At 40.9% G+C, this 43,212-nt stretch carries 36 protein-coding genes and 2 tRNA genes (1 of these 38 cut by a window edge); 16 read left to right on the forward strand and 22 right to left on the reverse strand.

The genetic code is table 11. The annotated features are described in order from the left end of the window. The 11 genes from L2672_RS15180 to phhA all read right to left on the reverse strand — a co-directional run. Positions 1–305: the 5' portion of a (2Fe-2S)-binding protein gene (locus L2672_RS15180; RefSeq protein WP_248996691.1), read on the reverse strand. 187 nt of this gene lie to the left of the window's left edge; 305 of the gene's 492 nt are visible here — the first part of the coding sequence; it begins with the start codon at positions 303–305; the stop codon falls past the left edge of the window. A gap of 3 nt (positions 306–308) precedes the next feature. After that, positions 309–956, reverse strand: a complete 648-nt coding sequence (locus L2672_RS15185) for a nucleotidyltransferase family protein (RefSeq protein ID WP_248996692.1) — start codon at positions 954–956, stop codon at positions 309–311. Next, entirely contained in the window at positions 956–1,966 is a 1,011-nt protein-coding gene (locus L2672_RS15190; protein ID WP_248996693.1) for an XdhC family protein, read from the reverse strand. Before L2672_RS15190 ends, L2672_RS15185 begins: the two co-directional genes overlap by 1 nt. 102 nt (positions 1,967–2,068) lie before the next feature. Next, on the reverse strand, positions 2,069–2,713 hold the full coding sequence (locus L2672_RS15195) for an MBL fold metallo-hydrolase (RefSeq protein ID WP_248996694.1): 645 nt from the start codon (positions 2,711–2,713) through the stop codon (positions 2,069–2,071). A 143-nt stretch (positions 2,714–2,856) separates the two neighbouring features. Continuing rightward, entirely contained in the window at positions 2,857–4,821 is a 1,965-nt protein-coding gene (locus L2672_RS15200) for a DNA topoisomerase III (protein ID WP_248996695.1), read from the reverse strand. A gap of 56 nt (positions 4,822–4,877) precedes the next feature. After that, positions 4,878–5,468 carry a nucleotidyltransferase family protein gene (locus tag L2672_RS15205; RefSeq protein ID WP_248996696.1) on the reverse strand — a complete coding sequence of 197 codons (591 nt, stop codon included), beginning with the start codon at positions 5,466–5,468 and terminating at the stop codon, positions 4,878–4,880. Further along, complete coding sequence (maiA, locus tag L2672_RS15210; protein ID WP_248996697.1) at positions 5,455–6,105, reverse strand: maleylacetoacetate isomerase; 651 nt, start codon at positions 6,103–6,105, stop codon at positions 5,455–5,457. Before maiA ends, L2672_RS15205 begins: the two co-directional genes overlap by 14 nt. A 110-nt stretch (positions 6,106–6,215) precedes the next feature. Then, a complete protein-coding gene (locus L2672_RS15215) occupies positions 6,216–7,202 on the reverse strand; it encodes a fumarylacetoacetate hydrolase family protein (RefSeq protein ID WP_248996698.1) in 987 nt (328 codons plus the stop codon). 248 nt (positions 7,203–7,450) lie between these two features. Next, complete coding sequence (gene tyrR / locus L2672_RS15220; RefSeq protein ID WP_248996699.1) at positions 7,451–9,007, reverse strand: transcriptional regulator TyrR; 1,557 nt, start codon at positions 9,005–9,007, stop codon at positions 7,451–7,453. A gap of 160 nt (positions 9,008–9,167) precedes the next feature. After that, positions 9,168–9,506 carry a 4a-hydroxytetrahydrobiopterin dehydratase gene (locus L2672_RS15225; RefSeq protein WP_248996700.1) on the reverse strand — a complete coding sequence of 113 codons (339 nt, stop codon included), beginning with the start codon at positions 9,504–9,506 and terminating at the stop codon, positions 9,168–9,170. Between the two features lie 89 nt (positions 9,507–9,595). Further along, the gene (gene phhA / locus L2672_RS15230) at positions 9,596–10,387 is read right to left on the reverse strand and encodes a phenylalanine 4-monooxygenase (RefSeq protein WP_248996701.1); all 792 of its coding nucleotides are present in this window, start codon (positions 10,385–10,387) and stop codon (positions 9,596–9,598) included. A 300-nt stretch (positions 10,388–10,687) separates the two neighbouring features. Here phhA and galE point away from each other — a divergent pair, with 300 nt between their 5' ends. The 3 genes from galE to L2672_RS15245 all read left to right on the forward strand — a co-directional run bounded on the left by galE (position 10,688) and on the right by L2672_RS15245 (position 12,682). Continuing rightward, entirely contained in the window at positions 10,688–11,707 is a 1,020-nt protein-coding gene (gene galE / locus L2672_RS15235) for a UDP-glucose 4-epimerase GalE (protein ID WP_248996702.1), read from the forward strand. 29 nt (positions 11,708–11,736) lie between these two features. Continuing rightward, positions 11,737–12,219, forward strand: a complete 483-nt coding sequence (gene napF, locus L2672_RS15240) for a ferredoxin-type protein NapF (RefSeq protein WP_248996703.1) — start codon at positions 11,737–11,739, stop codon at positions 12,217–12,219. 112 nt (positions 12,220–12,331) lie between these two features. Further along, entirely contained in the window at positions 12,332–12,682 is a 351-nt protein-coding gene (locus tag L2672_RS15245; protein WP_248996704.1) for a bactofilin family protein, read from the forward strand. Positions 12,683–12,718: 36 nt separating this feature from the next. On the opposite strand, the gene L2672_RS15250 is transcribed toward L2672_RS15245, so the two are convergent. The 8 genes from L2672_RS15250 to fucP all read right to left on the reverse strand — a co-directional run bounded on the left by L2672_RS15250 (position 12,719) and on the right by fucP (position 21,116). Further along, positions 12,719–13,132 carry a GFA family protein gene (locus tag L2672_RS15250; RefSeq protein ID WP_248996705.1) on the reverse strand — a complete coding sequence of 138 codons (414 nt, stop codon included), beginning with the start codon at positions 13,130–13,132 and terminating at the stop codon, positions 12,719–12,721. A 1-nt stretch (position 13,133) separates the two neighbouring features. Next, complete coding sequence (locus L2672_RS15255; RefSeq protein WP_275975063.1) at positions 13,134–13,826, reverse strand: DUF2982 domain-containing protein; 693 nt, start codon at positions 13,824–13,826, stop codon at positions 13,134–13,136. Continuing rightward, on the reverse strand, positions 13,819–14,622 hold the full coding sequence (locus tag L2672_RS15260) for a YdcF family protein (protein ID WP_248996706.1): 804 nt from the start codon (positions 14,620–14,622) through the stop codon (positions 13,819–13,821). The genes L2672_RS15255 and L2672_RS15260 overlap by 8 nt, the downstream gene beginning before the upstream one ends. 209 nt (positions 14,623–14,831) lie before the next feature. Then, on the reverse strand, positions 14,832–15,728 hold the full coding sequence (mak, locus tag L2672_RS15265) for a fructokinase (RefSeq protein ID WP_248996707.1): 897 nt from the start codon (positions 15,726–15,728) through the stop codon (positions 14,832–14,834). 68 nt (positions 15,729–15,796) lie between these two features. Next, entirely contained in the window at positions 15,797–16,594 is a 798-nt protein-coding gene (gene cysQ / locus L2672_RS15270; protein WP_248996708.1) for a 3'(2'),5'-bisphosphate nucleotidase CysQ, read from the reverse strand. A 302-nt stretch (positions 16,595–16,896) separates the two neighbouring features. Beyond that, entirely contained in the window at positions 16,897–17,040 is a 144-nt protein-coding gene (locus L2672_RS15275; RefSeq protein WP_248996709.1) for a hypothetical protein, read from the reverse strand. A gap of 80 nt (positions 17,041–17,120) precedes the next feature. Next, positions 17,121–19,673, reverse strand: coding sequence for a glycoside hydrolase family 3 protein (locus L2672_RS15280; RefSeq protein WP_248996727.1), 2,553 nt, complete (start codon positions 19,671–19,673; stop codon positions 17,121–17,123). 120 nt (positions 19,674–19,793) lie between these two features. Continuing rightward, entirely contained in the window at positions 19,794–21,116 is a 1,323-nt protein-coding gene (gene fucP / locus L2672_RS15285; protein WP_248996710.1) for an L-fucose:H+ symporter permease, read from the reverse strand. 295 nt (positions 21,117–21,411) lie between these two features. On the opposite strand from fucP, the gene L2672_RS15290 reads away from it, so the two are divergent. The 13 genes from L2672_RS15290 (at position 21,412) to L2672_RS15350 (ending at position 41,497) form a co-directional block, all read left to right on the forward strand. Continuing rightward, positions 21,412–22,743, forward strand: a complete 1,332-nt coding sequence (locus L2672_RS15290; protein WP_248996711.1) for a GH1 family beta-glucosidase — start codon at positions 21,412–21,414, stop codon at positions 22,741–22,743. Positions 22,744–22,773: 30 nt separating this feature from the next. After that, positions 22,774–24,102 carry a glycoside-pentoside-hexuronide (GPH):cation symporter gene (locus L2672_RS15295; protein WP_248996712.1) on the forward strand — a complete coding sequence of 443 codons (1,329 nt, stop codon included), beginning with the start codon at positions 22,774–22,776 and terminating at the stop codon, positions 24,100–24,102. 151 nt (positions 24,103–24,253) lie between these two features. Continuing rightward, a complete protein-coding gene (locus L2672_RS15300) occupies positions 24,254–25,246 on the forward strand; it encodes a LacI family DNA-binding transcriptional regulator (protein WP_248996713.1) in 993 nt (330 codons plus the stop codon). A 388-nt stretch (positions 25,247–25,634) separates the two neighbouring features. After that, positions 25,635–28,580 carry a TonB-dependent receptor gene (locus tag L2672_RS15305; protein WP_248996714.1) on the forward strand — a complete coding sequence of 982 codons (2,946 nt, stop codon included), beginning with the start codon at positions 25,635–25,637 and terminating at the stop codon, positions 28,578–28,580. Positions 28,581–28,941: 361 nt separating this feature from the next. Then, positions 28,942–30,549 carry a tryptophan halogenase family protein gene (locus L2672_RS15310; protein ID WP_248996715.1) on the forward strand — a complete coding sequence of 536 codons (1,608 nt, stop codon included), beginning with the start codon at positions 28,942–28,944 and terminating at the stop codon, positions 30,547–30,549. A 46-nt stretch (positions 30,550–30,595) separates the two neighbouring features. Further along, entirely contained in the window at positions 30,596–31,342 is a 747-nt protein-coding gene (locus L2672_RS15315; RefSeq protein WP_248996716.1) for a SapC family protein, read from the forward strand. Between the two features lie 32 nt (positions 31,343–31,374). After that, the gene (locus tag L2672_RS15320; RefSeq protein ID WP_420833204.1) at positions 31,375–32,418 is read left to right on the forward strand and encodes a cupin-like domain-containing protein; all 1,044 of its coding nucleotides are present in this window, start codon (positions 31,375–31,377) and stop codon (positions 32,416–32,418) included. A 58-nt stretch (positions 32,419–32,476) separates the two neighbouring features. Then, positions 32,477–33,979, forward strand: coding sequence for a tryptophan halogenase family protein (locus L2672_RS15325; protein ID WP_248996718.1), 1,503 nt, complete (start codon positions 32,477–32,479; stop codon positions 33,977–33,979). Between the two features lie 4 nt (positions 33,980–33,983). Further along, positions 33,984–34,709 (forward strand): DUF6445 family protein, encoded by a 726-nt coding sequence (locus tag L2672_RS15330; protein ID WP_248996719.1) that lies wholly within the window; start codon positions 33,984–33,986, stop codon positions 34,707–34,709. 33 nt (positions 34,710–34,742) lie between these two features. Continuing rightward, positions 34,743–37,355, forward strand: coding sequence for a beta-glucosidase (locus L2672_RS15335; protein WP_248996720.1), 2,613 nt, complete (start codon positions 34,743–34,745; stop codon positions 37,353–37,355). Positions 37,356–37,571: 216 nt separating this feature from the next. Next, positions 37,572–39,329: a DNA repair helicase RadD gene (gene radD / locus L2672_RS15340; protein ID WP_248996721.1), complete on the forward strand. Its 1,758-nt coding sequence runs from the start codon at positions 37,572–37,574 to the stop codon at positions 39,327–39,329. A gap of 108 nt (positions 39,330–39,437) precedes the next feature. After that, positions 39,438–39,698, forward strand: a complete 261-nt coding sequence (locus tag L2672_RS15345; protein ID WP_248996722.1) for a GrxA family glutaredoxin — start codon at positions 39,438–39,440, stop codon at positions 39,696–39,698. A gap of 335 nt (positions 39,699–40,033) precedes the next feature. Further along, positions 40,034–41,497 carry a hypothetical protein gene (locus L2672_RS15350; RefSeq protein WP_248996723.1) on the forward strand — a complete coding sequence of 488 codons (1,464 nt, stop codon included), beginning with the start codon at positions 40,034–40,036 and terminating at the stop codon, positions 41,495–41,497. Between the two features lie 72 nt (positions 41,498–41,569). On the opposite strand, the gene L2672_RS15355 is transcribed toward L2672_RS15350, so the two are convergent. From L2672_RS15355 to L2672_RS15365, 3 genes are all read right to left on the reverse strand, one after another. After that, complete coding sequence (locus L2672_RS15355) at positions 41,570–42,724, reverse strand: DcaP family trimeric outer membrane transporter (protein WP_248996724.1); 1,155 nt, start codon at positions 42,722–42,724, stop codon at positions 41,570–41,572. Between the two features lie 177 nt (positions 42,725–42,901). Continuing rightward, positions 42,902–42,977 (reverse strand) — tRNA-Lys (locus L2672_RS15360). Between the two features lie 126 nt (positions 42,978–43,103). Next, positions 43,104–43,179 (reverse strand) — tRNA-Lys (locus tag L2672_RS15365). Positions 43,180–43,212: the final 33 nt, after the last annotated feature.

Consider the following 43,212-nt stretch of genomic DNA (forward strand, 5'->3'; position numbering starts at 1 on the left):
GCCTGACAGTAACCACATTGTGGCACATTATGTTTCGCCCAATTGTCTTTTAATGCTTGTGCTTCAACACCTTCAATTGTGGTAACTTGTTTATTTGTCACTTGTTTTAAGCTGGTTAAACAACCACGCATGGGTTTACCATCTACATGAATTGTACAGGCACCACACAAGCCTGAGCCACATCCGTATTTGGTTCCGGTTAACCCAATAATATCGCGAATCACCCACAAAACAGGCATGTTTGGGTCGGCTTCAATGCTAAATTGCTTACCGTTGAGGGTTAATAATTGAGTTGGAACAGTCATTACTTACTCCTTGTTCGCTTGCCAAAGCTGTAAATCTGCCTTGGTGTCTATATCAATACCTGCATAGGGTAATACAACCTTATTGAGGGTATTGAGCTGCTGTTTTTGAATTAATATTTTCTTTGCACCACTATCGCCCTTAAGCGCAAGTAATGCTGAATAATCTTGTTGGGTAAAAATTGCCGGTACCCCAAGTTGTTGCTCATATTCAGCGCAACATGTTTGGCCATTTTGCTGAAACGCTTCTAGCAAAGCCAAAAAATCCGCATAAGTGAGTGCAACCTGATCGGCTAATACCAACATTAAAGCTGAGCATTGATTTTGAATGGCAAAATTAACCGCACAATGAACAGAATGCGATAAACCTTGATGCCATTGTTCATTAACAACCACTTCTACAGGGTTGCGATTATCGGTACGCTCAAGTTCAGTTATATGTTCAATTATTTTATGTTTGTTAGCCCCTACAATAACGCCACTATGTGGGATGTTGAAATCAGCTTGCTGTTGTACTGTTTTTATAATCGTTAGAGTATGGCTCAATAAACTGTGTTGTGAGGTTAAACTTGCAAGTTGTTTAATACCATTGAATCGGCTACTCCCTCCCGCGGCTAAAACAACAATGGCCAACCTAGGCATTAGCGGGCTCATTACAGCATTACCTCATCTAAACGAGTCAGTTTGCTTTTATGCAGCACGCCATGACATTGCGACAACATACTCAAAGCAACAGAACTAGGAAGTTCTCCACCTAACGCTAAACCCGCTGGAGCAGAGAAAAAGCAATTAAAGTCTGCCAAGCTCAGTTTGGCTTGTTGCAGCACCTTATCGCGGCGATGAACAGGCCCTAACAGCGCAATATAATCTGGGGTATTTTTTACTAATACGTTAAGCGCTTTAGCATCTAAACTGAGGTTATGGTTCATCACAAATGCACAATCTAAGCTGGCTAATATATTTTCTCCCATCTGATCACAGGGAATTTTCATAATATTGGCATGGGGAAAATCATATTGGCGTGCATAGGCAGTTCGTTCGTCAAAAACAGTCACTTGCCAGCCTAAGCTATGAGCCATTTGCGCCACTGGTTGAGCGTCTAGCCCACCACCAAAAATACCTAAATGAACAGGCGGTTTTAATGGAATTTCTAACGAGGCATAACCTAAGTTGGTATTGTTAGTTACCCGAGTTTTTACAATAAGGTCTGTGTGTTCAACCTCTTGCCAAGATGTTTTAACATTTGAACAATCCACACCTTCAGGCAATATAGGTAATTGAAATACCCCGCAACAACCACTGTTAAGGCTGTGATAGATTTTTTGTAAGCCTAAATAGTGATTAGACGCATTAATGGGTAACATCATAATTTGCACAATACCACCACACCCTAATTCATAGCTGGTGTCGGACTCATCAGTGGCATCATAGGTCAGTTGTAAAACTTGTTGAGTTTGAATTGCTTTTTGAGCATGACGACGTAAATCGGCCTCCAAACATCCGCCACTTAACATGCCTAGTGACTTTCCTAAAGGATGAAAAAACATCATCGCACCGGGTTTTCGATAAGATGAACCCTGCACATGGGTTAAAATAGCCAAAACCCAGTCGTCTTGATAATCAGATTGCCAAGTGTCTAATAATTCAATGAAGTGCTGTTGCATATAAACCTAAAAACTCTGTTAAGTTAAGGGTTAACCTAACAGAGTCAAATTCAGATGCAAAGTTTGAAAGTGTGTAAAAATATGTTGAAGCGAAGCGTTAACTTAACCAAGTAATTGGTCGGCAACAAATGGATTGTGCTCGCGCTCTTCTGCAAAGGTAGACATTGGCCCATGCCCAGGAATAAAGCTGACATGATTACCTAATGGCCATAACTTTTGCGTAATCGAATTAACCAAGTCTTGATGATTAGATTGTGGAAAATCAGTCCGACCAATTGAGCTTCTAAACAACACATCACCCACCCAGGCTAAACCTGACTGTTTGGAATAAAACACCACGTGACCAGGGGTATGACCGGGGCAATGAATCACCTCTAAGGTCTGCTCGCCAACGGTAACCGTGTCGCCACTTGTTAGAAATTGATGTGGTTCAAATGCTTCAGTTGTAGGGAAACCAAAGTTTTGACTTTGTTTTTCAAGGGCGTCTAGCCAAAACTTATCGGCTACATGTGGCCCTATGATATTAATGTTCAATTGTTGCGCGAGCTTTTTAGCGCCACCAACATGATCAATATGGCCATGGGTTAACAAGATTTTGTTTAACGTCAGGCCTAACTTATTCACTTCATTTAGAATGCGTTCTACATCACCACCTGGGTCGACTACCGCTGCTTCTAATGTATTCTCGCACCAAATCACACTACAATTTTGCTGAAATGGGGTAACAGGTATGATTTGATATTTCATTGGCGCTCTCCGACATTAAATGGCTTAGTTCCATTATTATCTAATTTTACCCTGACAAAATTGATCTTGATACTATTAACATCAATTTTTAATATTTCTTTAAAATCACATGCAAACATCAATAAAATCAATGTAGATTCAGATTACGCCTTAGCTGGCTTAGCTTTTTTGTAGGTCGTTTTTTTGCGTTTAGCAAATGACTTACCCTTGGTACGAGGTTTAGCTTTAACACCCTGTAAGGCTGTGGGTAATGTGTTTTTTGCTTGAGTAATAAGGCCTGATAACTGCTCGCATAAAGGATCAATAAAACTATGATATTTCATTTTCTTTTGGCAAATGGACTCTAAACTGCTTTCCCATAATGCCGTCATATCAGGGGTGGTTGCCGATAAAGGTAAACTGTTAATTAAGCCTTTACCTACGTCTGTGGCAAGAATTGATTTACCTTGTCGAGCTAAATAGCCACGCTTAAACAATAGCTCAATAATTCCCGCGCGGGTGGCCTCAGTTCCTATGCCGTCGGTGTCTTTAAGAATTTTTTTAATTTCAGCAGAACTGACAAACTTGGCAATACCGGTCATTGCGCCTAATAAGGTCGCATCGGTAAAGTGCTTTGGTGCTTGGGTCATTTTTTCCAGCAATTCACCGCGCTCACAGTGCAATCTTTGTCCCTGTGTCAATGGCGGTAATTGTTGCTCCGCAGCGGTTTCTTCATCTGTGTCAGTAACAGATTTCGATGATGCTTTATTGAATTGATACAATGCCTTCCAGCCTAAACTTTTATTTTGCTTGGCTTTAGCAATGAATAAACCACCCTCAATAGTGACCTCTACGGTGGTTTCAGAATAAAGATAAACCTCATAAAACTGGGCTAAATATTGCCTTGCGATGTGCTGATATAGCTTCACCTCATCAGCAGATAAACTGGCTAAGTTTGCGGTTTTTTCAGTAGGAATAATGGCATGATGGGCGTCAACTTTACTGTCATCCCAAGCTTTCGACTGCTTTTTTGCATTGGGCTGTGGCGCATCATTTATCAAGCTGGCTGAACTGCTTAAAATAGCACTCAACACTTGCGGCGCAAATTGGTGTTGTTCTTTTGGTAAATGACGGCTGTCAGAGCGAGGATAGGTAATGAGTTTGTGTTTTTCATATAAACTTTGGCAAATATCTAGCACCGCTTTGGCGCTAAACCCAAAACGCTTGGCAGCATCAATCTGTAAACTAGACAAACTATAGGGCAAAGGTGGATTTTGACGTTTATCTTTAGCCACTAACGTTGACACAACTGCGGGCTTATCGTTAATTCGACTAACCACATTTTGCGCTAAGCCTTTAGCGAGAACTCGGCCTTCTTCATCTTGATAAGGCGCACAGGCTTCACTAGGTTTCCATTTAGCGGTAAAAGTCTGAGCTCCCGTAGACAAATGGGCTAACACTTCATAAAAAGGCTTTGGTTGAAACTGAGCAATCTCTTCATCGCGTCGAACCACTAGCCCTAACAACGGAGTTTGTACACGCCCAACAGATAATACCCCTTCATAACCGACTTTTTTGCCTTGAATAGTGTAAGCACGAGTCATATTCATGCCGTATAGCCAATCTGCACGACTTCTAGCTAGCGCTGAAGTCGACAGCGGAATAAATTCTCTATTTGAACGTAATTGCCCTAAAGCACGCCTCACTGCTTGAGGGTTTAAGTCACTAATTAAAAGCCGTTGAACTTGCGATAACTTGTCACCTTTAACCCCAAGATAACTGATCACCTCGTCGACCAATAACTGCCCTTCTCTATCCGGGTCGCCCGCGTTGATAATTTGGCTCGATTGTTTAACTAACTTTCTTAATACTGTTAGCTGACTGCGAGTTTTGGTTTTAGGCTTCAGCTGCCACGTTTGAGGAATAATGGGTAAGTGTTCAAGCTTCCAAGATTTATAAGCGGCATCGTAAGCATCTGGTTCGGCTTGCTCTAATAAATGACCAATGCACCAAGAAACACAATCACCATTTGCAGCCGTAATAAACCCGTCACCTTTTTTATGGGGTTTGGGTAATACATCGGCAATAGCTCGGCCTAAACTGGGTTTTTCTGCAATATAAAGCTTCATCGAACACTCAAATACTGTATAAATTAACAGTAAAATAGCGTAATAGCGTCACTTTATCAACACAGCGTTAATTTAGGGTATTGGTTTAACCAGTTTTTTTGCCGAACACGTTGGTTAAATATAGCCATATCACGTTTAGGATTATGACTAATGGTAAAGTCGAATAAACATTGAATATCAAAGGCATGAATGATGTTGAAACTCATAGGCTTAGTTGATAACGGCTTGTGCTCAATATGTACCGCAACTGCCGTTTGCTTTTCTGGCCAATAACTCATGGCATCTAACAAGTTTAGATAGGGGCTATCGCCATTACGAATATGCATTCTTGCTTGGTTTTTTACCGACCAATTTATTGCTAACAGGTCACAAAGCTGTTGCTCAATCAGCTTATCTTCAACGGGATCAAGCTTTAGCGGTTCAAAATAAATAACATCAACATCATTTAGTTTACTAGCAGGCTTTCCGTGTAACTTATCCCAAACTAAATTGCGCACAAACCCAGCTGCAATGGCCCATTGGTCAATGCCCAGCTCAAAAAACACTTGGGCACAAACTTGCAACGCTTGCATTCGCTCAACATCTTGGCTGAGCCATTGGCTGATTTGTACTTTAAGACTTAATTCTGCTTGGTTAACAGGCGTCATCTTGTTGCTCAGGAGCTGCCTGTATAAAGTCGTCAAGTTTGTTACAGTTTTGCCATACTCGCATTATATGGGGGTAAGCCTGTAAATCGACATTAAAGCGCTGGGCATTGTACACTTGAGGCACTAAGCAAATATCCGCTAATGTCACTTGGTCACCAAAACAATATTGACCAGCATGCAGGCTAAGTTGGCTTTCTAATGCGTTAAAGCCTAAGTGGATCCAATGGTGATACCAGTCCATTTTTTTACTTTCATCTACGCCCATTTCATTAACCAGATATTGCAGCACTCGCAAATTATCTAATGGGTGAATTTCACATGCAATAGATTGCGCCATTGCACGAACGATAGCTTTATCTTCAATATTGGCAGGTAGAATCGCTTGCTGCGGGTACTTTTCTTCTAAGTATTCAATGATGGCCAACGACTGAGTTAAACAAAACTCCCCTTGGTTATTATTATCCACCAGCGCAGGCACTAGATGTTGCGGATTGAGCTTTTCAAAATCCTTTGAGTGCTGCTCGCCACCATTTTTAACTAAGTGTACTGAAATATGCTCTGCCGTTAATTGCTTTAAATTTAATGCAATACGAACTCGATATGCGGCACTTGAGCGCCAATAACCGTAAAGTTTCATGTTTCAATTCCTATAAAAAAGGCAATAACATCAAACTGCTATTGCCTAAATATTTAACCTGAATTCTGGATAACAACTTGCTTTCTAGAGTTCAGGTTATTATTTAAAGCTTACCCTTTATACTCAACCACTTTTTGATCAATTGATCCGAAAATACTGACGTTGTTTTCATCAAACATTTCAATACGAACGGTATCGCCAAAACGCATAAATGGCGTTGTTGGTTTACCATCAGCAATAATTTCTAACATGCGTTTTTCAGCTAAGCAGCTTGAACCCGCACTGCGGTCATAGTTAGAAATGGTGCCTGAACCAATAATCGCACCCGCCGATAATGGACGTGTTTTCGCCACATGCGACACTAATTGGCTAAAGTTAAAGGTCATATCTACACCTGCATTAGGGCGACCAAACAACTCACCATTTAAATGGGTTACTAACGGTAAATGAACCTTACTGTCGTTCCATTTTTCTCCAAGCTCATCAGGGGTAATGGCGACAGGAGAAAATGCACTTGATGGTTTCGATTGGAAGAAGCCAAAACCTTTAGCTAACTCACCTGGAATAAGGTTTCGCAAAGAAACGTCATTCACTAACATCAGTAATTTGATATGAGCAGCAGCGTTTTCCGTTGTTAGTCCCATAGGTACATCATCAGTAACTACTGCAATTTCAGATTCGAAATCGATACCAAAGTCTTCGCTAGCCATCTCAATATCGGCTTTAGGCGCAATAAAGCAATCTGATCCGCCTTGGTAAACAAGTGGGTCTGTCCAAAATGACTCCGGCATTTCGGCACCACGAGCCTTACGCACTAACTCGACATGGTTAACGTATGCACTACCATCAGCCCATTGGTATGCTCTTGGTAATGGCGACAAACATTTGCTTTCATCAAATGCAACTGCGTTATCCATTTGCCCTGCATTCAATGCTTCATACAATTCTTGTAACTGTGGATTTAATAAGTCCCATGCATCCAGTAATTGTTGCATGGTATGAGCAATTGCTGGCACGGCTACAGCTTGGGTTAAATCTTTACTGACTAACATTAATTGGCCATCACGGCGACCGTTGTTATAACTGGCAAGTTTCATTATTGCTCCTAAATGCGGGTGACTGTCTGTTATTATTAGTTAGCGCATATGCGCTGACAGCAAATTTGTTGATAGAAATAACTGAAAATGTCGCCAATATACAGCCCGTGACCTTAATCACATTTTGCGATACGACATTTATTTTGTAAACATTTTTATACAGCTAAAACTAAGGCTTGAAAACATTGATTTTCAAGCCTTAGATTGTTCAAATTGCCAACAAGTACATGGCATTAAAACGTTACAGCTTAATCATTACCCGGTTTAACCCGCTTTTTAGCAATGCCATATTCACGTAACTTGTTGGCAATGGCGGTATGAGATACCCCCAATTTTTTAGCCAGTTGCCGAGTACTAGGATAAGCAGGATATAAGCGGCGTAACAAGTTTGCTTCGTAATCTTTCATGGCTTCATCTAACGTACCTTCAAACTCTTCATCAAAGTAGCCAAAGCCTTCAGCATAAGATGGCAGTTTTAACTGTTCGACGGTTAACTCTGCCGAGCCATCCCACATAGAAACCGCTCTGAAAATGGCATTTTTTAACTGTCTAACGTTACCAGGCCATGCATAGGTAAATAAGTAATCACGACAAGAGGCTGAGATACGTCTAAGCGGGCTAGAAAGTTGTTGGCTGAAATGCTCTAAAAACATCTCGGTGAGTGGAATAACGTCTACTTTGCGTTCTCGTAACGCAGGCATATGGTAACTGAGTACATGAATTCGGTAATACAAGTCTTCCCTAAACTCACCCGCCTGACAAAGTTCTGCTAAATTCTTTTGCGTGGAGCAAATAATCCGAATATCCGCTTTGACTTCTTCATCCCCACCCATGCGTCTAAAGGCGCCGTCTTGCAATAAACGCAACAGCTTAACCTGAGCCGCTTTAGACATTTCGGCAATTTCATCTAAAAAGATGGTACCGCCTTTAGCTTCTTCAACAAACCCTCTTTTGACCACTTGGCCATTGCTAACAAAACCAAATAGCTCTTCTTCAGCTACACTGTCTGGCAATGCGGCACAGTTAATCGCAATAAACGGATGCTCACGACGCATGCTGGCATCATGACTAGCACGAGCCATAAGCTCTTTTCCGGTTCCCGTTTCGCCAGTAATTAATAAAGGTGCGTCAAGTTGCGCCATACGCTTAGCTTGCTTGAGCACTTCTTTCATTTTATCACTTACGGCTAATACGTTATCAAAACCCGTTGTTTGATTTTGTAATGCGTTGAATTGCTTACCCACTCTAGCAGGTGATTTTAAAGACACTACCGCACCTGCCAGAATGGTTTTATCATTATCATCGGGTAGATAAATTGGCAGCATTTCTGCTAAATAGTCATTGGAGTTAATGGTGACCCTAGAAGCAATAGCAGGTACATCAGGTTCACTTAACCATCTGGCAAAGTTAAAACCGTGCACCCAATGATTAAGCGACTCATCAATGACTTCATGCTCATGCATATTTAAAGTCAACAAAGCTGATTCGTTAACCACTCTTATTCTACCTTTAGAATCAAGCGAGAAAACCGAGTCGGGTAAGGTTTTCAATAGTGTTTTAAGCGCGTAATGTTCTTGCTCAGATGGCATAAAGGATACGGTTCTAACGTCATGAACACTTTCTACTTTTCGAATTAATGGCATTAATTCGCGTAATAGCTCGAAGTTAATTTCAGCAAATTGTAAATACAAAAAGCCTCTGTTACTGGCATCGATGGCCATTAAGTTAATGCCATATTGTTCTAGTACAACAAGAATATCTTTCGCGAGGCCGACGCGATCATTACAACTCACTTCCAAACGCATAATGCTTTTATTCCCTATTTATTCATTTTATTTTGGAAACTGCGCATACGGTAGTGTGTTATCAGCTCGGTGGCAAGTGAAGTTTACAGATGAATTGTAACAAATGAAATATATCAGCACATTACGTTTACGTAACATGCTGATATAGAATATGTTGTTATTAATCTAACAACTGGTCGGTCTTGGCTGCCATAATGAAGTCATTTTTATGCAGCCCTTTTATAGAATGTGACCACCAAGTGACTGTGACTTTGCCCCATTCAGTTAATATTCCAGGGTGATGGAACTCTTCTTCAGCCAAGTCGGCTAATTTATTGGTGAATGCCATCGCTAATTTGAAGTTTTTAAATTTATACACTCTTTCTAACTGCATAATGCCATCACGCACCTCAACGCCCCAGTCAGGGATCATGCGGATTAGTTCAGCTAATTCAGCCTCGGTGACTTTGGGTGCATCAGCTTGACAAGCTTCACATTTCATTTCAGATAGTGTTGTCATTAAAACTCCTAAACTTTAATAATTATCCAGACTCCACCATTCACTGGCAGAAACTTTAATTCTATTGCTCTATTTTTTTGTTGTTAAGGTTATTTACTTTTTGCGGCGAACTTAGGCTGAAACATGCCTAAGCTTTTTGCCTTTTGAACTTGCGCCATAATATCCATTTTGGCTACTTCATTTAAAAAATCAATATGTTCAATAACATAGTAAATGGGTTGCATAATATCAATACGATATGGGGTACGAAGCACGTCCAGTAAATCGAACGGCTTCCGTTCTGGCTCTGAGCTTAAAGCATATAAGGTTTCACCCGGTGAACTTAATATACCGCCGCCATATATGTTCAAATCCCCCTTTTTACTCTGCATCAAACCAAACTCTACTGTAAACCAATACAGTCTAGCTAAAAACACTCTATCTTCTTTACTTGCCGCTAAACCTAACTGACCATAAAGGTGTGAAAAATTAGCAAAGGCAGGATTGGTTAATAATGGGCAATGGCCAAAAACCTCATGAAATATGTCTGGCTCTTGAAGATAGTCAAACTCGTCTTTAGTTCGAATAAAAGTCGCCACAGGAAACTGTTTTGTGGCTAATAATTCGAAAAACTTTCCAAAAGAAATTAACGCAGGAACAGCCGCTGTTTTCCAACCGGTCGTCTGGGTTAATACTCTATCCAAATCAGGGAGCTGAGGAATACGATCAACAGACATGTTTAACGCATCGATACCTTGCAAGTAAGCATCACAGGCTTTTCCCGGCAAATTGGAGATCTGACGTTGATAGAGTTGCTGCCACAACGCATGTTCATGCTCAGAGTAATTAATATACCCTTGGCTATCAGGTTGATGAGAAATATATTTTGTTGCTGCGTTCATAAGTTCCACTTTACGTCAACTTCATTACCTTCATATTGTGCTAACTATTACGTTTTGTTAACTCCCTAGCAGTTTATAGTTGTGCAGTACAAGTGATAATTTTGTAAACAATTAAATACGCAAAAACGGCTTACAGCAATATTATTCATAATATCAGCAACTTAATTTGGACATCTTTTGTGACAACAACATAAATATGAATGATTTGCATGATAATAAAACGATTTCTGATAGTATTTTAGACGTGGTGAATTACAATGGGTTAATTCTTATTTTTATTGTTTTGATTAGGACGAAGACATGGCAATTTTAGTCACAGGTGGCGCAGGATATATAGGGACTCACACGGTAGTAGAGTTATTAGCGATTAATGAACAAGTGATTATTATTGATAACTTATCTAATTCAAGTGTTGAAGCGCTCAAGCGAGTGGAAAACATTAGTCAAAAGCAAGTCACTTTTTATCAAGGTGATATTTTAAATAAGCCTTTATTACAGAAAATTTTCCAAGACCATGATATTGAATCGGTCATTCATTTTGCTGGACTCAAAGCGGTGGGAGAGTCAGTCGCTAAGCCGTTAAAATACTACGAAAACAACGTCACGGGTACGATAGTGTTATGTCAGGTTATGGCTGAAAATAACGTCAAAAACTTGGTATTCAGTTCATCAGCAACGGTTTATGGCGACCCAGCCAGCTTACCTATTAAAGAAGATTTCCCTACTGGTGCAACTAACCCTTACGGTCAATCTAAATTAATGGTTGAGCACATATTAGCTGACTTACATCATTCAGATAATAGCTGGAATATCGCTCGCTTACGTTACTTTAATCCTGTAGGCGCTCATGATTCTGGTTTGATAGGTGAAGATCCTAACGACATCCCTAACAACCTTATGCCATTTATTTCTCAGGTTGCGGTAGGTAAACGTGAAAAGCTGAATGTTTTTGGTGGTGATTACAACACCCATGATGGCACAGGTGTTCGTGACTATATTCATGTTGTTGATTTAGCTATTGGTCACTTAAAAGCATTAGATAAATTGAAAACCCAGCCTGGATTAGTGACTTATAACTTAGGTACAGGTGTAGGCTACAGTGTTTTGGACATGCTAAAAGCCTTCGAGTCAGCCTGTAAAAAACCATTACCTTATGATATTGTCGCCCGTCGACCAGGTGATATTGACGCTTGTTATGCTGATCCAATTTTGGCAGCAACTGAACTTGAATGGCAAGCCACTCATACCCTTGAAGATATGGTACAAAGTAGTTGGAAGTGGCAATCAAATAACCCAGATGGTTATCGAACAATTAAATAAAATGTATTAGTAGTAGCAGTGAGAATACAATGACCCAAGGTATCAACCAAAGCCGCCGTAATTTATTTAGCCGCAGAAAAACCAATGTACTAAGGCCTCCTTGGGTCAAACAAGATATTGAGTTCACAGACATTTGTACGCGGTGCGATAAGTGCATACAAGTGTGCGAAACTCATATCATCAAACGAGGTGATGGTGGCTTTCCTGAAGTTGATTTTTCAATCGATGAATGTACCTTTTGTCAAAAATGCAGCGATATCTGCCCTGAGCCCGTTTTTGACAAAGCTCAAGATACCCCTTGGCAAGTCAAAGCAAACATCAAAGACAACTGTTTAACTCATAACGGTATATGGTGCCAAAGCTGTAAAGATGCTTGTGACCCCAGAGCTATCACGTTTACCATGGCAGTTGGCCAAGTCCCAAAACCTCAAATAGACATCAATAGCTGCACAGGATGTGGAGCTTGTGTATCACCCTGCCCTAATGATGCCATCGGTATGGCGGCAAATTAATCGACTGATAACTCTGACTGTCGCTTTTAATTTACAACGTCAGAGAAATGCTTATATTGAACATCTAATACCTGATAACAACACAACAAAAAATAATAAGAGTTAACACATCATGTTTAATCCCAAAAAAGAAAATGCACAACTTAGCTTCATTGCGCAAGGTTGCGAGCTCACGGGTCAGTTTAATTTTAACGGCGACGTTATGATCAGCGGCAAGTTACTTGGTGATGTTTCCACTAAAGGTAACGTAATTGTTGAAGCTGGCGGCGAAATCAATGGTGATATTCATTGCAATGAAATCAACATAACAGGCTTAGTTAAAGGGACTGTTGAATGTCATAAATTACTCATTTCATCAACAGGGACTTTTGAAGGCGATGCCTACAGTGAAAAACTTGAAGTATTAGATGGCGGCCAATTTTTAGGCCAACGTCATAAAGAGAGCAAGCTGTCAGTCGAGTAACCTTTAAATCAACCACACAAATGGCATTAATAGAGTTTAACTGCGAGCACGATTATAACGCTGGCAGTTATCCGCCAAATGGAGCCAATCTGGTTGGTTGTCACAATAAATATGATACTTGGGTGAAACCCAATTAGGATTATCTAATGTGGCGATCGATAGGGTGATATATTGTGGGTGCTCTGTATGGCGATAACTTATACTGCAACCACATTGTTCACAAAAACCGCGCCTCACCTGAGTTGAAGAAGAGTATTCACGAGGTTTAGCGGTCATCCATTCAACTTGAGTGACCTTAAAATCCATCCAAGCCATAAAGGCCGCACCTGAAGACTGCTGACATTGGCGACAATGACAATAATCAGCATCAAATGGCTGTCCTTTAATGTGGTAACGTAGCGCACCACACAAACACCCTCCTTGTAAAGTCAGCTCGTTAGCATCATCCATGTTACTTTCCTTGGTGAGGTTCATGCTCTGACACAAGATATTCAGCTTGCCATTGACGTAGTAATGCCACAATTTCTTCAGCTGGTCTATCTATCGCGTCATGGGAAATATATAAATGGTAGCCTAAGTTTTCTGCCAAGGTTTCACTGCGCCTGCCAAACATCGCTAATACACCTCGGTAGCGTTCACCATGGCTAATAAAAGGTTCAAACTCGGCACCTAAGTATTTTTCTAAGCTTTTTAGGTCTTCATCATGGGTTGCAGCTGTCATGAGTAAAGGACGTTGCTCTGTTAACAATCCGGTTGCCAATCTTGGTGATATAGCATCTAAAACCGGATTCATTTGCTTTAATTTTAATCCTAAATAAGGTAATTCAATTAACGCCATATTTTGGGTCACTCGAGCGTTATCAATACGTACAATATTATCCCAAGACACCTTGTACTGACCTCTTCTGTGAAAGTAACATAATCCCTCAGAGGTTAATTTTAGGCTAATACTAGGTTCATTTAACTTTGCTATACCAAGTAACAAACTCACCAGTGCAAAGCCGAACATCACCAATGAAAATGCAAACAAATGGCTAAACTTAATAAACAGTAACAGGCTTAACAGTAAGCCCGCAGCCCCTAAAGTGGTTAAGGTCGCTGCGTTTCGCTTGGTTTGTGGTTCTATGGTGACGACGTTAGTCAATGTCTTGATCCTTAATCAGCGGAAGTTGGTTTACCATTTGATCTGCCGAAATCCCTTTAAAGGTAATCCATAATCGACCTACATATTCATGAATGCTTTTTTGCGACGTTAATAAATAGTCTGCATCTAAACGCCACCACAAACCTTTTTTAGCATTAAAGTCAGTGGGAGCAGCTTGAGGTGCCATCCCTAAAGATTCAAATATAAGCATCGCACGAGGCATATGAGTTGCTGAGGTCACTAATCTAAAGGGATGTTGCCCAATTTCGCGGTATAAATACATGGCTTCTTCAATGGTATCTTTGGCGTGAGGAAAAGTAATAATTTGCTGAGGGCTAACCCCAAGCTCAATAGCCGCCGCTTTCATTACGGTGGCATGATCAGTTTGCATATAACCACCACTCCACCCACTCACAACAAGTTGACAGTGTTGCCCTAACGATAATTGCCTTACCCCTTCTGTTAATCTTGCCAAAGCCGTACTGCTAAGTTGCTGTGTGGCCGTTAACCCTTGCTTGTCAGAGTGACCTGAACCTAAAACCATAACAGTACAAGGTTGTTGAATAGCGGAGTAATTAACCGGATACTGCGATTCTAAATTATTTGCTAAAAAATAGCTTACTGAAGACTGGCTTAATAAAATAAGTACCGCACAGGCGCTGGCGAAACAAATTTTAGCCAGTGCAGAAAATCGAGTCCTAAACCACGTCAACAATACTACGCTCAGTAATAACAACAAAATGGTCAGTGGTATCGGCATAAAGAGTTGAGAAACCAGTTTTTTAACCCAAAACATGTTTAGCATTCCTAATGAAACCTGAGCCGAATAAAAATAGTTCAACTAACGGCCTACAATGGCAGTATTGTACCTACAGGATGAGGATGTTACGAGGCTAATTTTGGCTGTTTGTATTTGATATGGCGCAGATAACAAAAAAGGTTATTGAATCATCAATAACCTCTTTTAGTCGCATTAAATACTGTTAGCTTAGAGCAAGTACTTGATTATTTTCCCCAAAGCCATGCGGCACCGCGTACACCTGAAGATGCACCAAATAAATTTTTAACGACTTTGGTTCCACACTCACGCCCAACCACATATTTAGGTAACACTTTAGGCAGTTCGGTATAAATTGCCTCAATGTTAGAAACCCCACCACCCAGTACAATAATGTCAGGGTCCATCATGTTGATCACATGTGCCAATGAACGGGCTAAACGGTCAATAAAACGCTCGAATGCTTGAGTGGCAGATTCATCACCTTCTGCCATCATTTGGGCAATTTGAATTCCACTGGTGGCTTCGCCACCCGCCGCGCGGAAGTCGCGCACAAAGCCGGTGCCTGAAATAAAGGTTTCGATACAATCTTTATTGCCACAAAAACAGTCTGTTGAGTTATGTTCTTCTTCAGTCATCCAAGGTAATGGGTTATGCCCCCATTCGCCGCCAATACCATTACCACCAGCATGAACTCGGCCATTAATAGCAATGCCTGCCCCACAACCTGTACCAATAATACCGCCAAATACCACACCTTTGCCGGCTGCAGCACCATCAACCGCTTCAGATACTGCAAAGCAGTTGGCATCATTGGCTACTCTAACTTCACGCTGTAATCTTTCGCCTAAATCTTTATCTAAAGGGTGACCGTTAATCCAAGTTGAATTGGAGTTTTTCACTAAACCAGTAAAAGGAGAAATCACCCCAGGAATACCAACCCCAACCGAACCGTTTTGTTGCAAAGTTGACTCAGCTTCATTGACTAAGCCAATAATCGCCTCTAACGTATCTGGATAATTACGAGGTGTAGGAATTCGTTTACGAAACAGCTCATCACCATTTTCAGCCAACGCCACTAATTCAATTTTGGTACCACCAAGATCGACGCCCATACGCATCATAACTTGTCTCTCCATTTTATTATTAATTGGATTCCATACTCGTCTGACAAACTTAGTTTTAGATATGGTTAATCGTCAAACCAAGCCGTTGAAGCAGCAATAAAATACGGATTTAAAATATTTTCTTTTTGGTTGTATCGCAACGGTGTTAACGATGGGTATTCAACAACAACGCCACCAGCAGCCTCTAAAACAGCTTGAGCCGCTGCAGTATCCCATTCACTGGTTAATCCAAGCCTTGGGTATACATCCGCCTGCCCTTCTGCAACCATACAAAACTTCAGAGAACTACCCACGCTAAGCATGGTATGTTCGCCAACTTGGGTTAAATAGCTGGCCACGTCGGGGCTAATATGAGAGCGACTGCCTACCACTACGGGGGGATTCGCTATCGCTCGATCACTAATATTCAGCTCGGTCACATTGCCATTGTTATCAAGCCACGCCCCTTGACCAACAATACCGCTGTAACACTTATTTAATACCGGTGCATGTACCACACCCGCTATGGCTTTACCTTGATGAATCAAGGCAATATTAACCGTAAACTCGCCATTGCGTTTTATAAACTCTTTAGTGCCGTCAAGTGGGTCAATTAACCAATAGGTTTGCCAATTTTTTCTAGTATTCCAATCGATATCAGCCGCTTCTTCGCTCATTATGGCGATACTTGGAAACCCCTTTTGAAGTCCCACTACAATGACATTATGGCTAGCTATATCTGCTGCAGTCACAGGGCTGTCATCTTGCTTAACGTCGATATGCAGATCCGACTGAGCATATACCGCTAAAATTGCCTCACCGGCTTGCTTCGCTAAAGCGGTTATTTGTTGTAAATCAGTTGCTGAAAAGACCAAACTAGACAAAGTAAATCCTTAACTAATAATCTAAAAGATATTGAAAAAAGAGAGTTAATACCCAAATTCAATCTAGTTAGCCATTATGCCATTGTTCATGCAACTGCTTAATAATTAATTGATTCAACATCTATCAAAACAGACTAAGAATAGTAAAAAACGTAATTGTGATATAAAAATCAACTAGGGTTATATCAGTCAGCTAGCTGTTGTTACTTGATACTAAGCTAAGGATGGCCTCTGGCAAAGTAAACAGTGCATTTATGCATTCGTATTCAACAGGCAACCATAGTGTATTCAATGCATTACTATTATTTGAGCAACTTAATATTATCCAGTTGAACCACAACATTTTGTTGATTTCCCCAGCTAGGGAAAAACACTAAAGGAGTATCAACCTGGGTTAAGTCTAATGTAGAACCCGTGTGCGCAACCAAATCAGATAAGGTAATCACGGTTCAGCACAATGTTAAGGTGTAGTAAGCTAAGCCTTGTCGAACTCAACAAGGCTTAGCTAAGGATTAAATAGATTAAATTAAGGGCATTGAACGGTATTAGTTTCAGCTGAACCTTTAATGACAACGTCACTAAAACTCACTGATACTTTAGCGTCTGTCGCTAACCAAAATGGTATAACAATTTTACCAAAGTCCATTTGTTCTGTGTCAAAACAGCTCAACGACACGCTAACATCCTGCCATTTGCCCACTGTTACTTGCTCAGTAATATCAACACTTGGTTTGCAATCACCTTCACAAGCCATTCCGACCAAAAGTGGTTTTGATAATTCGCTGTCAACTTTAATGCTGAATGACAATGCCGAGCTTGCTTGGCTATAGGCTCTTAAATCACGCGGGAAATTACTTATTAACCCAACGGTGCCGACTTGTGAGCCATTAAAATTAACCAAACGCGCATCTTCTTGCACCACTCTGTCCATTGTGCGAATGGTTAATGCCGCATTTTCAGCCACACTACTACTTAAGCCCTGCCTGTCAGACGAGGTTGCAATATACATAGACCAAGGAGACTTCACAGCACGTTCAAATAATGGCAGGTCCTGTAAAGATTCAGCATCAGCGTGGTTATCTTCTGACAAATTATGTAATGCTAATGCATCTGGTTTAGGTGATTGATACGTTAAGCCATAGCCAAATGGAATAAGCGGTTGGTAATCAGCAGTAGTCGCAACGGTGCTTTTATCTAAAGGCACATTCACAACGCTTTGTTGAGGTGTAGACGGCCACGAGAATGACAACTTACCCACAAAATCATGCTGAACTTTGCCCTGGGCGTCAGTAAATAATACGTCAGCAACACCTTGCCCTTCACTACCTGGCAACCAAGCAGCTACAAAGGCATCTGATTGATTTAATTCAGGGTTAACCCACATAGGACGACCACTAATAAATACTGATACCACAGGGATACCTTGTGATTTAAGCTTTTTCAGTAACGCTAAATCGCGTTTGTCACCCCGTTGGTATTCAAGATTATCGATGTCACCATTACCCTCTGCATAAGGTTCTTCACCAAATACAACAATAGCAACATCGGGTTTATTGGTTGCATCAAAGTCACCTGTTACGCTCAATGTCGCTTTGCCACCAGCTTGAGAAACTTGTTGCTCAATACCATCATAAATTGAAGTAGCGCCAGGGAAGTCACTATTTTGATTATCAGTACCTTGCCAAGTAATCGTCCAGCCACCAGACTGCTTACCAATATTGTCTGCTGCATCACCGGCAACTAAAATATTCATTGAAGGAGAAAGCGGTAAAATGTTTTGCTGGTTCTTCAGTAAAACTAAAGACTCTCTAACCGCTTGTCTTGCCACGTCACGGTGACTTTGTTGGCCAATAAGTTCAGTTTTACCCGATAATGGACGCTTTGCCGGGCTTGGCTTAGTAAACAAACCTGCACGGAATTTAACTCTGAGTATGCGGCTAACAGCATCGTCAATTCGTGATTGGGCAATTTCGCCACTTTTAACTTGAGCAATGGTGTTTTCATATAAAGGTTTCCAAGCTTGAGTGGGTACCATAAACACATCTAACCCGGCATTAACCGCTTGTGGGCAAGACTCATTAGTACACCCTGCCACTTGTCCGTGACCATTCCAATCACCCACTACAAAACCATCAAAAGCAAAACGCCCTTTTAATACATCAGTCAGTAGGTATTTATTGCCATGAATTTTCTCACCATGCCAACTATTAAAAGACGCCATAACCGATTGCGCACCTGCAGATAAACCACCGACATAGCCTTGAGCATGAATTTGATAAAGGTCCAGTTCAGAGGCCACATTATTACCCTGATCGATACCTTTTTCGGTACCACCATCACCTAAAAAGTGTTTAACCGTTGATAATACATGGTGGTCACTTAAAAATTCTCCATCTACTGCACCTTGTAAGCCTTCTACAATGGCAAATGAGTAATCTCTAACAATGGCAGGGTCTTCCGAATAGCCTTCATAGGTACGTCCCCAACGGTCATCACGTACCACAGCAACAGTTGGTGCAAATACCCAATCAATCCCGGTAACCATAACTTCTTTAGCGGTAATGGCGGCAACTTGCTCAATTAATTTAGGATTATTGGCTGCGCCTAAACCAATATTATGTGGGAAAAGCGTCGCACCAATGACGTTATTATGGCCGTGTACCGCATCTGTTCCCCACATAGTTGGAATAGCAATACCATCAACAGAATCATCTATAGAGGCTTGATACATATTTTCTGCAAGTTCAATCCAATCAGCCGGAGTGGCGTGTTTGTTATTATTTGGATAAGCTCCGCCGCCATTTAAATATGAACCAAAACCGTATTTACGCATATCTTCAACGGTAATGTCGCGGATTTCAGGCTGGATCATCTGCGCTACTTTTTGCTCAAGTGTCATTGATGCTAATAATTTAGCAATCTTATCTTCTAACGCTTGGTCTACGGGTAAAGCTGCCGTTTGTTGTGGCCAAAGGTTAATATCATGTGCCTGACTTTGTTTGGCAACCGATGACACCACTTGTTCGGTAACCGCTTCTGCAGCTGGGGGGTGCTGAACGTGCTCAGCTTGGCAGCCCATTAATGCAGCGGCAGAAACAACACAAACAGATAAATATTTAGTCTTAAACGGTAAACCACCACGACTAAACAGCGTCTCTACTATGCGAGTTTTTTTATTATTAAATTGCATGTTCATTCCTTAATTAGAGCCTTGTGGTCGTTTAGCGTCACAGCCAACTAAACCGTAAAAACAAATAAATCCATAACATAGTAGCGGTAAAATAAATGCTAATTGAATGCCTAAAGAATCCGCCAACATTCCTTGCAATAGCGGTACAACTGCTCCGCCAACAATAGCTAAACACAAGATGCCAGAGCCTTGACTGGTATGTTGATTCAAATCTTTAAGTGCCAAACTGAAAATGGTTGGGAACATAATTGAGTTACATAACCCCACCAGTAATAGTGCCCACATTGCGACAGTACCAGCCGAAAACATCGCTAAACCAATCAATACACAAGCACAAATAGCATTAAAAGCTAACACTTTACCGGCTTTAATTTTTTGCATGACCAACGCACCAATAAATCTACCTACCATGGCCCCGCCAAAATAGTAAGCGATGTAATTAGCGGCTTGAGATTCCGTTAATCCACCTATGTCATCTTGTGTTAAAAAGTTAATTAAAAAGCTGCCGATTCCGACTTCAGCACCTACATAAACAAAAATCCCCACAGCTCCCATGACTAAATGCGGATACTTCCATGCACTACCTGCACTTTTGCTAGATTGTGCAACCTGCTCTTCAACCGTTTTTTTACCGAGTTGTGGTAGCTTTAAAAACAAAAAGGTCATCGCTAATAAAAACAAAGCCCCAGCCAGAATTAAGTACGGCACTTGTACAGTAGATGCCTGCTCAGCAGCGCTGAGTGTGCCAATCACTTGGTCTAACTCTGTCACTGAGTCAGGATGTTCAATAGTGGACAGAATTAACCAACTACCAAAAAATGGTGCTACGGTTGTGCCTAATGAATTAAAGGCTTGGGTCATGGTTAACCGAGAAGAAGCCGTTTCAGCTGGTCCTAATGCACTCACGTAAGGATTAGCAGAAACCTGTAAGATAGTAATCCCCGCAGCAAGAACAAAAAAAGCGAATAAAAACATATTATAAGAAGCAAAACTAGCCGAAGGATAAAATAATAAACACCCCACGCAGGCAATCACTAAACCAGTAATAATCCCTTTTTGATAACCAATTTTGCCCACCAAGTTACCGGCAGGAATAGAGACAATAAAATAAGCCCCAAAAAAACAAAATTGAACCAACATGGCTTGGGTGTAATTTAACTCAAATAAATTTTTTAAATACGGAATAAGAATGTCATTTAAGCAAGTTAAAAAGCCCCACATAAAAAATAATGAGGTTAATGCAATTAACGCAAAGCGATAGTCGCCACTTTGCCCTGCTTGAACTGTTGAAGCATTACCTTCAATAAATTCGCTTGATGTTGGCCCAGCCATAGTCTCACCTATTTGTTGTTATTTTGTTTTGAATAGCGCTAATAACACGTCAGCGAAATAAAACTTTGTTGACGTTTAGTTAATTTATCACTAATCTCAATGTAAGCGCTTTCATTTTTAACATAACAGCAACCATTGTCAACGACTTTTGATTGAATTTATGTAAATGCATCGACTGAAGACTCAGATAAAAAAATAATCCTTATAACCGTAATACACCGCGCCATAAAGCATCAGTAATGTGAGTTATACGGTTTGATTGAATTACTACAAATTAGACAAAGTGAAGAAGAATATGAAGATATCGTTACCGGCACAATCGCCAATGTTGTCCAAAGATTTCATTTATGGTGTGGCCACCGCCTCATTTCAAATTGAAGGCAGTGCCGATACACGTTTACCCAGTATTTGGGATACATTTTGTGCAACCCCAGGGAAAATCAGAGATAACTCAGACGGCAAACAAGCTTGTGAACATGTCAAACTTTGGCAGCAAGATGTTGATTTAATTGAGTCACTTGGAGTCGATGCATACCGACTATCTATCTCTTGGCCAAGAGTCATGCACAAAGATGGTAGCCTTAATCAACAAGGCGTCAATTTTTACATTCAACTTCTAGATGCGCTAATAGCCAAGGGAATTAAGCCTTTTGTAACCTTATATCATTGGGACTTACCGCAACATATTGAAGACGACGGTGGCTGGCTGAATCGTGAAACAGCTTACCTTTTTGAAGATTATGCTAAAAAGATAGTTCAAGCCCTTGGCGACAGAGTCTATTCATACGCCACCTTTAATGAACCATTTTGCAGTGCCTTTTTAGGATACGAAGTGGGTATTCATGCCCCAGGCAAAGCCAAGGTAAGCTACGGACGCCAAGCTGCTCACCATATTTTGCTCGCTCACGGATTAGCAATGCAAGCTTTGCAACAATATAGTCCTAATAGTTTAAACGGCATTGTGCTGAACTTTACCCCTTGCTACGCCAACGCAAATAATGCAGAAGACAGAAATGCTGCTGAACTTGCAGACCAATATCATAACCAGTGGTATATCAAACCCTTATTTGACAAATGTTATCCAGATATTATCGATAAACTGGCAGACGATGAAAAGCCACAAGTAGAAGCTGGTGACTTTGATATTATCGCCCAACCAATAGATTTTTTAGGCATTAACTTCTACACCCGAGCGGTCTATACCACATCTGAAAATGAGTTTTTTCAACAAGTAGATATGGTCGATGCGCCCAAAACAGATATCGGTTGGGAAATTTATCCTCAAGCATTTACTGATTTACTGACCTCATTAAATGAAAAATACTCCTTGCCGCCGATATTTATTACTGAAAATGGCGCGGCAATGGCCGATAAGCTTGAAAACAACCAAGTGTCTGATATTGATAGAATTGAATATTACCACTCCCATTTAAATGCGGTGAATAATGCCATATCATCTGGCGTTACTGTCGCAGGTTATTTTGCTTGGAGTTTAATGGACAACTTTGAGTGGGCAGAAGGTTATTTAAAGCGATTTGGTATCGTTTATGTTGATTACCAAACCCAGCAACGCACGGTAAAAGCCAGTGGTTTAGCTTATCGTGACCTAATTAACGCACGATCTTGAGCCAGTTTAGAAAAATAATAAGAGGCTAAAATGATTAGCATAAAAGAAAAAATCGCTTACGGGCTTGGTGACACAGCAAGTAACATTGTTTTTCAAACAGTGATGTTATTTCTGACATTTTTTTATACCGATATTTTCGGTATTTCCCCCGCTTTTGTTGGGACGATGTTTTTAGCCGTGAGGTTAATTGACGCAATCACCGACCCATTAATGGGCGCTTTAGCTGACAGAACAAATACTAAGTGGGGTAAGTTTCGCCCCTATTTATTATGGTTTGCCCTACCCTTTGGTTTCATTAGTGTGCTGGCGTTTACCACTCCAGATTTAACTGAAGAAGGTAAAATGATTTATGCCTTCGTCACCTATACGGCACTTATGATGGTATATACCGCGATTAATATTCCATATTGTGCCTTAGGTGGGGTATTGACAGCCGACCCTAAAGAACGTGTTTCGGTGCAATCTTATCGTTTTGTGTTTGCTATGTTAGGCGGCTTAATGGTCTCAGGACTTACTTTGCCTTTGGTGGAGTTTTTAGGTAAAGGTGACCAAGCAAAAGGTTATCAATTAACTATCGCTGCCATGAGCATTTTGGGTGTTGCGATGTTTTTAGTCTGTTTTTGGGGGACTAAAGAGCGCTTACACCCGCCGAAAGATCAACAGTCTAGCTTCAAACAAGATGTAAAGTTTTTAGTGAAAAATGACCAATGGCGAATATTATCTATTGCCGCTATTTGTTTACTCTCTGGCATGGTATTAAAAACCAGTTTAGCAATCTATTATGTAAAATACTTTTTGAACATGCCTGATTCTATTACCCTTTTTATCACCTTAGGTATGATTGGTAATATTTTTGGTTGTGTACTAGCTGAACCATTAGCCAAAAAAGTGTGTAAAGTTAAAGCCTACATTACCTTGCAACTTATTGCTGCCGCACTTTGTATTGCCAGCTATTTTGTGAGTGCCGACCAAACCGTTTTAGCCTTTGCAATGTTTATCCTATGGGGATTTACTTTCAATATGGCTACACCGTTATTATGGGCAAAAATGGCTGATGCGGTAGATTACGGCCAATACAAAACTGGCATAAGAATTACCGGAATGATTTATTCATCAATTATTTTCTTTATTAAATTAGGCGTGGCCATAGGCGGTGCAGCGGCAGGTTGGTTACTATCAGGGTATGGATATGAAGCTGATATCGCTCAAACCCCTGACACATTAAACGGCATTTTATTATCCTTTACGGTTTATCCTGCAATTGGGTCAATATTAGTGGCTATTGTCATGCGTTGGTATATTTTAGATACCGCTAAAGTGGACCAAATTCATGCGCACTTAAATCAACAACCCGGATAATGATTAATTGTCTTCCGCCAATGCAGGTGTATAGTCACATTAGGTAAATAACTAACTATTATGGGTGTTCTGTACGGTATGCAAGGTATTAATCCTGATAGAAATCCATGCTAATCTTTAGCCTGACTGAATAATTAACGACAAGAGATTTATGGCAACAATTTATGATGTTTCTGTTTTAGCTGGCGTTTCACTTGCGACCGTGTCTCGCGTGATGAACAACAACACTAAAGTCAGTGATAAAACTCGACAGAAAGTATTAGATGCGATGGCTTCTTTAGGCTATCGCCCCAATACTATTGCCCAATCCCTTGCGTCAAATTGTTCAAACAGTGTTGGAGTATTGGTATCTCAGCTTGATGGTCCATTCTATGGCCCAATGATGACTGAAATTGAAACCACACTTAGAACCGCTAATAAGCACGTTATTATCGCCGCTGGCCATGCACAAGAATCACAAGAAAAAGACAGTGTTGAGTTTCTTATCAGCCGTGGATGTGATGCATTAATTTTAGATGTAGAAGCAGTCTCAGATGAGTATCTAATTGAATTATATAAAGGTAAAACACCTATTGTGTTAATCAACCGCTATATTGAGGTGATGAAAGACAACTGTGTATTCCTTGAAAACGAACGCGGCGGCTTTATGGCAACCGACTATATTTTGTCTTTGGGACATAAAGATATTGCCTACATATCTGGCCCAATGTACAAAGGCGATGCTCGTGATCGTTTACAAGGTCACCAACGCGCTCTTTCTCAACACGGGATCATGTTTGACCCAGCTCTATGGTACGAAGGTAACTTCCGTGAATTCGGTGGTGAAGAAGGTATGCGGCACTTGTTAAGCTTGAATAAAAAGTTTACCGCGGTTGTTTGTGCGAGCGATCAAATGGCTTCAGGCGCTATAGCAGCGTGCATGGAAAAAGGTCTTAAAGTGCCTGATGATATTTCGATTATTGGTTACGATAATATCCCTTTCCCGCAATATATTTACCCCAAATTAACTACTGTGAGCAACCCGATTAATGAGATGGGGAAAATGGCTGCATTATGGGTGCTTAAAAATATCTATCATGATACAAATGTCAAAGTCGATTGCTCTTTTACCCCTAAGTTGTACGTCAGAGATTCAGCAAAATAATCCACTCACTATAACTGCCTGATATTTTTAGGCGGCAGCATATTTCTAGTTTGCTCTATGTTGCACTTTACATGGAGCATTATTCACAACGCCGCACAAACAATGAAACCGCTTACAAGCTAACAAGCCTTGCTAAGCAGTTGTTTATTTTGTACTTATATATTAACACCCTCTACACAATGCGCGCCCACCACCTCAAGGTTAACAAAATGTTGCCTTTTCATGTCATTTTTATTGACTAAGTTCACATTTTGCACTAGTTTTATGTAAGCGCTTACATAATGATATAGATCAAGTAAACGTTGCAGGAGAATTATAAAGCGGTTTACAAGCATTTTGCTCGTCAACTAATTAAATAAGTAGAATCTAGTCAATGGGGATTTCCTAGATGAAAACAAAAACATTTACCAAAACTAAATTAGCGACCAGTTTGTCGCTTGTATTAGGTTTTGGGTCGATGATGCCGGCTCACGCTGCTGAAGAAGGTGATGAGAACATAGAAGTAATACAGGTCACCGGTATTCGTGGCAGTTTAATTAAATCTATGGACGTTAAACGTTCATCAAACGGTGTTGTAGATTCAATTTCTGCAGAAGATATCGGTAAGTTTCCCGATACTAACTTAGCAGAGTCATTACAACGTATTTCAGGTGTTTCCATTGACCGCGTTAATGGCGAAGGGAGTAAGATTACGGTTCGTGGTTTTGGCCCCGACTTTAACCTAGTAACCTTAAATGGCCGTCAAATGCCAGTAACTACAGGTTCACGCTCTTTTGACTTCGCTAACGTTGCAGCAGAAAGCATCACAGGTGTTGAAGTTCATAAAACAAGTAAAGCGTCTAACCCTACTGGTGGTATCGGTTCTACTGTTGATGTATTTACCCACCGTCCATTTAGCTCACCAGGCTTAAAAGCCACCGTTGGTGTTAAAGCAATGGACGATCAATCTACCCGTACAGGCGGAGTAACTCCTGAACTGTCTGGTCTTTACTCGAATACTTTTGCTGATGACAAATTTGGTATTTCTATTTCTGCCAGTTATCAAGAGCGTGAATCAGGCAACAGCCAAGCACAAGTCGGTACTGGTTGGCGTAGTTTCCCAGGAACTGTTGATAACGACTGGGGTGCAGGTACAGCCGAATGGGGTGGCGTCCCTCAAGAAAACCAAGTAAATCGCCCAGGTGAAGGCGATATTTACTCTGTGCCACAAACCACAGTTTATCGCTTTGAAGAACAACAACGTAAACGTACCAATGGCCAATTAGTACTTCAATACAGCCCTGTTGACTCAGTCACTGCGACATTAGACTACACCTACATGCGCAACGATATTGACACTCAATTTAACGATATTTCGGCTTGGTATACCTTTGCACCATCTGAAAACGTTTGGACAGACGGACCCATTTCTTCACCATTAATTTACTCAGAAAACTATGCTACCCCACAAGATTTATCTATGGCTGCAGGTGATTATGGTGTACGTAACGAAAGTGGCTCTTTAGGTTTCAACCTAGAGTGGCAAGCAACTGATAGCTTAACGTTAGCATTTGATGCTCACTCATCTACCGCCGAGAACAAACCTAATAGCATCTATGGTTCTAGTAATACTTTAAGTACTGCGGGCTATGTTCGTACCAGTGCCGCAACAGACTTCAGTGGCGACTTACCTATACTTGCTGTTGGCGGTGGTAATGCCATTCAACCATCAGACATGGTAGTAACAGGTTCAGTATTTGGTAACTCACGTAACAAATCAGAAATCGAGCAGTATCAATTCGACGGTGAATACGTATTTGATGAAGCTGGTAGCATTGATTTTGGTTTAGCTTTAACCAATGTAAACAACCACTCTCAATCAGTGAATGTTCAGCGTAATGACTGGGGTGGCGTAGGCAGCCCAGGTGACTTTGAAGACTCGTGGTTCCCTGCTCAAGAAATTCATGACAAGTTTAAAGCTTCAGGCGGTGATTTCTCTGCTGCTGAGGGCAAAAACTTTGATATTTTAAACAAAATGTTCTTCTGGGACTTTGCTTCAGTGCGTGATTACGCCGCAGCTAACTACAGTTCATCTGTTATGGGTGATTGTGGTAATGGCTTCTGCCCATCAACTGACTATGCAGCAGACGTTGACCGTTTCACTGAAGAAGAGTCTAAAGCCGCTTATATCCAATATAACTATGACGGTGAAATTGGTGACATGCTTTATGACTTCCACATCGGTTTACGTTATGAGCAAACAGATGTGACTTCAACTTCAGCGGTAGCGGGATATAACGGCGCTAATTGGATTGCTGATACCGAAATCGCCCTAGTCGATTCTGGTGAGCGTGTATTTGAAACTCAAACCGGTGAATACGATTACTTTTTACCTAACATCAACTTCAATATTGAGGTTGCTGAAGATGTTAAATTACGTGCAGCATACAGTGAAACCATTGGTCGTCCGGATTACACCTCAATTCAAGGTGGTACAACCCTAGCAACCTTAGCAAACCGTTCAGGCGGTGGTGGTTCAGCCGGTAATCCTAGCTTGCTTCCACTTGAGTCACAAAACTATGACTTATCAGCTGAGTGGTATTATGCGCCATCAAGTTATGCCTCTGTAGGTTACTTCTACAAAGATACTAAAAACTTTATCTCTAATGCAGTAGTAGAAACCACCAATGGTATTGCTAACCCTGCAGACGGTGAAAAATACCGTGCGGCTGTTGCTGCGGTAGGTGCTGATGCTGCTGCTGTTCGCCAGTGGATTTTTGACAATTATCCAAATGATCCATTTGTTGATGTGGCTAACCAAATTATTAGTGGTGATCCTGCAACAGATAATCAAATGATATTTGATATCAATACCCCTTCAAACAGTGACCGTAGTTCAGTAATTGACGGTTGGGAATTTGCGGTACAGCATTTCTTTGGTGAGACAGGCTTCGGTGTTATTGCTAATTATACTATTGTAAATAGTGATGACACTTACGATAACTTCTTACTTGAAGATCAGCCTGCCCTAATTGGTTTAAGTGATACCGCTAACGCCGTGTTAGTTTATGAAAACTATGGTTTCCAAGCACGTGTTGCCTATAACTGGCGTGACGAGTTCTTAAACTCTCGTGGTCAAGGGACAGGTCCAAACCCTCAATATACTGAAGCTTATTCACAAATTGACTTATCCGTTAGTTATGACATTGCTGCAGTTGAAGGGTTAACCATTTCTTTAGAAGGGATTAACATTACTGAAGAATACACTCGTGTCCACGGGCGTGATGAACACCAAGTACTCAATCTAGTTGAAACGGGTGCTCGTTATTCATTAGGCGCACGTTACACCTTCTAATGTGATAAAAATAGGCTCAGTTAATTGACCTTTTCTGAGCTTTTTGTTCCCCTTTAGGTCGTTAGAGGTGTTTGCTAAGCACCTCATTTTTTATAAGGAACATTAATCATTAGGTGATAAGGAAGTCACCCGCTTTACTTCAATAAAACAATAATTTAATTAATACTTGAAAGTGCTTACATTTTAATGAATTCTAACTCTAGTGCTCAAATCGAATTAATTCAAATGTCAGTATTTAGTGATCAGCTATAAACAGTTACTGCTATATCAAGTAACGGTTCATAGAAAATTGACTCACTGGCTTTACCTTTCACTAAACACGTAACCCTTAAAGTGAGTTGTCGTTGTAAAGGCCATAACGATGCAAAATAAAATAACAAACATTGTCATTATTGGTGGAGGCACAGCAGGCTGGATTACAGCAGGCATACTAGCCGCCGAACACAACGCAGATAACGGCCACCTAGCCCCAAAACCTAAACTCAATATCACCTTAATTGAATCACCTGATGTAGCAACCATTGGAGTTGGCGAAGGGACATGGCCTTCAATGCGCTCAACCTTACAAAAAATTGGCATTAGTGAAACGGAATTTATGATTAAGTGTGATGCCAGTTTCAAACAAGGCTCATGTTTTAATCAATGGCAAACTTCAGCCTTAGATTCAAATTCTGGTTTACATCAATACATTCACCCATTTAGTTTACCCGCCGGTGAGCCACAATTTAATATTGCGCCCTATTGGTTACCTCATCAGCAACAAGTGAGCTTTGCTGATGCCGTTGGCCAACAAAATGCAATTTGTGGCCAACATTTAGCGCCAAAACAAATTGGCACCCCTGAGTTCAGTTTTATTAATAACTATGGTTACCATTTAAATGCAGCAAAATTTAGTCAACTATTACAAAGCCACTGCATTGAAAAGTTAGCCATAAACCACATACAAGATCATGTTACCAAGGTAAATCAAGTCGCTGATGTGAATTATCACCTTAACTCCAATGATATTTGCTCAGTAAGTACAACTAACCATGGTGATATTCAAGGTGACTTATTTATCGACTGTACCGGCACCAGTGCCCTATTAATTGGTCAAACCTTAAATGTGCCTTTTATCTGTAAAAAGCAGCAGTTATTTAATGACAGCGCCATTGCCCTGCAGTTGCCCTATGATAATGCACAGCAAGACATTGCTTCTTGTACCCACTCCACAGCACAAACCCACGGCTGGATATGGGATATAGGCTTACCAACTCGAAGCGGCATTGGTCATGTGTACTCATCAAGTCACACCTCAGAACAACAAGCCAGTGACCAATTACTGGCCTATGCCAAAAACAAGCAGCCTAATATAAACCTTAATAACCTATCGGTTAAAAAATTATCTATCGCCCCAGGACATAGACAAGTCTGTTGGCAAAATAACTGCGTTGCTATTGGCATGGCCTCGGGTTTTATTGAGCCTTTAGAAGCCTCTGCTTTGGCATTAATCGAATGGACGGCTAAAACGGTTGCACAACAATTGCCTGATAACCGACAAGTTATGGATACCATTGCCAACAGAGTAAACCAGCAATTTACCCTACACTGGCAACAAATTGTTGAGTTTTTGAAATTACATTATGTTGTTAGCAACCGAGCAGATAGCGATTATTGGCATGACCATCGAGAAACCAACACTATCCCTGATAACTTACAATACCTTTTGGAATTGTGGCGTTACCAAGTGCCAAGTCAGCAAGATATTTTATATAAAGAAGCGTTATTTCCTGCCGCCAGTTATCAATTCGTTTTATATGGAATGGGTTTTAACACGCAGCAATATAGTCATCTAAAACCGTCTAATATAAAGCAAGCGCAACAACTGTTTACTGAAAATCTGCAACGCACTCAAGCCATGCTAAAAGTACTACCTAGTAACAGAGCATTGCTAAACCAAATAGCTAAACAAGGGTTTTCGACAATATAACCCTAATAAAACACTAAAAATAACAATGACCTAAAAAGGCTTATTTATGACCCAACATGTACTGTTAAATAATATTGAACATAAAGATCTAAAAGTCATCACCACTCGTTCTGCTGCTCTAGGTGATAATTTGTGGTATTCAGTGACATTTCCGCAAGAGTTTAGAAGCGTGCAAGCTCACTACCCTATTTTCTTCCAAAAAGACCCCGCATCGGGACAGTTTTTTGCCGTAGCCATGTATGGTTTTAAACATGAAGAAAATCTATTTTTAACCGATAAGGGCTGGCAGGCTGCTTATGTGCCATTAACGGTTCGCCGCCAACCATTTCTAATTGGTCAACAAATCATTACTGAAGACGGCCAAGAAAAGCGCCAAAGAGTCATCAACATAGACTTAGATAACCCAAGAGTCAGTCAAACTGAAGGTGAAGCTTTATTTATGCCTTTTGGTGGTAACACCCCTTACTTAGATGAAATAGCGGCAATGTTAGAGGCCATTCATTTAGGCCTTGAAGACAATCAATTATTTATTGAGCAATTGCTTAAACATAATTTACTGGAATCGTTCAACTTAGATATCGAACTCAACAACGGTCAAAAGCATCAAATGGTGGGCTTTTACACCATCAATGAAGATGTATTAGCTCAGTTATCGGCAGAAACATTGGCTGAGTTACATCAAAAAGGTTACTTACAAGCGATTTATATGGCAATCGCTTCACAATCGAACGTGCGCCAATTACTTGAATTAAAGAACGCACAAGTAGCCAAAGAAGCTGCACAACAAAGTTAACCGAATAAAGGCCACGATGCATGACAAGAGAAATGCCAGCAAACACCACTCAGCATAAGGCTCTGCCATTTACAATGCAGCCTGTGGACATTATTGAAGTGGCTAACTTCGATGAAGCCAAGCCGCATATTATGCAAGCCACTATGCCAATTATTTTCAAGGGTTTGTGTGCCGAATGGCCCCTCGTTAAAGCGGGATTATGTTCACAACAAGCAGTAATGGACTATCTGTTACCGTTTAGCCAGCAACCGGTTAATGCTTGCTACCTCCCCCCAGAGCATCAAGGTCGTGTGTACTATAACGAGCAATTTAACGGCTTTAATTTTCAAGGTGGCAAAGTCGATTTATCAACCCTATTTGACACCCTAAAACAACATCAACAGGATGAGCAGCCACCAACCATTTATATGGGTTCGACTGAGATAAATCAGTTCTTTCCTGGTCTTGGCGAGCACAATAGTTTTGACTTAAGCCCTTATCAATCTTTAACCAGCATGTGGTTAGGCAGTCAATCAACCATTGCCGCGCACTACGACTTTCCGCTTAATTTAGCTTGTAATGTTGTAGGCAAGCGAACATTCAGTTTGTTTCCACCAGAGCAAATTAGCAACCTTTATGTCGGCCCTATGGAGTTTGCACCGGGCGGCCAAGACATCAGTTTAGTCGACTTTGCCAATCCAGATTTTAACAAGCACCCTAAATTCAAACAGGCAATTGAGGCTGGCTACACCGCAGAATTAGCCCCTGGTGACGTACTGTTTTTACCCAGCATGTGGTGGCACCATGTTCAAGCCCATGAACCATTAAATGTGTTAATTACCCATTGGTGGCGTGACAGCCCAGCGTATTTGGGCCGCCCCACCAATGCATTGTTGCACAGTATGTTAAGCATCAGAAGCTTACCAAAATCGCAGCGCCAAGCGTGGAAAGCGATATTTGAACACTACATATTTGACCATGATGAAGACGATGTAAGGCATATTCCCCCCCAAGCTCAAGGTATGTTGACCAAGCCATTAGATGAAATGAATGCCCGTAAATTAAGGGCTAGCATAACCGAAAAATTAAAACGTTAATGAGTCCGATAATCACAACAAAAAACACGCTCACTAAGCTGCTAATAAAGGATTAAACATGAACCATAAAATCAAAAAAGTTGTTATTGCTGGAGGCGGAACCGCAGGCTGGATGACCGCCGCAGCACTCACTAAATTAGCAGGAGACAATTTAGAGGTTGTACTCGTTGAGTCAGATGAAATTGGTACAGTAGGCGTAGGTGAAGCCACTATTCCTACGTTACATTTATATCACCGCTTATTAGGGCTAAAAGAGCAAGAGGTCATGGCGGCTACCAATGCCACCTTTAAACTAGGGATTAACTTTGAAAACTGGCATGACGTGAATAAAGATTATTTACATTCATTTGGTTTTTTAGGTAAAGATTGCTGGGCATGTGGTTTCCAACATTTTTGGGTCAAAGGCCAGCAAAAAGGTATGGCGAGTGGTATTGGCGATTACTGCACCGAGCACTTAGCCGCCCGTGAAGGTCGATTTGCCATATTACCTAACCAAGATTACAACCATGCTTATCACCTAGATGCCACTTTATACGCCAAATTTTTACGCCAATTTGCCGAACAGCGAGGCATTAAACGTCAAGAAGGCAAAATTGTCAGCGTTAATCTTCACCAACAAGCTAACGACAGCCGTTACGGCCATATACAATCACTTACTCTTGCCTCAGGTGAAACCCTTGAAGGTGATTTATTTATCGATTGCACCGGCTTTAGAGCCTTGCTTATAGAACAGTCATTAAATACCGGTTTTGAAGATTGGAGCCATTGGTTACCCTGCGACAGTGCCATTGCCGTACAAACTACGTCGGTTGAAAAACCACTCGCCTACACCCGCTCTATTGCCCGTGACTCTGGCTGGCAATGGCGTATTCCATTACAAACACGCACCGGCAATGGATTTGTATTTTGCAGTAAATACATGACCGATGAACAAGCCACCCAAACGTTAATGGACAATATAGAAGGCGAGCCATTAAACCAACCTAGAGTGATAAAATTTAGAACCGGCACCAGAAGGCAGCACTGGAACAAAAACTGCGTAGCTATCGGCTTATCAAGCGGCTTTTTAGAACCATTAGAGTCCACCAGTATTCATATGATTCAACGAAGCATTATTCGCTTACTGCAAATGTTCCCGTCGCAAGGCATTGTGCAAGCTGACGTTAACGAGTTTAACCAACAAACCAAAGTTGAAATTGAAAATATTCGCGACTTTATTATTCTGCACTACAAAGTCACCGACCGAGAAGACTCTGCGTTTTGGCGTTATTGCAAAAATATGCCCATTCCAGAATCATTAGCGCACCGGATAGAGTTATTCCAACAGTCAGGTAAAATTTATAAGCTTGCCAATGAGTTGTTTGGTGAAAGCTCTTGGATTCAGGTCATGATGGGGCAAGGCTTAATACCACAGCAATACCACCCGATTGTCGATTTGATGCCAGATGAAGAGTTACAGCAATTTTTAAATAATATTCGTGATCAAGTCACTCGCAAAGTGAAAAACCTGCCTAATCACGTTGAGTTTATTAATCATTATTGCCAATCATCTGTGGTGTAACGTCGTGACAAGTCACTCAAATGATAACAGCCCATTTGTGGTAAATACCCCGTTGAATATCAAGGTCGAACATATCGGCCTTGAACAGACGCCTGTGATAATTATTGATGACTTTGCTGAAGATTTGTCTCAGTTACGTGACTTTGCTAACCAAAGCACATTTAAACTAGTAGATGGCTCATACTACCCAGGCCTTCGCGCTCCCTTGCCTCGCCCTTATGTGATCAGTGTACTGGATGCCATATTTCAATTAATTTACGACACCTATAGCATTCCCACTACCTTGCGGCTGAAACCCAAAAACATTGTCTACTCGTTAATTACTAAAAATGAAACCGACTTAGACACGATGCAATGTTTGCCACACTTTGATACCCCTGAGCCCTACTATTTTGCTATTTTGCATTATCTGCAATCGGCTCCCCATGGAGGTACAGGGTTTTTCAGGCATATGCCCACCCAATTTGAAAGAATCACGGCAGCAACCATGCAAAGTTATTTTAATCTTGCACAACAACACATTGACCAACATGGTGCTCCAACACAAGGTTATATGACTCAAAGCAACCCACATTATCAGTTGTACCACCACATAGAATACCGCCCTAATCGGTTAGTGGTTTATCCGGGAAATTTGTTGCACTCAACCTTAGTAAATCGCCAAATAGATATCGACAATAACCCACAAACGGGTCGCCTAACCGGCAATATCTTTATCAACTTTGAATAAAAAATAACAACACAATCGCTGAAGGAACAGATTATGCGCTCCATAAAAAGCAAACCACAACGTGCGTCCAAATCATTATTATCCATAAAAATTGCCGCACTAGTATGTTGTAGTAGCCTAAGCGTTAATGTTAATGCACTGCACCCGCAATTAACCCCTGAAACGCTTCACGCATTGCATTCATTGTCTGATCAAGAAAAGTTACGTATTGGTGAGCGCATAATCAATGTAGAAACCGAAATTGCTCGGTTGTTACCACAACTTACATTAGAAGAAAAAGTCTCGTTAGTGCATGCTGCTGGTAAATTTCATATTCCAGCCATTGAGCGTTTAGGCATTCATGAAATGTGGATGTCTGACGGCCCACATGGTGTGCGCTATGAAATCGATCGTAACTCTTGGGCTCCGGCAGGCTGGACCAATGATTATTCAACCTATTTACCGCCACTCACTGCGGTTGCCGCCAGCTGGGACCCAAACATGGCTACCCTGCACGGGAATATATTAGGTGCTGAAGCCCGTCACCGTAATAAAGACTTAATTCTCGGCCCCGGAGTCAATCTCGCTCGTTTGCCACTTTATGGTCGTAATTTTGAGTACATGGGCGAAGATCCATATTTAGCAGCAAGTCTTGTTGTACCAACCGTGAAAGCCATTCAAGCTAACGATGTCGGTGCCACGGTAAAACACTACGCACTAAACACCCAAGAGCTTAACCGCACAGGGGTAAATGCCAAACCAGATGAACGTACATTACGAGAAGTGTATTTACCTGCCTTTGAGGCCGCGGTTAAACAAGCAAACGTTCATGCCATTATGGGCGCTTATAATGAATTTAGAGGCACCAATGCTAACCAAAGTGAGCATCTAATCAAAACCATTTTAAAAGGTGAATGGGGCTTTCAAGGAGTATTACTCACCGACTGGAATGTTGACATCAATACCTATGACGCTGCCATGAATGGCCTAGATATCGAAATGGGCACTGATGTGGCCTCTTATGATGAATACTATATGGCTAAGCCGCTTTTAGAGATGATCAAAGCAGGTAAAGTGCCAGAGTCAGTACTAGATGACAAAGTAAGCCGTATATTAAGAGTTCAACTGAGCATCGGCATGATGGATAAACAACGCCTTTCAGGTGAGCGTAATACTCAAGCACACCGAGATGACGCCAAAACGATCGCCACTAATGGTGTGGTACTGCTTAAAAATGAACACAATGTATTACCGCTTAAAGCAGAAAAACTCCAAAATATTTTAGTGCTTGGCCCTAATGCCAATAAGCGTCACGGCTTTGGTGGTGGCTCTTCAGAGGTTAAATCATTATACGAAGTGACCCCGTTAGAGGGTTTACAAGCCAAACTAGGCGACGAGGTCAATATTCAATTAATGCGTGCCGCCAGTAGCAAATTTATGCCCATTTCAAACGACTACCTGACAACTCGCCATTGGACAGGTACGCCTTCTTGGCAAATCAAATATTTTGACTCAAACTCATTCGACACCCTAGTTAGTGAATCATGGATTGCCGACCCCAGCTTTAATGCTAAAGGCCAACAACAATTTGTTGAAATCACCGCCAACATTAAACCAATGGACTCTGGCGAACATCTATTCAAACTTAATGGTCACGGCAAAGTATCAATTACCATTAATGAGCAACCTTTCATTAGTAATCAAACCATTGAACAAAATAACCATTTAACTAAAACAATTGAATTGAAAGCTGGCCAAGAATATGCCGTTGCCTTGCGTTATCACGGTAATGAACAAGTTGTCTTAGGTTGGGACACACCCAATAGCTTATTTAATAGCGAGCAAGAATACCTTGCCGCGGCTAAAAAGGCCGATGCGGTCATTTACTTTGGTGGCCTAAGTCACGCAGATGACCGAGAATCTATAGACCGTCCCGATATGAAATTACCCGGTCAACAAGATGAAGTTATACAAAAACTTATTGCCGCAAACCCCAATACCATTGTTATGATGATAGGCGGTTCAGCCGTTGAAATGCCTTGGGCAAGCCAAGCAAAAGCTATACTTTGGGGCTGGTATGGCGGAATGGAAGCCGGTAATGCTTATGCCGACATCATTATGGGCAATGCCAACCCAAGCGGTAAAATGCCAATCACTTTACCTAAAAAACTTAACGACACTGCACCTATTGCTTTAAACGATTATAACGAAAAAGAGTCGTTATACACTGAGGGAGTTTTTATTGGTTATCGTTGGTTTGAAAAACAAAAAATTGACCCAGAATTCCCGTTCGGTCACGGTTTATCTTATAGTCAATTTGCATATTCAGACTTAAAAATAGAACCTAATGAACAAGCAGGGTCTTATACCGTTACCGCTAACATTACCAATACCAGCAAAATTGCTGGCGCTGAAGTGGCTCAGCTATATTTAGGTGATGTAAAAGCCAGTGTGCCCCGTCCAGCTAAAGAGTTAAAAGGCTTTCAAAAAGTCTTTTTAGCCGCAGGCGAAACCCAAACCGTACAGTTTGATTTAACTCAACGTGATTTATCATTTTGGGATATAAAAACCAATAACTGGAAAGCTGAGCAAGGTGACTTTGAAGTCATGATTGGTGCATCTGTTGCCGATATTAAACTAAAACAGCGCTTTAGTTACTCACTTTAGTTACTCGCTATAGCCAAACATTTTACCCCTAAGAGTAAGCAATAGCAGAAAATTGCTTTACTCTTATGGGATATAACTAAGGTTTTATAGCCTGAAAGTTTCAACTCCAGTTTACAGCGTCACCTTACTGACTAATCAGCCTCGAAGCTTGCATTATATTATCCACACGGTAACCTTAAACGCCCCTTTCTATTGAGTGCCACGTTAAGTTAAGCCATGCAACTTCGAGACTACCAACAAGACTCCGTAAATGCCGCAATTCGTCACTTCAAACACAGTAATGAAACTGCCGTTATTGTGCTGCCTACTGGCGCAGGAAAAAGCATTGTCATCGCTGAGCTTGCCAGAATAGCCAATGGTAATGTCCTTGTACTGACTCATGTTAAAGAATTAGTTTCTCAAAATGCTGAAAAAGTGGGCCTACTTACCACCGAAGCCAATATTTACTCCGCAGGGCTGAATCAAAAAAAAGCCAATGGCAAAACCGTTGTCGCCAGTGTTCAGTCAGCTGCACGAGCATTAGACCAATTTAACCAAGCATTTTCACTGGTGATTATTGATGAATGTCATCGTGTGAGTAATGAAAAAACCAGCCAATATCAGCAGCTACTGGCCCACTTAGCCAAGCAGAACCCGAGTATTAAAGTTTTAGGCTTAACCGCCACGCCTTATAGACTGGGGATGGGCTGGGTGTATCGACACCACTATCATGGTAAAGCGGGTAATGTAGATAACCCGGTATTTGAAAAATGCATATTTGAATTACCCATGCGTCCGTTGATTAAGCAAGGCTTTTTAACACAACCCAAAATTTTTGATGGTTTAAGTGCCCAGTATGACTTTAACCAACTAACGGTGTCTGACAACGGTCATTTTAATGAGCAACAAGTAGATAGCCTGCTACAACACCAAGGTCGAGCAACCACAGCCATTATTAATCAAGTGATTCAATTAGCCCATCAGCGTAAAGGGGTAATTGTTTTTGCCGCCACTGTTAGGCACGCTGAAGAAATAATGGCGCTATTAAATAAACAACCTGCCCCAAGTGCTGCATTAATTACCGCTAATACCCCCCACGTTGAACGTGATGACATTATTAGCACTTTTAAGTCACAGCAACTTAAATTTATCGTCAATGTATCGGTTCTTACAACGGGGTTTGACGCGCCTCACGTGGATTTAATTGCCATATTACGCCCTACTGCATCGGTCAGTTTATTCCAACAAATGGTTGGCCGAGGGCTGCGGCTTGCGCCCAATAAAACTGACTGTTTGATTATTGATTATGCCGCAAATGGTTTTGATTTATATTACCCTGAAGTTGGCCAAGCCAAACCTAATAGCAAATCAGTACCTGTACAAGTACATTGCCCAGTATGTGAGTTTGCCAACACCTTTTGGGGGGTAGTTGATAATGATGGCGATATTATTGAGCACTTTGGTCGTCGTTGTCAGGGCTTAATCGAACCCGAACCTGTATTGGAAAGTAACAAACTACAACAGTGCGACTTTAGATTCAGATCAAAAGCCTGCCCTGATTGCGGAGCAGAAAATGATATTGCCGCTAGAGTTTGTCAAAGTTGTAATAGCACCTTAATAGATCCTGACAAACACCTAAAACAAGTGTTGCAATCACAACATCATCATTTGTTTAAGTGCCAACAAATGCAGTTATCTAATCAAGATAATAAGTTAGTGGTAACTTATATTGATATTGAAGGGAATGACTTTAAACAATCATTCAAATTCGATACTCCAGCCCAACGGAAAGCCTTCTATGCAGCCTTTGTACTACCCCATACTCGCACACCGGGCATGCTGCACCCAACGTATGCAACAGTGGACAAAGTAATAGAGGACAAACAAAGATTTAGAATGCCAAATTTGATTCTGTTAAAAAAACAACAACGCTTTTGGAAACAAGTTGAGTTGTTTTTTGACTACCAAGGTAAGCATAAAATTGACTTCAGTTAACCTCAAAGCTTAATCGTTAAACTCTATCAAGCTTATTTGATTAATCACGTTATCATTTCCCAAATACATGTGTTATAAACACTCCAACAATAAACACTAGGAGTGAATATGTTTGTAGTAATTTTTGGTCGCCCAGGCTGCCCATACTGTGTTCGTGCTGTTGAACTTTCTGAAAAACTTGCCGCACATCGTGATGACTTTAAATTTAAGTATGTTGATATCCATGCCGAAGGTATCAGCAAAGCAGACTTATCAAAAAGCGTAGGTAAACCAGTAGAAACAGTGCCTCAAGTTTTTGTTGATGAAACCCCAATTGGCGGTTACACAGAGTTTGATCAATATGTACGTCAAAATGGTTTATTAGATTAAATAAGTAATTCCAATCACGATAGGTATTATGACTTATAAAAACATTGATAAGTATCCAGCAATAAACTGGCTCTATTAATTAAAGTCGTAAAAACTATTTCAAGCCTTAACCGAGTTATTACTAGGTTAAGGCTTTTTATTGGTCAAAAAACTCACTTATTTGATCTCATTAAAATAACTAACAACTCACCTTTCTAAACCATAAATACCATAAAATCTTACCCATCCTCAGCTAAAAAATACGCAACAATGAGTATTAAAGGCTAAAGTTAAATTTACCTAACATGGAGACACATAAATAATCTGCCAGTTTATCAATAAAAGGAACTTATACTATGAAGTTAAAGTATCAATATGGATTGCTCTTTATATTATCAATATCTACCTTGACAGCGTGTAACAATAGCTCAGTCATCGATGAAATTGACAGCTCGCCTGATAACAATGAAACCGATTCGAACGAAACTGATTCGAATGAAATAAACAAAGATCTCAGCACCTACTTTACTCAAACAACTCAAGCGGTTGATGTTACGCCTAAAACGGCAGCTGATACGGCGTCATTAAGTAATTATGGTGTTCATACTCCTACTGACTTTTTTCTTAATGATGACGGTTCTATTGATGTATATTGGCAGGATACTGATTCAGCTTGGCATATTAGTCAATTTGACAATGTGTTGGCGCCGGAAACGACAGTAGAAATCATTTTACCCACCAGCATTAATCAACAAGGGCGCTTTTTAGGGTTTACTAAAAACCCACTCAATGAAACTTATTACATTGGATACAGTAAAGATAACCAATTTGCCGAGCGAGACACCGACGGAAGCTGTGTTAGCAATGATGATAAAGGCTATAACTGTAATGCTGAGTATTGGGTAAGTGCTTTCTCATCGACAGGTGAAGAAAGTTATAACACCCGCATATTTGGTGAGCTTGATTTATCAATCAAAGATGTTTCAGGCGGAACGACAAAAGGCAACCCAGGACAAGCTGCGGTGGGCGTAATGAAGTATATACCTCATCTTGAAAAATTGGCTATATACACCGGACATTTACAACGGTTTGGCGATCAGATCCGTCATCAAGCTGGTTGGTTTGGCATGGTTGACAGTATGGGGGTGGCAGAAACATGGGGCGGCTGGTATTCATCACACAATTTTGACCAACGAATTCAGTTAACTAGTGATGAGAACATTTATACCTTAGCGCATGGCGATGCCTACCCCAGAGCATTACAGTTAACACAATGGGATCAACAACAAAGTAAGTCTGCTTATACCTACCAATACTACGCAATTGAGAATGGCTCAACCGGTGACAATAAAACTTTAGCTGATACCGGAGACTTAACAATACTGAGCGACGATTCAGCCGCAATAGCCTTTGCCACCCAAGACTCTCGTACTTCAAAAGATGTACGTCTAAAAATAATGACCGGGATTAAAGCAGGAGAAATCACTGAGACACAAGACTTATGGCTAACAGAATACGGTGCTGAAAAAACCGCAGGCAAAGGTATCAAAATTGCCACAGTTGCTGAAGATAAAGTGCTTGTGGCATGGAACACCTTTGAAGGTGAAACACCGGCAGAAGGTAAAAAGAAAGGAGAATATATTGACTCCACCGTCGCAATTTACAACCTTGAAGGTGATGCATTATATAGTATGACCATTGAAGATAGATTAATGCCCACGCAAACACTGCAAGTTAATTCAGCTGGAACGGCAGCCGTCTGGGTAACGACATCTGAAGATGGAATAATACTGAATCATATTGACTTAACAATATTGTAAACATATTAATTCATCAAAAAAGGACATAAAATTATGTCCTTGTTACTCTTTCACATGTGTTACGTATTACGGTTATAGCGCATATTTAGCAGAAAACATAATACGGTTTAAATCACCGTCAGTACCATTTTCTCGCTCGTTCAACGCATGCATATATTCAACACCAAAGGTTAACGGCTTAGATGGAGAATATAGCAAGTTAACATAGCCAGAATAAGCAGATTTATTTACTGCGCCACCCGTTAACATAGGGTCATTATCAGCCGTAAAACCCGATACGGTGAAACTTGAACGCCATTGTTCAGACCACCAATGACGATAAGACACAAAGCCACCATATGAGGTAATAGTACTGATATCACCGTCGGCATCTAATACACCCGCATTAGCATAGTTCAATGCCATATAACGCCCCAATCCTTCACCATACGTCGCAGTGAACTTGAAATCATCTTTACCGATTGGAATAACGCCAGCCAAACTCACACCGTAACCCACCTCAGATGAGTCTAATTGAGTGGTACCTTGAATTTCTTCAACATCTAATTGACGCACTATCCCTGCTAAAGATAATGCCGTACCGCCATCTAACTTAAAGTTATAACGAGCAATAACATCGGGTATAACCCCACTGCCGCTGGTTATTCTTCCGCCACCACCATTAGGGGTTAAGGTAGTTTCAGGGTTTTCTAATGCAATTTGCCAACCACCATTAGTATATTTAACCAATGCTTGACGCACAAAAGGCGTTCCATCAGCAGCGCCCACAAAATCCAAGTTTTCGGGTAATGCTCCTGGGTTTTGGAACGTGGTCCATGTTTGACCAATGGTCCAATTATCATAACTGACAAAAGCATGACGAATACGTGGCGAGTAACTATTAGACACCCGCTCATTACCATCGGTATGAGTCATAAAATCTAATTCAATGAAGCCTGTAAGCTTATGCCCACCGTCTAAGTCTGTGACCGTTTTAAAGTTAAATCGAGACTCTCTGGCCTGAAAATCAACCACTTGATTACCGTTGCCTTCAACACCATAAATGGTACCTGGGACGTAAAACTGACGAGACAAACTTCCAGAATCAGGTGCTCCATTACCGTAATCACTAAACATGACATCGGCTTTAATGTATCCACCAAATGTCATTTGAGTTTCAGCTTGAGCTGAACCACTCGTTGCTAACATTGCCCCAGAAATCAATGCAGCTAGTTTTAACTTTTTCATCCTTAACTCCCAATTATTTTTGTAATCAGAGTTAATATGAACGAATTAACAAAAGTGAAACATTAGCAATAGGTCTATAAGACAAAAGTAGAAAAGCAAAAACTAAATTAGTTAGAATAGTGAATCGTTTTGAAACAATTAGGAAAGGGAAAGAAGTAGCAGATTTGCATAAAAGAGTGGTGGGTCGTGAAGGATTCGAACCTTCGACCAATTGGTTAAAAGCCAACTGCTCTACCGACTGAGCTAACGACCCATCTTGGTTTTGCTAACCTTACAGATTAGACTGGAACAAAAGCCAACTGTCTATGTTTCAAGACCGACTGAGCTAACGCGCCATATTTAGATAAACCTTAAATTCTTTAGCCACCATTTAAGAAAGTGGTGGGTCGTGAAGGATTCGAACCTTCGACCAATTGGTTAAAAGCCAACTGCTCTACCGACTGAGCTAACGACCCATCTTGGTTTTGCTAACCTTACAGATTAGACTG

The sequence above is a fragment of the Shewanella gaetbuli genome (assembly GCF_023284065.1).
GTDB lineage: Bacteria > Pseudomonadota > Gammaproteobacteria > Enterobacterales > Shewanellaceae > Shewanella > Shewanella gaetbuli.

Bases quoted from the DNA above. Each gene is read 5' to 3' on its own strand.
- L2672_RS15185 (WP_248996692.1), bottom strand. From the start codon at position 956: ATGAGCCCGCTAATGCCTAGGTTGGCCATTGTTGTTTTAGCCGCGGGA.
- L2672_RS15190 (WP_248996693.1), bottom strand. From the start codon at position 1,966: ATGCAACAGCACTTCATTGAATTATTAGACACTTGGCAATCTGATTAT.
- L2672_RS15195 (WP_248996694.1), bottom strand. From the start codon at position 2,713: ATGAAATATCAAATCATACCTGTTACCCCATTTCAGCAAAATTGTAGT.
- L2672_RS15200 (WP_248996695.1), bottom strand. From the start codon at position 4,821: ATGAAGCTTTATATTGCAGAAAAACCCAGTTTAGGCCGAGCTATTGCC.
- L2672_RS15205 (WP_248996696.1), bottom strand. From the start codon at position 5,468: ATGACGCCTGTTAACCAAGCAGAATTAAGTCTTAAAGTACAAATCAGC.
- maiA (WP_248996697.1), bottom strand. From the start codon at position 6,105: ATGAAACTTTACGGTTATTGGCGCTCAAGTGCCGCATATCGAGTTCGT.
- L2672_RS15215 (WP_248996698.1), bottom strand. From the start codon at position 7,202: ATGAAACTTGCCAGTTATAACAACGGTCGCCGTGATGGCCAATTAATG.
- tyrR (WP_248996699.1), bottom strand. From the start codon at position 9,007: ATGCGTTTGGAAGTGAGTTGTAATGATCGCGTCGGCCTCGCGAAAGAT.
- L2672_RS15225 (WP_248996700.1), bottom strand. From the start codon at position 9,506: ATGACAACACTATCTGAAATGAAATGTGAAGCTTGTCAAGCTGATGCA.
- phhA (WP_248996701.1), bottom strand. From the start codon at position 10,387: ATGAACGCAGCAACAAAATATATTTCTCATCAACCTGATAGCCAAGGG.
- galE (WP_248996702.1), top strand. From the start codon at position 10,688: ATGGCAATTTTAGTCACAGGTGGCGCAGGATATATAGGGACTCACACG.
- napF (WP_248996703.1), top strand. From the start codon at position 11,737: ATGACCCAAGGTATCAACCAAAGCCGCCGTAATTTATTTAGCCGCAGA.
- L2672_RS15245 (WP_248996704.1), top strand. From the start codon at position 12,332: ATGTTTAATCCCAAAAAAGAAAATGCACAACTTAGCTTCATTGCGCAA.
- L2672_RS15250 (WP_248996705.1), bottom strand. From the start codon at position 13,132: ATGGATGATGCTAACGAGCTGACTTTACAAGGAGGGTGTTTGTGTGGT.
- L2672_RS15260 (WP_248996706.1), bottom strand. From the start codon at position 14,622: ATGTTTTGGGTTAAAAAACTGGTTTCTCAACTCTTTATGCCGATACCA.
- mak (WP_248996707.1), bottom strand. From the start codon at position 15,728: ATGATGCGTATGGGCGTCGATCTTGGTGGTACCAAAATTGAATTAGTG.
- L2672_RS15280 (WP_248996727.1), bottom strand. From the start codon at position 19,673: ATGGGCTGCCAAGCTGAGCACGTTCAGCACCCCCCAGCTGCAGAAGCG.
- fucP (WP_248996710.1), bottom strand. From the start codon at position 21,116: ATGGCTGGGCCAACATCAAGCGAATTTATTGAAGGTAATGCTTCAACA.
- L2672_RS15290 (WP_248996711.1), top strand. From the start codon at position 21,412: ATGAAGATATCGTTACCGGCACAATCGCCAATGTTGTCCAAAGATTTC.
- L2672_RS15295 (WP_248996712.1), top strand. From the start codon at position 22,774: ATGATTAGCATAAAAGAAAAAATCGCTTACGGGCTTGGTGACACAGCA.
- L2672_RS15300 (WP_248996713.1), top strand. From the start codon at position 24,254: ATGGCAACAATTTATGATGTTTCTGTTTTAGCTGGCGTTTCACTTGCG.
- L2672_RS15305 (WP_248996714.1), top strand. From the start codon at position 25,635: ATGAAAACAAAAACATTTACCAAAACTAAATTAGCGACCAGTTTGTCG.
- L2672_RS15310 (WP_248996715.1), top strand. From the start codon at position 28,942: ATGCAAAATAAAATAACAAACATTGTCATTATTGGTGGAGGCACAGCA.
- L2672_RS15315 (WP_248996716.1), top strand. From the start codon at position 30,596: ATGACCCAACATGTACTGTTAAATAATATTGAACATAAAGATCTAAAA.
- L2672_RS15320 (WP_420833204.1), top strand. From the start codon at position 31,375: ATGCCAGCAAACACCACTCAGCATAAGGCTCTGCCATTTACAATGCAG.
- L2672_RS15325 (WP_248996718.1), top strand. From the start codon at position 32,477: ATGAACCATAAAATCAAAAAAGTTGTTATTGCTGGAGGCGGAACCGCA.
- L2672_RS15335 (WP_248996720.1), top strand. From the start codon at position 34,743: ATGCGCTCCATAAAAAGCAAACCACAACGTGCGTCCAAATCATTATTA.
- radD (WP_248996721.1), top strand. From the start codon at position 37,572: ATGCAACTTCGAGACTACCAACAAGACTCCGTAAATGCCGCAATTCGT.
- L2672_RS15345 (WP_248996722.1), top strand. From the start codon at position 39,438: ATGTTTGTAGTAATTTTTGGTCGCCCAGGCTGCCCATACTGTGTTCGT.
- L2672_RS15350 (WP_248996723.1), top strand. From the start codon at position 40,034: ATGAAGTTAAAGTATCAATATGGATTGCTCTTTATATTATCAATATCT.
- L2672_RS15355 (WP_248996724.1), bottom strand. From the start codon at position 42,724: ATGAAAAAGTTAAAACTAGCTGCATTGATTTCTGGGGCAATGTTAGCA.